This is a genomic window from Pseudomonas sp. RC3H12, assembly GCF_018596375.1.
In the GTDB taxonomy this organism is placed as follows: Bacteria; Pseudomonadota; Gammaproteobacteria; order Pseudomonadales; family Pseudomonadaceae; genus Aquipseudomonas.
In genome coordinates this window covers 2888163-2944326 of record NZ_CP075595.1, presented here as the reverse complement: position 1 = coordinate 2944326, position 56164 = coordinate 2888163, and the positions used below count along the sequence as shown (strand labels likewise).

Annotated in this window: 50 protein-coding genes, 4 tRNA genes and 1 pseudogene (2 of these 55 only partly in view); 28 read left to right on the top strand and 27 right to left on the bottom strand. The window is 64.0% G+C overall.

Annotated features, from left to right (window positions below; all coding sequences use genetic code 11):
- Positions 1-1011, bottom strand: partial view of a leucine-rich repeat-containing protein kinase family protein gene (locus KHO27_RS13420; protein WP_110704576.1) — the 5' portion only. Its footprint begins 285 nt before the window's first position; 1011 of the gene's 1296 nt are visible here — the first part of the coding sequence; the start codon lies at positions 1009-1011; its stop codon lies off the left edge, out of view.
- 153 nt (positions 1012-1164) lie between these two features.
- On the opposite strand from KHO27_RS13420, the gene KHO27_RS13415 reads away from it, so the two are divergent.
- Positions 1165-3054 (top strand): propionyl-CoA synthetase, encoded by a 1890-nt coding sequence (locus KHO27_RS13415; RefSeq protein WP_214500359.1) that lies wholly within the window; start codon positions 1165-1167, stop codon positions 3052-3054.
- A gap of 96 nt (positions 3055-3150) precedes the next feature.
- Here the strand turns inward: KHO27_RS13415 and KHO27_RS13410 are convergent, their stop codons facing one another.
- Together KHO27_RS13410 and KHO27_RS13405 are read right to left on the bottom strand one after the other, a co-directional pair.
- Positions 3151-5091: a methyl-accepting chemotaxis protein gene (locus KHO27_RS13410; protein ID WP_214500358.1), complete on the bottom strand. Its 1941-nt coding sequence runs from the start codon at positions 5089-5091 to the stop codon at positions 3151-3153.
- Positions 5092-5587: 496 nt separating this feature from the next.
- On the bottom strand, positions 5588-6043 hold the full coding sequence (locus KHO27_RS13405; RefSeq protein WP_214500357.1) for a GNAT family N-acetyltransferase: 456 nt from the start codon (positions 6041-6043) through the stop codon (positions 5588-5590).
- Between the two features lie 240 nt (positions 6044-6283).
- Here KHO27_RS13405 and KHO27_RS13400 point away from each other — a divergent pair, with 240 nt between their 5' ends.
- On the top strand, positions 6284-6655 hold the full coding sequence (locus KHO27_RS13400; RefSeq protein WP_110704584.1) for a hypothetical protein: 372 nt from the start codon (positions 6284-6286) through the stop codon (positions 6653-6655).
- 6 nt (positions 6656-6661) lie between these two features.
- Here KHO27_RS13400 and KHO27_RS13395 read toward each other — a convergent pair whose 3' ends face one another.
- Positions 6662-7234 carry a biliverdin-producing heme oxygenase gene (locus KHO27_RS13395; RefSeq protein ID WP_111533015.1) on the bottom strand — a complete coding sequence of 191 codons (573 nt, stop codon included), beginning with the start codon at positions 7232-7234 and terminating at the stop codon, positions 6662-6664.
- 150 nt (positions 7235-7384) lie between these two features.
- On the opposite strand from KHO27_RS13395, the gene KHO27_RS13390 reads away from it, so the two are divergent.
- Positions 7385-8425, top strand: a complete 1041-nt coding sequence (locus tag KHO27_RS13390) for a DUF1176 domain-containing protein (protein WP_158539564.1) — start codon at positions 7385-7387, stop codon at positions 8423-8425.
- A gap of 40 nt (positions 8426-8465) precedes the next feature.
- Complete coding sequence (locus KHO27_RS13385) at positions 8466-9509, top strand: DUF1176 domain-containing protein (RefSeq protein WP_158539565.1); 1044 nt, start codon at positions 8466-8468, stop codon at positions 9507-9509.
- Between the two features lie 33 nt (positions 9510-9542).
- Here the strand turns inward: KHO27_RS13385 and KHO27_RS13380 are convergent, their stop codons facing one another.
- Positions 9543-10328 carry a sulfite exporter TauE/SafE family protein gene (locus KHO27_RS13380; RefSeq protein ID WP_214500356.1) on the bottom strand — a complete coding sequence of 262 codons (786 nt, stop codon included), beginning with the start codon at positions 10326-10328 and terminating at the stop codon, positions 9543-9545.
- A 209-nt stretch (positions 10329-10537) separates the two neighbouring features.
- Here KHO27_RS13380 and KHO27_RS13375 point away from each other — a divergent pair, with 209 nt between their 5' ends.
- Positions 10538-10912 carry a RidA family protein gene (locus KHO27_RS13375; RefSeq protein WP_110704595.1) on the top strand — a complete coding sequence of 125 codons (375 nt, stop codon included), beginning with the start codon at positions 10538-10540 and terminating at the stop codon, positions 10910-10912.
- Between the two features lie 109 nt (positions 10913-11021).
- On the opposite strand, the gene mcpA is transcribed toward KHO27_RS13375, so the two are convergent.
- Both mcpA and KHO27_RS13365 read right to left on the bottom strand, forming a co-directional pair.
- Positions 11022-12908 (bottom strand): methyl-accepting chemotaxis protein McpA, encoded by a 1887-nt coding sequence (gene mcpA, locus KHO27_RS13370; RefSeq protein ID WP_046854867.1) that lies wholly within the window; start codon positions 12906-12908, stop codon positions 11022-11024.
- 150 nt (positions 12909-13058) lie between these two features.
- On the bottom strand, positions 13059-13937 hold the full coding sequence (locus KHO27_RS13365; RefSeq protein ID WP_214500355.1) for a LysR family transcriptional regulator: 879 nt from the start codon (positions 13935-13937) through the stop codon (positions 13059-13061).
- A gap of 100 nt (positions 13938-14037) precedes the next feature.
- Between KHO27_RS13365 and KHO27_RS13360 the strand changes: the two genes are divergently transcribed.
- Positions 14038-14466, top strand: coding sequence for a PACE efflux transporter (locus KHO27_RS13360; RefSeq protein WP_102685364.1), 429 nt, complete (start codon positions 14038-14040; stop codon positions 14464-14466).
- A gap of 19 nt (positions 14467-14485) precedes the next feature.
- Here the strand turns inward: KHO27_RS13360 and KHO27_RS13355 are convergent, their stop codons facing one another.
- A complete protein-coding gene (locus KHO27_RS13355; protein ID WP_214500354.1) occupies positions 14486-15490 on the bottom strand; it encodes a hypothetical protein in 1005 nt (334 codons plus the stop codon).
- 117 nt (positions 15491-15607) lie between these two features.
- Complete coding sequence (locus KHO27_RS13350; RefSeq protein ID WP_110700983.1) at positions 15608-16051, bottom strand: GNAT family N-acetyltransferase; 444 nt, start codon at positions 16049-16051, stop codon at positions 15608-15610.
- 87 nt (positions 16052-16138) lie between these two features.
- Here KHO27_RS13350 and KHO27_RS13345 point away from each other — a divergent pair, with 87 nt between their 5' ends.
- Positions 16139-16690 carry an isochorismatase family protein gene (locus tag KHO27_RS13345; protein WP_214500353.1) on the top strand — a complete coding sequence of 184 codons (552 nt, stop codon included), beginning with the start codon at positions 16139-16141 and terminating at the stop codon, positions 16688-16690.
- A gap of 1 nt (position 16691) precedes the next feature.
- On the opposite strand, the gene KHO27_RS13340 is transcribed toward KHO27_RS13345, so the two are convergent.
- The 4 genes from KHO27_RS13340 to KHO27_RS13325 all read right to left on the bottom strand — a co-directional run bounded on the left by KHO27_RS13340 (position 16692) and on the right by KHO27_RS13325 (position 20013).
- Positions 16692-17381, bottom strand: a complete 690-nt coding sequence (locus KHO27_RS13340; RefSeq protein ID WP_094011277.1) for a GntR family transcriptional regulator — start codon at positions 17379-17381, stop codon at positions 16692-16694.
- A 19-nt stretch (positions 17382-17400) separates the two neighbouring features.
- Positions 17401-18108 (bottom strand): FadR/GntR family transcriptional regulator, encoded by a 708-nt coding sequence (locus KHO27_RS13335; protein ID WP_214500352.1) that lies wholly within the window; start codon positions 18106-18108, stop codon positions 17401-17403.
- Positions 18109-18178: 70 nt separating this feature from the next.
- Complete coding sequence (locus KHO27_RS13330; protein ID WP_023631150.1) at positions 18179-19489, bottom strand: C4-dicarboxylate transporter DctA; 1311 nt, start codon at positions 19487-19489, stop codon at positions 18179-18181.
- A gap of 209 nt (positions 19490-19698) precedes the next feature.
- On the bottom strand, positions 19699-20013 hold the full coding sequence (locus KHO27_RS13325) for a helix-turn-helix domain-containing protein (protein WP_102683225.1): 315 nt from the start codon (positions 20011-20013) through the stop codon (positions 19699-19701).
- A 255-nt stretch (positions 20014-20268) separates the two neighbouring features.
- On the opposite strand from KHO27_RS13325, the pseudogene KHO27_RS26580 reads away from it, so the two are divergent.
- The 3 genes and pseudogenes from KHO27_RS26580 to KHO27_RS13315 all read left to right on the top strand — a co-directional run.
- Positions 20269-20571 (top strand): annotated as a pseudogene (locus tag KHO27_RS26580) (PAS domain-containing protein); the annotation flags it as partial.
- 174 nt (positions 20572-20745) lie between these two features.
- On the top strand, positions 20746-21855 hold the full coding sequence (locus KHO27_RS13320) for a methyl-accepting chemotaxis protein (RefSeq protein WP_371926904.1): 1110 nt from the start codon (positions 20746-20748) through the stop codon (positions 21853-21855).
- A 12-nt stretch (positions 21856-21867) separates the two neighbouring features.
- The gene (locus KHO27_RS13315; RefSeq protein ID WP_110700977.1) at positions 21868-23553 is read left to right on the top strand and encodes a putative bifunctional diguanylate cyclase/phosphodiesterase; all 1686 of its coding nucleotides are present in this window, start codon (positions 21868-21870) and stop codon (positions 23551-23553) included.
- A gap of 13 nt (positions 23554-23566) precedes the next feature.
- Here KHO27_RS13315 and KHO27_RS13310 read toward each other — a convergent pair whose 3' ends face one another.
- The 9 genes from KHO27_RS13310 to folD all read right to left on the bottom strand — a co-directional run bounded on the left by KHO27_RS13310 (position 23567) and on the right by folD (position 35484).
- On the bottom strand, positions 23567-28384 hold the full coding sequence (locus tag KHO27_RS13310) for a dermonecrotic toxin domain-containing protein (RefSeq protein WP_214500350.1): 4818 nt from the start codon (positions 28382-28384) through the stop codon (positions 23567-23569).
- Positions 28385-28464: 80 nt separating this feature from the next.
- Entirely contained in the window at positions 28465-28956 is a 492-nt protein-coding gene (locus KHO27_RS13305) for an Lrp/AsnC family transcriptional regulator (RefSeq protein WP_214500349.1), read from the bottom strand.
- A 13-nt stretch (positions 28957-28969) separates the two neighbouring features.
- The gene (locus tag KHO27_RS13300) at positions 28970-29788 is read right to left on the bottom strand and encodes an ABC transporter ATP-binding protein (RefSeq protein WP_250888364.1); all 819 of its coding nucleotides are present in this window, start codon (positions 29786-29788) and stop codon (positions 28970-28972) included.
- Between the two features lie 4 nt (positions 29789-29792).
- Positions 29793-30506, bottom strand: coding sequence for an ABC transporter permease (locus KHO27_RS13295; protein WP_214500348.1), 714 nt, complete (start codon positions 30504-30506; stop codon positions 29793-29795).
- Entirely contained in the window at positions 30503-31210 is a 708-nt protein-coding gene (locus KHO27_RS13290) for an ABC transporter permease (protein ID WP_111533021.1), read from the bottom strand. The genes KHO27_RS13295 and KHO27_RS13290 overlap by 4 nt, the downstream gene beginning before the upstream one ends.
- A gap of 97 nt (positions 31211-31307) precedes the next feature.
- Positions 31308-32090 carry an ABC transporter substrate-binding protein gene (locus KHO27_RS13285; RefSeq protein WP_110700966.1) on the bottom strand — a complete coding sequence of 261 codons (783 nt, stop codon included), beginning with the start codon at positions 32088-32090 and terminating at the stop codon, positions 31308-31310.
- A 249-nt stretch (positions 32091-32339) separates the two neighbouring features.
- On the bottom strand, positions 32340-33386 hold the full coding sequence (gene ocd, locus KHO27_RS13280) for an ornithine cyclodeaminase (RefSeq protein ID WP_214500347.1): 1047 nt from the start codon (positions 33384-33386) through the stop codon (positions 32340-32342).
- A gap of 19 nt (positions 33387-33405) precedes the next feature.
- On the bottom strand, positions 33406-34323 hold the full coding sequence (gene ctlX, locus KHO27_RS13275; protein ID WP_102683234.1) for a citrulline utilization hydrolase CtlX: 918 nt from the start codon (positions 34321-34323) through the stop codon (positions 33406-33408).
- A 306-nt stretch (positions 34324-34629) separates the two neighbouring features.
- Positions 34630-35484 carry a bifunctional methylenetetrahydrofolate dehydrogenase/methenyltetrahydrofolate cyclohydrolase FolD gene (gene folD, locus KHO27_RS13270; RefSeq protein WP_023629744.1) on the bottom strand — a complete coding sequence of 285 codons (855 nt, stop codon included), beginning with the start codon at positions 35482-35484 and terminating at the stop codon, positions 34630-34632.
- 255 nt (positions 35485-35739) lie between these two features.
- Here folD and KHO27_RS13265 point away from each other — a divergent pair.
- From KHO27_RS13265 to KHO27_RS13215, 11 genes are all read left to right on the top strand, one after another.
- Positions 35740-35816: transfer RNA gene (locus KHO27_RS13265), tRNA-Arg, on the top strand.
- Between the two features lie 35 nt (positions 35817-35851).
- Positions 35852-35927: transfer RNA gene (locus KHO27_RS13260), tRNA-His, on the top strand.
- A gap of 57 nt (positions 35928-35984) precedes the next feature.
- Positions 35985-36069 (top strand) — tRNA-Leu (locus tag KHO27_RS13255).
- Between the two features lie 36 nt (positions 36070-36105).
- Positions 36106-36181 (top strand) — tRNA-His (locus tag KHO27_RS13250).
- A 151-nt stretch (positions 36182-36332) separates the two neighbouring features.
- Entirely contained in the window at positions 36333-36632 is a 300-nt protein-coding gene (locus KHO27_RS13245; RefSeq protein WP_046854887.1) for a DUF6388 family protein, read from the top strand.
- Between the two features lie 248 nt (positions 36633-36880).
- Positions 36881-38194 carry a trigger factor gene (tig, locus tag KHO27_RS13240; protein ID WP_110700961.1) on the top strand — a complete coding sequence of 438 codons (1314 nt, stop codon included), beginning with the start codon at positions 36881-36883 and terminating at the stop codon, positions 38192-38194.
- A 91-nt stretch (positions 38195-38285) separates the two neighbouring features.
- Positions 38286-38927, top strand: a complete 642-nt coding sequence (gene clpP / locus KHO27_RS13235; protein WP_023629742.1) for an ATP-dependent Clp endopeptidase proteolytic subunit ClpP — start codon at positions 38286-38288, stop codon at positions 38925-38927.
- A 108-nt stretch (positions 38928-39035) separates the two neighbouring features.
- Complete coding sequence (gene clpX, locus KHO27_RS13230; protein WP_031314790.1) at positions 39036-40319, top strand: ATP-dependent Clp protease ATP-binding subunit ClpX; 1284 nt, start codon at positions 39036-39038, stop codon at positions 40317-40319.
- A gap of 153 nt (positions 40320-40472) precedes the next feature.
- A complete protein-coding gene (gene lon, locus KHO27_RS13225; RefSeq protein ID WP_110700959.1) occupies positions 40473-42869 on the top strand; it encodes an endopeptidase La in 2397 nt (798 codons plus the stop codon).
- A 153-nt stretch (positions 42870-43022) separates the two neighbouring features.
- Complete coding sequence (locus KHO27_RS13220; protein ID WP_023629739.1) at positions 43023-43295, top strand: HU family DNA-binding protein; 273 nt, start codon at positions 43023-43025, stop codon at positions 43293-43295.
- A 180-nt stretch (positions 43296-43475) separates the two neighbouring features.
- On the top strand, positions 43476-45335 hold the full coding sequence (locus tag KHO27_RS13215; protein ID WP_111533022.1) for a SurA N-terminal domain-containing protein: 1860 nt from the start codon (positions 43476-43478) through the stop codon (positions 45333-45335).
- Between the two features lie 119 nt (positions 45336-45454).
- On the opposite strand, the gene KHO27_RS13210 is transcribed toward KHO27_RS13215, so the two are convergent.
- Positions 45455-46498: a patatin-like phospholipase family protein gene (locus KHO27_RS13210; RefSeq protein WP_110700955.1), complete on the bottom strand. Its 1044-nt coding sequence runs from the start codon at positions 46496-46498 to the stop codon at positions 45455-45457.
- Positions 46499-46654: 156 nt separating this feature from the next.
- Here KHO27_RS13210 and KHO27_RS13205 point away from each other — a divergent pair, with 156 nt between their 5' ends.
- From KHO27_RS13205 to KHO27_RS13195, 3 genes are all read left to right on the top strand, one after another.
- Positions 46655-46933 carry a hypothetical protein gene (locus KHO27_RS13205; RefSeq protein ID WP_102683240.1) on the top strand — a complete coding sequence of 93 codons (279 nt, stop codon included), beginning with the start codon at positions 46655-46657 and terminating at the stop codon, positions 46931-46933.
- Positions 46934-46947: 14 nt separating this feature from the next.
- Positions 46948-47715, top strand: coding sequence for a CHAD domain-containing protein (locus KHO27_RS13200; protein ID WP_110700953.1), 768 nt, complete (start codon positions 46948-46950; stop codon positions 47713-47715).
- Between the two features lie 83 nt (positions 47716-47798).
- Positions 47799-48596: an acyl-CoA thioesterase gene (locus KHO27_RS13195; RefSeq protein WP_110700951.1), complete on the top strand. Its 798-nt coding sequence runs from the start codon at positions 47799-47801 to the stop codon at positions 48594-48596.
- A 91-nt stretch (positions 48597-48687) separates the two neighbouring features.
- Here the strand turns inward: KHO27_RS13195 and KHO27_RS13190 are convergent, their stop codons facing one another.
- From KHO27_RS13190 to KHO27_RS13180, 3 genes are all read right to left on the bottom strand, one after another.
- Positions 48688-49056 carry an Mpo1-like protein gene (locus KHO27_RS13190; protein WP_214500346.1) on the bottom strand — a complete coding sequence of 123 codons (369 nt, stop codon included), beginning with the start codon at positions 49054-49056 and terminating at the stop codon, positions 48688-48690.
- A 91-nt stretch (positions 49057-49147) separates the two neighbouring features.
- Entirely contained in the window at positions 49148-50626 is a 1479-nt protein-coding gene (locus KHO27_RS13185) for a methyl-accepting chemotaxis protein (protein ID WP_110700947.1), read from the bottom strand.
- Positions 50627-50712: 86 nt separating this feature from the next.
- A complete protein-coding gene (locus KHO27_RS13180; RefSeq protein ID WP_214500345.1) occupies positions 50713-51519 on the bottom strand; it encodes a TatD family hydrolase in 807 nt (268 codons plus the stop codon).
- A 158-nt stretch (positions 51520-51677) separates the two neighbouring features.
- Here KHO27_RS13180 and KHO27_RS13175 point away from each other — a divergent pair, with 158 nt between their 5' ends.
- The 4 genes from KHO27_RS13175 (at position 51678) to greB (ending at position 54743) form a co-directional block, all read left to right on the top strand.
- On the top strand, positions 51678-53084 hold the full coding sequence (locus KHO27_RS13175; protein ID WP_111533050.1) for an MltF family protein: 1407 nt from the start codon (positions 51678-51680) through the stop codon (positions 53082-53084).
- Positions 53085-53196: 112 nt separating this feature from the next.
- Positions 53197-53631, top strand: coding sequence for a DoxX family protein (locus KHO27_RS13170; protein WP_110700943.1), 435 nt, complete (start codon positions 53197-53199; stop codon positions 53629-53631).
- A 228-nt stretch (positions 53632-53859) separates the two neighbouring features.
- Positions 53860-54168 carry a hypothetical protein gene (locus KHO27_RS13165; RefSeq protein ID WP_111533025.1) on the top strand — a complete coding sequence of 103 codons (309 nt, stop codon included), beginning with the start codon at positions 53860-53862 and terminating at the stop codon, positions 54166-54168.
- Between the two features lie 89 nt (positions 54169-54257).
- A complete protein-coding gene (greB, locus tag KHO27_RS13160) occupies positions 54258-54743 on the top strand; it encodes a transcription elongation factor GreB (RefSeq protein WP_110700939.1) in 486 nt (161 codons plus the stop codon).
- Here the strand turns inward: greB and pdxR are convergent.
- Positions 54719-56164, bottom strand: partial view of a MocR-like pyridoxine biosynthesis transcription factor PdxR gene (gene pdxR / locus KHO27_RS13155; RefSeq protein ID WP_214500344.1) — the 3' portion only. The gene runs 15 nt beyond the window's last position; the window shows 1446 of its 1461 coding nt (coding positions 16-1461); its start codon lies beyond the right edge, outside the window; the stop codon is at positions 54719-54721. The two genes, greB and pdxR, sit on opposite strands and share 25 nt — an antisense overlap.

Sequence of the window (56164 nt, the reverse complement as noted above, 5' to 3'; positions counted from 1 at the left end):
GCTCAAGCCACGCCCATGCAGGTGGGCACAGACCGAGGCAATACCGCTGACAAGGCGACGCAGAGCCAGCTTGGTCAACTGGCGGTCGGCCGGATAACGGTCGCGGGTGCAGCTGTCGAGGCTAGGCGGGCCGCCCAGGTTCGACCAGTGCGCGTCGATCAGTTGCATCACCAAGGCGGGCAGTTGATCTGGATGATCGTCAATGCGCCCAGCCAGGCGCACCAGCTGCGGATGGTGGCCAGCGGCGATACAGGCGCTCATCTCCGCCAGTGGCGAACCGTCGCTGGTGATCGCGCCCTTGTACAGCTTGACCGCAACCGGTGCTTCCTGGCCGCGCCAGTGGGCGCGGTGAATCAACCCTGAGGCACCACGGCCGAGCTCTTCTTCTAGTTGGATATCCTGCCAGTGAAGGGTAGGGCAATGGTCGTCCGTGGCAGGTGCGACAAAGCCATGGGGTAATGGATTGTCCGCATAGGCCAGCCAGGCCAGGCGTGGCATGAGCAGCAACCAGTCGGGTAGGGCGCCCAGGCGGTTGCTGGCGATGCGCAGCAGTTCCAGGCGGTGGCAGCGCGCCAGGCTTGCGGGCAGGTCGGTGAGGCGATTGCCGGCAAGCATGAGCTTTTGCAGGTGTGCGCAGTCCCCCAGTGCCTCGGGCAATTGCTCCAACACGTTGTCGGTGAGCACCAGTGAGCGTAGCGAGTGTGGCAAGGCCTGGGCATCGACCCGGCTGATGCGGTTGCTTCTGAAGCCTACGGTTTCCAGGGCCTGGCAGCTGCCGATGGCGTGGGGCAGGTGGGTGAACTGATTGTTGGAGCAGAACAGCACCTTGAGCCGGTTGAGGCGGTGCAGGTCCTCGGGCAGTTCGCTCAGCCTGTTGCCGCTCAGGTCGAGCACTTCGAGGCTGTCGCCAAGTGCGAAGATCTCCTGGGGAAAATGGGTCAGGTTCTGGCAGAGATTCAGGCGCGTGATGCCGTGCAGGCGACCGGCACGCAGGTCTTCGAGGGTATGCATGGGACTGTTCGCTAGACGTGGCTGGCCATTGTAGGCGCTCGGGTGCGGCAAATCTGCATATGGGTTGCGACTTAAGTCCGATGGCGGGCCGCCGGCCTCGGTCCATACTCAGGGTTCGCCCTTCAATAACAACAAGTACCGGGTTGCGAACCAATGACCTATCAGCACAGTTACGCCCATTCCATCTCCGACCCCGCCAGCTTCTGGCAGGCCCAGGCCGAGCAGCTCGCCTGGCAGCGCAAGCCGGCCGTAACCTTGCAGCAGAACGCCGATGGTACCCACCGTTGGTTCGCCGATGGCCGCCTCAACAGTTGCTACCTGGCCCTTGACCATCAGATCGAGCAGGGGCGCGGTGAACAACTGGCGCTGATCTACGACTCGCCAGTGACTGGCGTGCAACAGACGTTCACCTATCACCAGCTGCGTGATGAAGTGGCTTGCTTGGCGGGTCTGTTGCGTTCGTTGGGTGTGCGCAAGGGCGATGGCGTGATCATCTACATGCCGATGGTGCCCCAGGCCGCCATGGCCATGCTCGCCTGCGCCCGCATTGGTGCGGTGCATTCCGTAGTATTCGGCGGCTTCGCCGCGAACGAGCTGGCCCTGCGCATCGACGATGCCCGGCCGGCCCTGCTGCTGACGGCTTCCTGCGGCCTGGAGTTCGACCGCGTGATCGAGTACAAGCCGCTGGTCGATCGCGCCCTGCAGCTGGCTCGCCACCAACCGCGGCATGTGCTGGTGTTGCAGCGCCCGCAGGCGAGCGCCGAACTGCAGCCCGGGCGTGATCTGGACTGGCAGCAGGCCTTGCTCGGGGTCGCGCCGGTCGCCCCCGTTGAGCTGGACGCCGGCGATCCGCTGTACATCATGTACACCTCCGGCACCACCGGTAAACCCAAGGGTATCGTCCGCGAAAATGGCGGCAACGCAGTGGCGTTGTGTTATGCCATGCGTCATGTCTACGGCATGCGGGCTGGGGACGTATGGTGGGGGATCTCGGACGTCGGCTGGGTGGTGGGCCATTCGCTGATCGTGTACGGGCCACTGATGAGCGGGTGCACCACGGTGTTCTACGAGGGCAAGCCGATCCGCACGCCGGACGCCTCGGCCTACTGGCGGGTGGTGGAACAATATCAGGTCAATGGCTTGTTCTGCGCGCCCACCGCCATGCGCGCCATCCGCAAGGAAGATCCGGAAGGCGCGCTGATCCGCCGTCACAATCTCGATTCGTTGCGCCAGCTGTTCCTGGCCGGGGAGAAACTCGACTCCAGTACCCATGAATGGCTCGAGCGGGTCAGCAGCAAGCCGGTGCACGACCATTGGTGGCAGACCGAGACCGGCTGGCCGGTGACTGCGCCCTGTGTCGGGCTCGAAGGCAGCGCGGCGCGGCCGGGCTCGAGCAACCGGGCGGTGCCGGGGTACCACGTGCAGGTGCTGGATGACGAAGGCAAGCCGTTGGGGCCCAATCAACAGGGCGCTATCGTGATCGCCCTGCCATTGCCACCGGGTTGCAGCCAGACGCTCTGGGGCGATCACCAACGCTACCTGCAGGCCTACCTGCAGAGCTACCCCGGTTACTACCACACCGGCGACGGCGGCTACCTGGATGAAGACGGCTTCGTCTACATCATGGGGCGCACCGATGACGTGATCAATGTCTCGGGGCATCGCTTGTCGACCGGGGAAATGGAGGACCTGGTGGCGCGTCATCCGGCGGTGGCCGAGTGCGCGGTGATTGGTGTGCACGACGAGATCAAAGGCCAGGTGCCATTGGCGCTGGTGGTGCTCAAGGACGGGCAGGGCATTGGCGAGGCGCAACTGCAGGGCGAGTTGGTGGCGGATGTGCGCGAACAGATCGGCGCACTGGCCTGCTTCAACCGCGTGCGCCTGGTCAAGCGCCTGCCCAAGACCCGCTCCGGCAAAATCCTGCGGGCGGTGCTGCGCAAGATCGCCGATGGGCAGGCCTACACAGCGCCATCGACGCTGGATGATCCGGCGGTGCTAGGGGAGATCGAAGGCGTGTTGGCAGACTTGCCCAGGGCGGGGTGATGCCATCGCGGTGCAGCATCGCCTGTGGGGAGTCGGCTTGTCGTGGCGACGAACCGCGGCAAAAGGGCCGCCTGGCGGCCCCAACTGCTGGATGCCTTACGACTTGAAGCGCCCCACCAACCCGTTCAGCTCATCCGACAACTGCGCCAGCCTGCCAGAGTCGGCCTGCGCAGAGCTGGCCAGCCCCTCCACCAGTCGCGCCTCGTCGTAGATCTGCTGGATGTGTCGGTTGATCTCCTCGGCGACGCTGTGCTGCTCCTCGGCGGCCGCCGAGATCTGCAGGTTCTGGTCGCGGATCTCGTTCACCGACAGCTGGATACCCTCGAAACTGTCACGCGCGCTTTCGATTGACGTCACGCTGGCCCGCGACAGGTCCAGGCAGCTTTCCATCTTTTGCGAGACCTCATGGGTCTTGCCGCCGAGGGTATTGAGCAATTGGTCGATCTCGCCGGTGGAATCGGCGGTGCGCTTGGCCAGTGCCCGTACCTCGTCGGCCACCACCGCGAAACCACGCCCCTGATCGCCGGCCCGGGCGGCCTCGATCGCGGCGTTGAGCGCCAGCAGGTTGGTCTGCTCGGCGATGGCGCGGATGGTGCCGAGGATCTGGTTGATGCTGCGGCTGCCTTCTTCCAGCTCGACCATGGCCTGGGATGACTCGCTCAGGCGCCGGCCCAGGCGATTGACGTTGTCGGTGGTCGCCTCGATCTGCTGCTTGCCCTCGGCCACCCGCCGGTGCCCATGTTCGGCGGCATCTGCGGCGCTGCTGCACGAGCGCGCCACCTCGTTGGCGGTGGCGACCATCTCGTTGAACGCAGTGGACACCAGCTCCACCGCCTCGCGCTGACGCCCGGCGGCCTCGTTCATGTTACCGGCCATCTCGCTGTTGCTGCGCGAGGCTTCGTGCAGGTTGGTCGAGGCCGCGCCGATGCGCTGGATCAGCTGGCGGATGGCGGCGAGGAACTTGTTGAACCAGCCGGCCAGCTCGGCGGTTTCATCCTTGCCCTGGACCTGCAGGTCGCGGCGCAGGTCGCCTTCACCCTCGGCGATCGACTGCAGGCCGGTGCTCACCTGGCCGATGGGCTTGACGATCACCCGCGAGAACGCTGCCGCCACCCCGGCGAAGATCAGCGCCAGCAGCACCACGATCACCGCCGTGACATAGGTCATGCGAGTGGCCGCGGCCATGACCTCGTTGTACTCGATCAGCCCGACGAAGCGCCAGCCCAGGCCTGGGGAGGTCCACACATTGGCCATGTAGCGCACGCCATCGATCACCACCTCGGTGGCGCCTTGTTCGGTGGCGGCCAACGCCGCGTACGGCGCGCCGAGGTCCTTGAGCTGCTTGAAGCTGTGCCCGGCGTTGCGCGGGTCGACCAGCACGGTGCCGTCCTCGATCAGCATCACGTAGCCGCTGTCGCCCAGCTTGATGCTCTTGACCAGTTCGGTGAGGTTCTTCAGCGACACGCTGACCACGAACACGCCCTTGGCCTTGCCGGCCACGTCGAGCAGCGCACGGGCGGTGCCGACCAGGGCCACGTCGTCCTTGTCGTAGTAGTACGCGGCGGTGCGCACCGTCTTGTCCGGGCTGGCCATGGCGGCCTTGTACCAGGGGCGGGTGCGCGGGTCGTACTTGGCCAGCTGTGGGTCATCCGGCCATTTGGCGTAGCTGCCGTCTTCCAGGCCGATTGAAAGGATCGCCGCTGCCGGGTGAGTGGTGCCGTAGCGGGCGAAGGCGTCGATGACCCGTTGCGCAGCCTCGGGCATCGGCTGGCTGGCGGCATCGGCGCCGGTGTAGTCCTTGAGCGAGGTGACCGAGGTGTATACAGGATCCTTGGCCATCTGATCGACGTTCTGCAGCGTGCCATCAAAGAACTGGCGCATGTTGCCGTCGATCTGGCGAATTTCCCGGGTGCTGCTGTCGAGGAACTGATCGACCGCCTCGCTGCGGATGTTCAGCACCGAGATGCCGCCAACCAGGGCGACCGGGATGAAGGCCACCAGTACGAAGGCCAGGATCAGTTTGTTTTTTATTTTCATCGTGACGCCCATCCGTGAGTGTGAAGGGTGTACATGGCCGCTTCGCTAGGATGGTGGCCACTTGCTACTTTTTCTGTTTCGGCGGGCGGAATATAAACCTTTAGTAGATATTTCGTGTACAGGAAATTCAGAAATTGTCCTGACTTGGCGGGCAAGTAGCAAAGATGCGTAGGAGCGGGTTTGCCCCACGAAGAGGTCTGAGCTGTTGATTCAGGACGATTACTAAGACTTTCCCTATTTCATGTAGGACGTTTCCCAAGCATGCTTTTGCGGCCTTTCAGCTGTTGTTCTGGCCAGCCGCATTCCCTAATCTCGCCCTGTCGTTGCCAATTCAACGACCGGGTGTGCAAGCCCGAGGATGTGGTCCAAGTCGCTCAATGGCGGCTATACGTGGGAGGCCTTCGGGCCAGCCGGGTTCCTACTCCACGGTCTTGCACACCCGCGTATAGCTGCCTCCCTCGCGCTGAGCGAAAGCGGATATCGAAAGCTCCCATGGCTACCTTCTGTGATCGAGCACCTTGTGATAGGTCACGAATTCCTGCTCGGCCTCATACCCTAGCGATTCATACAGCGCCTGGGCGGCAAGGTTGCTCCTGGCGGTGTCCAGGCTTAACCGCTGCGCGCCCTCGGCCTGGAAGATCCCGATCAGTTGCTGCATCAGGTAACGGGCATGACCGCCCCTGCGGGCGTGGGGGACGACGAACAGGTCATACAGCCAGTAGAAGCGCTTCATCGCCAGCGAGCAGGTGGCCGGGTACAGCTGGGCAAAGGCGATGGCCTGACCCTCGTCGTCCAGCAGCAGGTAGATCCGTGAGTTGCCGGTTTCGAGGTTGGCCTTGAGGAAAGCACGGGAAGCGGGGAGGTCATCCGCCTCCTGGTAGAACATCCGGTACTGGTTGAAGAGGTCCGCGGTGGCGTCCAGGTGGTGCAGGTCACAGGCAATGACGTTCATGTTGGGGCTCGCTATCAGGTTGTCCAGCGCCTTTGCTGTGGGGGCGATCCTGCAGGATTTCATGAAACACAGACGTAGGGATTCTGCTGCGTGCCGCAAAGTCGGAAAAGCAGGTCTTTGTCACGAGTGTTTGCCGACCAATGGGGCTGCGGCTTGCTGGCGTCTATTCAGGGCATTAGCATCCGCTTTCCTCACTCACGGCCATGCGCAACCTTTGGCCGACTCCAGGATCAAGGACGAATGTTGCCGCTGCTTTCCCGCTTCCTGCTGCACGCACTGGTGTGTGTGGCTTTTCCCTTTATCTTGAGCCTTGGCTTCGATCTCTACCGGCAGCATGTCGGCCAGCCGATGGCGCGAGGTGTCAGCGTCGGCTTGGCGACGATGCTGGTGTTTTACGCCTTCGTACTCTTCAACCTGTTGATGGTGGCCATTCCAAGGGCGGCAGTTCGCTACTGGCTGGCGCTGTTGCTGGTGCTGCTGGTGCTGGCGTTCTTCAATACCTTGCACCCGTTGCGGGCACTGGGATTTGCATTGTTGTGCGGTGGCTTGTGCGTGGTGGCCATCGGGATGACGCCACTGGTAACGTCGCTGTTGCACCAGTGCCGTCGGTGAGGGAGTTCAGCAGGCCAGCACCTGTCGTTCTTCGAGCCACTGTTCGAAGCAGGTGAAAGTGTCGACAGCGGCTTCTACCGTCCGGGCCTGGGCGGTGGGCTCAGGGGGGGCGGCAGCCAGCCGCTCGAGGAAGCTGCGCCAGCGTGCGCCGGTCAGCGGGCCGTAGACGTCGAGGAACGCACCGCCGTTGTCGGCGTCGATACCCAGGCGTTCGGCCATGGCCCGCTTGAGCACTTGGCCACCGAGCGTGGAGCCTTCCAGTACATACATCACCCCAAGCGCGCTGGCTTCGTCATCGATGCGAGGCAGGGCGTGGCACCGGGGCAGCGCTTCGATGTCGATGGCCAGGGCGTCCAAGTCGCGTGACAGAATTGGCGTCTTGTGGCGTTCGGCGCTCTGGTAGACGCCCAGCAGCAAATCAAGCGGCGCATGGAAGCCATGGTAGGCCCCGAGCAGGTCGGCGTAGGCCGCGCGGTCGAAGCCCTCGCTGAAGAAAGGCAGCCGCGCTTCCAGCCTCTGGTGGCAGGCGCGGGTACCTTCGCGCAGGGCAAGCAGCAACGGGCTGACGGTAGCGGACATGACGGCGGCTCTGGCGTTATGGCATTCGATACTGCCAGATCAGGCGACGCAATCACCAGTGCCGATTTTACGCACCTGGCCCTTGAACTGTGGAATCATTGCGCCGCCTCTGGAACGAGGCTTTCACCGCCAAGACAGGAATGCAGCACGATGCGCGCAACAACATGGAACTGGCTGGCCCTGGGGCTGGCGTTGCTGCCGGGCCTGGCCGCCGCGGCGGAACCAGAGCCGGTACCGGTATACCGGGAGATCAAGGACTGGATTGTAGGCTGCGACAACACGCGTTTCTGCACTGCGGTCCTGGCCGATCACCCGGAGCGGATGCGAGTGGGCATGCTGGTGCAGCGTGAGGCGGGCGCCTGGGGCAACCTGCACCTTACCCTGGTGGGGAGCACCGACTGGTCGGGCGAGCCCATGCTCGACGGCCAGCTGCTGGTCGCCCCCTGGCGCATGACCCGCGGTGTCGAGACCACCCTGGAACTGGAGGGCGCCGATGCCTATGCCGTGTTGCGGCAATTGCGCAATGGCCAGCGCCTGGTGGACGACACCCGGCCAGGGGAGCGGGTGAGTTCGCTGCAGGGGCTGAGCGCCGCCTTGCTGCTGATGGATGCGGTGCAGGGCCGAATCGGCCACTACAGTGCGCTGATACGCCCCGGCGACAGCGTTGCCGATGCGCAGTTGCCAACTCCGGCCAAACCCCAGGTGCCGGCCTTTGTGGCAGCTACGGCCCTTGGCGCGCAGGAGCAAGCGGGCATCACCCAAGTGGTGATGGCCAAGGCCGCCGCCGAGGACCAGTTGAAGAACGAATACGATGTCGCTCCCAAGCTTGAGCTGCATGCCCTGGACGACCAGCATGCGCTGGCATTGCTCAGCTACAACTGCAACGACTTCCATTGCCTCTACGCGCTGTACAAGGTGTCGCGTGAAGCGCCTTACACCCTTGGGCCGCTGGAGTTCGAGGCGCCATCGAGCGCGGTGGTGATCAGCCGGATGCGCGACGCCATCGAGTTCTACCCTGGCAAAGGCGAGCTTCACAGCTATGCCAAGGACGACTATCCCGGCAGTTGTGGGGTCGAGGAAAGCTGGCGCTACGATGGCATGCGCATGCGCTTGCTCAGGCTGTCACGGATGGACCGCTGTGCCGAAGTGGGCACCGACAGTTGGCCGGTGCTCTGGCGCAGTGAAGGTTGAACGTGTGAAGCGGACTTCAGGGATAACGCCATGGCAATGGATGAAACACCCGCGTGTGGCATTGCTGCTGACGCTCATGACGCCATCGGTCGTGCAGGCCGAGAGCGCCCAGGCACCGCTCGAAGCGGTGCCGATGTACCGGCAGATCAAGGACTGGGCGGTTGGCTGCGACAACACCCGTGCCTGCACGGCGGTAATGGCCATCGACGACGACCTGATGGCTGGGCTGCAGACCATCATAAGGCGCGAGGCGGGGCCACAGGGTGCGCTCGAGCTGACCCTGCGCGTGGGCCCGGCGTTTGCGGAGCAGGTGCTGCTCGATGGGCAGGCACTGTCGGCCAACTGGCAGCGCATCCAGCTTGAATATGATTTCGACCTGCTGCTGGAAGACGATGAGGCGCTGGCGCTCATACGTCGGTTGCGCAACGGTACCCGCCTGAGTTCGTTGACCGAGGATGGCGAGCTGGTCGCGTCCTTGCAGGGGCTCAGTGGCGCGCTGTTGGCCATTGATGCCGTGCAGGGCCGGGTGGGGCATGCCGATGCCCTGGTAAAAGTGGGAGATGCGCCCGCTGCTGATGTGCCTGGCGCTCCCGATACCGTGGTGTTGCCACAGTTCATCGCCGCGCCGCGCATGAGCGACGAGCAGGCCCATGAAATCGGCCGGGTGGTAAAAGGCCAGGCGAATGTCGAAGGCGATGTGCCAGGCATGAGCAACAGCCATTACGAGGTGCACCCGCTGGACGCAGCCAATGTCCTGGTCATTCTCAACGTGGGGTGCAGTGGCGAGTTCTGCGCCAATTACCTGTATCGAGTGTCCCGCGCCGCGCCCTACCAGATCAGCGAAATGGCCTTCGAGGTGCCGACGCCGTTGCTGGCGCCGCGTCTGAGTGGCCATGTAGCGTTCGATGCGCAGAGCGGCCAATTGTTTGCCACTGACAAAAGCCAGGTAGAGCGTGGTTGCGGGCTGATCCAGCAGTGGCGTTACGACGGTGAGCGCATGCGCCCCGAGCGTGTGGCGCGGCTTGATCGCTGCGGGTATGTGAAACCGCAGTTCTGGCCGGTGCTATGGCGTGTGCAGGAATAGCTCAAAGCGCCTTCTATCGGTCAGGCACGAGGTTCAGAACGCCAGCTTGTAGCCGATCAGCAACAGCATGGTTGCCAGGCAAGGCCGCAGCACGCGGTCGGAGATGCGCCCGGTCAGGTGGCTGCCCAGGTAGATCCCCGGCAGTGAGCCCAGCAGCAGGTAGCCCAGCAGCGACCAGTCCATGTTGCCCATACCGGCATGACCCAGGCCGGCCACCAGGGTCAGCGGCACGGCGTGGGCGATCTCGGTGCCGACCAGGCGGCGGGTGACCAGGAACGGGTAGAGCAGGAACAGCGCCACGGTGCCCAGCGCGCCAGCGCCGATGGAGGTGAGGGTGACCATCACGCCCAGCACCACGCCGGTGATCACGGTGAGGATGTTCAGGGTACGGTCGCTGAGGTGGTAGTGGTCGCCGGCATGCTTGCTGGCGAAGGCCTGCAGGCGCGACTTGAACAGGATCGCCAGGGCGGTGAGGATCAGCACCACCGCCAGGCCCTGCTTGATGATGGCGTTGAGCGCCGAGGTGTCGGTGTGCAGGGTGCTGAGGAACCACAGGGTCAGCGCGGCGGCCGGGACGCTGCCCAGGCTCAACCAGCCGGTGATCTTCCAGTCGATGTTCTTGTTGCGGCCATGCACCCAGACGCCGCTGGCTTTGGTGATGGCGGCATAGAGCAGGTCGGTGCCCACGGCGGTGGCCGGGTTGATACCGAACCACAGCAGGATCGGGGTCATCAGTGAACCGCCGCCGACGCCGGTCATGCCGACGATGAAGCCCACGACCAGGCCCGCAAGGGTGAAACCGAAAGAACCTACATCCATACGCTACTCGACGCCCAGCTTGCCCGTGATCGGATGAGTGCCAGCATATAGATTTTTTTATAGCCAAATAGACTTGTTCGTTATTAGGTTATAACCACGCTGTGGCGGTACGCTCCTGAATATCCACGGTTAACCAGAGTGGGTTTACCGGGAGCTGGCCCGCTCGACTGTCCCAGGCACGATTCAGCCAACCATGAAAGGAGCGTTCCATGAGCAATGACATCCAGCGTTTTCCCAGCAGCCTGCCGTTTCCTTTTTCCCGTGCAGTGAAGGCCGGGGGCTTCCTGTTCCTGTCCGGCCAGGTGCCGATGAGCGCCAGTGGCGAAGTGGTACGCGGTGATATCCAGACACAGACCCGAGCGGCCTGCGAGCGTATCGCCGAGAGCCTGGCAGTGACTGGTGCGCGTTTCGACCAGGTAGTGAAATGCACGGTCTGGCTGTCGGACATGAGCCATTTCGCCGGCTTCAACGAGGTCTACAAAGAGTTCTTTGGCGCAGCGCTACCGGTGCGTTCGACGGTGGCATCGGCGCTGGCATTGGGGGTCGATGTGGAGATCGAGGTGCAGGCGTTCGTGGGCGAGTGAGGGGCTTTGGCGAGTAGCTGAAGCGCGCCTGCGCATCCGCTGATGTGATCGAAGACCGTGATCGCGGGGTGAGCCCGCTCCTGCAACACGCACAGGAGCGGGCGGCAGGTCAGATGCGGAAGCTGCCCACCAGTTGCTTCAGGCGCCCGGCCTGCTGGCTCAGGGCGTCGCAGTGGCGCAGGGTGTCGTTGAGGTTCTCCACCCCTTGCTGGTTCAGTGCGTTGATCTGGGTGATGTCCAGGTTCAGGCTCTCGACCACGGCGGTCTGCTCTTCGGTGGCGGTGGCCACCGATTGGTTCATGCCGTCGATCTCGCCGATACGCTGGGTGACACTGGCCAGGCGCTCACCGGCCTCGTTGGCCACCTGAACGGTCTCTTCGCTGGAGACCTGGCTGGTGTTCATGGTGTGCACCGCCTCACGCGAGCCGACCTGCAGGCTGGTGATCATGCGGTGGATCTCTTCGGCCGATTCCTGGGTGCGGTGGGCCAGGTTGCGCACTTCGTCGGCAACCACGGCGAAACCACGCCCGGCTTCACCGGCACGGGCGGCCTCGATGGCGGCGTTGAGCGCCAGCAGGTTGGTCTGCTGGGAGATGCCCTTGATCACGTCGAGGATCTTGCCGATTTCGTCGGTGCTGGCGTTGAGGGTCTCAATCTGCTCGCAGGACTCGCTGATGCGCTCGGACAGGGCGGTCATGGCGCTGATCGCCTCTTCGACCACCTGGCGGCCACCGTTGGCCTGTTCGCTGGCGCCGCTGGCGTGCTGCGAGGCGTCGGCGGCGTTGCGGGCGATTTCCTGGGTGGCGGCGCCCAGTTCGTTGATCGCCGCGGCGACACTGTTGGTGCGCATGCTCTGCTCTTCGGAACCGGTGAGCGAGGCATTGGAGGCGACCACGACCTTTTCCGACAGGTCATGCACCAGGCGGGTGGCCGAGGACACTTCGCTGATCGAGGCGTGGATACGCTCGACGAAACGGTTGAACGAGGTGGCCAGCTCGCCGAACTCGTCCTTCTGCTCGACGGTCAGGCGGCGGGTCAGGTCGCCTTCGCCTTCGGCGATGTCCTGCATGGCGCGGCCCATGGTGGTCAGCGGGCGCATCAGTACCGGGATCAGCAGGCCGAGCAGGCCGGCGATGACGGCCACGGCGATGAGCATGGCGATGATGGCCGAGGTACGGAACTGGCTCAGCGGGGCGTAGGCTTTTTCTTTATCGATCGACAGGCCGATGTACCACTGCGCCGATGGCAGGCCGTCCACCGGAGCGAAGGAGATGATGCGGTCCTTGCCATCGAGGCTGACTTCCTGGATGCCGGATTCGACACGCAGCGGGGAGCCTGGGTAGATGTCCTTGAGGTTCTTCATCACCCGGTCTTTGTCCGGGCTGACGATCACCTGGCCATTGCGGTCGACCAGGAAGGCGTGGCCAAGGCCGCCGAAGTCCACGGCGTTGATGATGTCGACCAGGGTGTTCAGGCTCAGGTCGCCGCCGACCACGCCGATCAGCTCGCCGCTGGACTTGGCCTTGACCGGCATGGCGATGGTCACCACCAGGCCACCCACTGCGGCCATGTAGGGCGGGGTCAGCATCGTCTGGTTGGCGGCCACGGCCTGGGTGTACCAGGGGCGCTGACGCGGGTCGTAGCCGTCAGGCATCTTGGCATCGGGGCGCTGGGTGAACAGGCCGGTGTTCTGGCCAAAATAGGTGAACTGGAAGTTGCTGGTGTACGACGGCTGGTCGACCAGGCCCGGCACGTTGCTGCCGGCACCTTGCTGGGCGATGTCCTGGGCCAGGTTTTCCAGGACCAGGATGCGCCCGCTCATCCAGTTCTGCACGCTGCTGGCGGTCTGCGCGCCGGCCTGGCGCACCGAAGACTCGATGTTCTGGCGAATGGTGTTGCGTTGCAGGTAGTCGTTGTAGAGGGTGAACAGGGCGAAGGCCAGTACAACGACGGCGCAGGCACTGAGCAGGATCTTGTGGCGGAATTTCAGGTTCATGTTTCGAGACCTTGAGCCAGTGAAAGGAGGGCGCCGCGTGCTTGTGGCACGAGTGGCGGAGCCTGTTGCAACGCTATCGGCCGATTCTGAAAAATGTTGAAAGACTAAATGTCGCAGTAGTTGGCCGAATCGGCCTGCCAAGGTGACAAATCATTTCGAAGCCAACAGGCTCACCAACGTCCTGGCCGCCTGGCCGAGGGGTTGCTGTTTGAGCCAGAAGGCGTTCACCGGCAGTTGCAATTCGTTGCGGGTATTCTGAAATTGCAGGCGGACCAGGCGTCCGTCCGCAAGCAGCGGCGCCACCCGGGCCAGCGGCAGGTCGCCCCAGCCCAGGCCGGCCTCGACCATCTGCAGGGCCAGGTCCAGGCTGTCGGTGCGCCAGTGCGAGGTGCCGATCAGCGAGCGGGGATCGCTCAATGGCAGGTCGCGGCTGCACACCAGGATCTGGCGCAGGTTAACCAGGTCTTCAAGGTTGCGGATGCGTCCTTCGCACAGTGCGGGGTGGCGTGGCGACAGGGTGGCCACCAGCGATTCCAGGGCGATGTGCTGGAAGCTGCGTCGCGGGTCCACCTGCAGCCCGGCGAAGGCCAGGCACAGGCGCACCCGGCCACTGTCGAGCAGTTGCAGGGCCTCTTCCTGCGGGGCGGCGAGCAGTTCGATGTCCAGCAGCGGGTAGCGCTCGCCCAGGCGGGTGATGGCCCCGAGTAACGGGCGCTGGTCGATATCCGGCACCACGGCGATGGCCAGGCTGCTTTCCAGCCCACACGACAGCTCCAGCGCATGCACTTCCAACAGCCCCAGTTGTTCGGCGATCAGCCGGGCATGGGGCTCCAGGGCCTGGGCCTGGGCGGTCGGGCGTGCCTCCCGCGACCCACGCTCGAAGAGCGGGTAGCCAAGCTCGGCCTCGAGGTTGCCGATGGCCATGCTCACCGCCGAGGGTACCCGCCCGAGCGCCCGCGCGGCAGCCGAGAACGAACCGCTGTCGAGTACGGCGAGGAACAGCAGGATGGTATCGCTGGAAAAGTTCATGGCAGTCTCCTTTCAGTAAATCTGAAAGCTGACGACTTTTTCTGTCAAGCCTGTTGATGCATTCTGCGCGCCTTCGTCATATCCGCAACAAGGTAATCCCGTGCAAGGACTCAAACGCAAACTGGTCTACGTGACCTTCTATGAACTGATTGGCCTGTGCATGTCGACCCTGGGCCTGGCCTACCTATCCGACACCCAGGCTTCGCACACCGGCCCCCTGGCAGTGATGATCACCACCATCGCCATGGCCTGGAACCTCATCTACAACAGCCTGTTCGAGTGGTGGGAGAGCCACCAGGCCACCCGCGGGCGCAGCCTCGGGCGGCGGGTGGCGCATGCCATCGGCTTTCAGCTGACCCTGGTGGTGTACCTGATCCCGCTGATCGCCTGGTGGCTTAACATGACCCTTCTGGAGGCGTTGATGGTGGATCTGGCGTTCATCATCCTGGTGCCGTGCTACACCTTCGTCTACAACTGGGCGTTCGACCGCATCTTCGGGCTGCCGACTTCGGCGCTGGCGACTGCCTGAACGTGCTACCTGCGCGGGGTCATGGCGGCAGGCGAATCAACAACGGTTCCTGTGACCGGCTCCCGAGCAAGCTGTCCTCCACCTGCCCCGACAGGTAATACACCCCGGCCATGGCGCCGCTCTGGCGATTCTCCATCAGCTCCTGCCATTCCTGGTTCAGCGCCACATTGAGGATCACCCGCAGTTGCTCGACCATCTGCGGCTGTTCACGGTCGTGGGTGATGATGCCGTAGCCGGTTGCCGCCACCGAGATCAACGCCCCTGCCGCCTTGCCCACGGCCGCCGCGATGGCACTGGCGGCACCGCGTGGCGCCAGTGTGGCGCCAAGTTTCTCGCTGGCCTGGGTGGCCACCGACGACAATCCTGCCTCGGTCTGCCCGGGGGCCTTGGCGGCCTGTTGGTGCAGGTGCTGGCGCAGGGACTGCCAGGCCAGCTGTTGGTCCAGCGACTTGGCCCGCAGCAGTTGGTAAAGCGAGGCATTGCGTGCATCCGGCGGGCCCAGGGCGATGATCGGGATGCGGTTGAGGCGCTGGCTGAACTGCTCGGGCGGGGCGTTGTAGCGCTGGATGATGCTCGGCAGTTGCTGGCCGAGCAGTTGCAGGTACAGTTCGCTGGCGCGGTCGCGAATGCCCTCGGGGTTGATCTGTTCGGCCACCGGTTCGATGACCCGTTCGCGGTACTGTTCCTGCAGATAAAGGCCCAGGCGCTTTTCAGCTGGCTCCTGGCCATTGCCACTGTTCATCTTGTACCAGGCGACCTTGAGCGTGAGCCACTGCTGGGTCCAGTAACCGGTGAACCAGGGGATGAAGTCGTTCTCGGTGCGTTGCTGCACTTGCTCTTTCCACACGCGCATGGAACGCCGGGCGTAGTCGTTGGCCGAGCCCGCAGCGGCGACCGAGGCCTCGATGATGTCCTGGTCGATGCGCTGCCAGACGGCCGGAGGCAGGTTCTGCGGCGGGGGCGGGGCGGGTGGGCGTTTGCCGGCGCAGCCTGCGAGGGCCAGCAAGAGACAGAGCGGAACCATCGCGAGGATCGATTTCACGCGGATTGCCCCCTTGGCGAGAGGCTGGGTGATTAACCGAAGTATAGGTTTGTCTTGAGGGCCTCATCGCGGGGCAAGCCCGCTCCCACGGGGAGCGCGTCAGCCCACCCGTTTCAGGTGCAGCAACGGGAACGGATCGCCTTGTCCATCCACCTCGCTGCGTCCGACCTGGACGAAGCCCAGCTTGAGGTAGAACCCCACGGCCTGTGGGTTCTGTTCGTTGACATCGACTTCTCGTACGCCCAGCTCATCGACCACGTGGGCCAGCAAGGCTTTGCCGATGCCTTGGCCACGGCAGGCCGGGTCGACGAAGAGCATTTCCAGCTTGCCATCATGCACCCCGGCAAACCCCTGTATATGGCCGGCGCCGTCCGCCCAGGCACGCAGCTGGACAAAACCCAGGTACTGCTCGCGTACCAGCGGGCGCAGGCGCTCGATGTAGCCCGCGGGCAGGAAGTCGTGGGTCGCCCGCACCGAGGCTTCCCACAGATCGGCCAGCCGATCGTAGTGTTGCGCGCCGACTGGCGCGATAGTGAAGTTCATAGGCCCTCCCAGGCATTTTGGTAATCGGTTTTAGGGTACGGCATTGCGCTATGCTCGGCATTGCGTCCGCGAACAGGAGAGCTGCTGATGAAGGGTGCCAAGGCCGACGCCTTGCTGCTGGTGGATGTGCAGTGCGCTTTCATGGAGGGCGCCGATGCGGTGCCTGGCCACCTGGCCTTGCAGCAGAGCATCGCCCATTTGCTTGGCCGCGCCCGCCAGGCCGGGGTGCCGGTGATCTTCCTGCAGAACGACGGTGCGCCGGGCAGCCCGGATGCCCCGCACAGTGCCGGCTGGGAGCTGTACTTTCCGCCTGCGCGGGGCGAGCACGTGCTGTTCAAGACCGAGGACGATGGCTTTCTCGAAACCGCTTTGCAAACCCTGCTCAACGCCCTCGGGGCCCGGCGCCTGGCCCTGTGTGGCGTGCTCTCGGAGATGTGCCTGGCTGGCACTGCCCGTGCCGCGCTGCAAAGGGGCTTCGAAGTGTTGCTGCCCCACGATGCCCACGCCACCTACGACGTGCCCTCCGGCCCTGGCGGCTCGCCGGGTGTGCCCGCCGCCCTGGCAGCCAGGGCGGCGGAGTGGTCGCTGGGGGACGAAGTGCAGATCCTGCCCGGCGTCGAGGCCGTGGCGTTCGCTTGATTCAGCCGGCCTGATCCAGATCGAGTTTGGCCTCGAGGCGGTCCAGATGTTCATGCATCAGGCCCAGCGCTGCCTGGCCGTCGCCGTTTTCCACCGCGTCGATGATCGCCGCATGTTCCTGCCAGGCGCAGTGCTCGCAGCAGGGCGCTTCGTAGCGGGCGATGATCAGCGAAGTCATGGGTACCAGGCCATTGAGAAAACGCGCCAGCGGCGCGTTGGCGGCCATCTGCGCCAGCTTCATGTGGAACTCGCCGCCCAGGCGAATGGCCGTGCAGCGTTCGCCGCGTTCATGGTGCTGGCGTTCGCGTTCGACCAGTTGGCGTAGTTGGCGGATCTGTGCCGGGCGCGCGCGCTGGGTGGCCAGGCCGATCAGCGTGGTCTCGGCCAGGCGCCGGGCGCTGAGCACCTGGCGCGCCTGTTCAGGGTCGGGGGCGGCCAGGTGCGCGGTGTGGCTGGGGCGCTGCACTACCACCTGCTGGTCGGACAGGCGCCCGAGCACCCGGCGGATCACCGTGCGGCTGACGCCGAAAGCATTGCCCAGCGCCTGCTCGGGCAGGGCGCTGCCGGGTGGCAGGCGTTGTTCGAGGATGGCATCGAACAGGCGGGGGTAGATTTGTTCCGCCGACAGGCGGGTCTCGCCGGCACCGAGCAGGGCAGGCAGGCGGGGGGCGGCTTGGGCACAGGCGGTCATTGTCGCTCTCCTTCTTTGTTCAGTTGCCTGGTTGGTCGTCCGGGATGTTCAGGGCGATGCCCATGCGCTGGCCTTCGGCGAGGATGTGCTGGCGCATCTGCTGGCTGGCCTTGGCGCTGTTGCGCTCGCGGATGGCGCGCACCACCGCCTCGTTCTCGCTCAGGCGCGCGGCCAGGTGCTCGGGCGAGTTGCGCAGCATGTCGGCGCTCTGCTTGAGGGCGTTGCCGGTCTGCTGCACGACGCTCTGGAAGATCGGGTTGGTGGTCAGCGCGAACAGCGCCTCGTGGAAGGCGATGTAGGCATTGATGCCAGCCTCGCTGTCGCCGACGTCGAGGGCTTCGCGCATGTCCATCAGGGTCAGGCGCAACTGGCCGATGTCCTGGCTGCCGGCCGATTGAGCCACCAGGCCGGCAATGAAAGGCTCAAGGGTGTAGCGCAGCTCGAGCACGTCGGCCAGGCTGGCCTCGGCGATGGTGTCCGGCTCTTGCGCCTGGCTGGCGTCGGCGTCGGCATCGAGCACCAGCACGCCCTTGCCCGGCATCGAGCGCACCAGGCCCAGGGTTTCCAGCACGATCACCGCCTCGCGCAGGCTGGGCCGGCTGATGCCCAGCTGTTCGGCCAGCTCGCGCTGGCCGGGCAGCATGTCACCGCTGCGCCACTGGCCACGGGCCAGGGCCTGGCGGAGTTTCTCCACCACTGAATTGACTACGGTCGAAGAGCTGATCACGGTTCGCTCCTTGGTTGACGCTGCATCTTTGCCCTTGGCGGGCCGGCGCGGGGCGCCGGCGGCCTTGGGCTTAGAATTCCTGTTGATGGGGTTGGCCCTGCTTGCGGGTGGCCGGGGCGAACCCGGGTTTGTTGGCCAGCACATTGTTGGCGCGTTCCAGGTCGATGTCCTTCTCCCAGCGGGCGATGGCCACGGTGGCGACGCAGTTGCCGATCAGGTTGGTCAGCGCCCGGCCGATACCCATGAACCAGTCGACTGCCAGCACCAGCACCAGGCCGACCACCGGGATCGCCGGGACCGCGGTCAGGGTGGCGGCGAGGATCACCAGGGCCGAACCTGGGATGCCGTGGGCGCCCTTGGAAGTCACCAGCGACACCAGAAGAATGGTCAGCAGGTCGGTCATGGCCAGCGGCGTGCCGGTGGCGTTGGCGATGAACACGATGGCCAGGGTCAGGTAGATCGAGAAACCATCGAGGTTGAACGAGTAGCCCGTGGGGATCACCAGGCCGACGGTGGAGCTACCGATACCGAGGTGCTCGAGCTTGCGCATCACCTGGGGCAGCACGGCGTCAGAGGAGGCAGTGCCGAGGACGATGGACAGTTCTTCGCGCAGGTACTTGATGAACGGCAGCAGCTTGAGCCCGGACAGACGCATCACCGTGCCGAGGATGATCAGCACGAAGCCGGCGCAGGTCAGGTAGAACAGTGCCACCAGGCCGCCCAGGTGCTGCAGCGAGCTCAGGCCGTATTTGCTGGTGGTGAAGGCGATGGCGCCGAACACACCGATGGGGGCCAGGCGGACGATCATGCCCATGATGCGGAAGATTACATGGCTGAGCTCGTTGATCAGCCGCGAAATGCCCGAGGCCGACTCACCGACCAGGTTCAGCGCGCTGCCGAACAATACCGAGAACAGCAGCACCTGGAGGATGTTGTTGTCGGCGAAGGCGCCCACCACCGAAGTGGGGATCAGGTCCATGAGGAAGGTGGTGGTGCTGTGGATATGCGCGCCACGGTCGGCCAGGGCGCCGGCATCCGCGCTGGACAGCTGGTCGAGGTGGATGTTGGCGCCGCTGCCGATGCCGGTGGAGAAGGCGAACACCAGGCCGATGACCAAGGCCAGGGTGGTCAGCACCTCGAAGTAGATCACTGACTTCAGGCCGATGCGCCCGACCTTCTTCAGGTCGCCGGCGCCGGAAATGCCGCTGACCACCACGCAGAACACGATCAGGCCGATGAGCATCTTGATCAGCTTGATGAAGCCGTCACCCAGGGGTTTGAGTTGCAGGGACAGGTCGGGGAAGCTCAGGCCGCAGATCACGCCGAGGGCGAGGCCGAGCACAACCTGGAGGAAAATCGAACGCGAACACCATTTGAGCATGGGAGGAGTCTCTGGTCGGTGTCCTTGCCCCCCAAGCCACACGGAGCGAAAGAGTGCAGGACTTAATTATTGTGGTCTTACCGGTTTGTTCACTGCGAGGGCTATAAAACGCCGATTTTTCCGACAATGCAAGGGTTTTTGGCCTTACCGGTCTGACCAGTTGTGGTGCACTGACGGGCAGTCTGCTCTAGCGTGGTGCGCGGGGGATTTCACAGTTTGGCGAGCACCTGATCGACGGCGGCGATCAGCTTGCCGAGGTCCTTGGGGGGGGCGTTGTGGATGACGCCGAAGAGGTAGGCGCGTTGTTCTTCGACGTCATCGGGGTCGGTGAAAAACGCTTTTGGCTTGACCCCCAGCGCCTCGGCAAAGCTCACCAACGACTCGATGCTGGGGGTGTAGGTGCCGGTTTCGAAGCGGCTGATGGTCTTGGGGTCAAAGCCGGTTCGCTCGCCCAGTTGTGCCTGAGTGAAGCCTGCCAGTTTGCGGTAGCGGCGCAGGGCAGGACCTAGACCTGTTCTCGTCATCGCTTAATTCCCATTTAGAATCAAGCACTTAACGATATATGTCGATATAGCGCAACGCCATGATCCATCACCTTTATTTGCAAAATGTGATGGAATTCGTAGAATTCGTTGCTTTGATTGATCAGTCATTCAAGTAGTCGTCCAGGGCGATCCGGTCATCCACCGGCCCGTGTGCAAGCGTTGGCGGACATTGGAACTGATCCAGGATGAACGGTTCCGGCACACCTGGCCTCCTGTCAGGCCGCGTGTCGGGCCGTGTATGAATGGAGTCTCATCGTGCGTCAGAACCTGCCGGTCAATCCGGTCGAGCAAAGCTTTCCCGAGCACCAGCGGCTCATTTCGGCCACCGATACGGCCAGCCTGATCACCTACTGCAACGCCGAGTTCGCGGCCATCAGCGGCTTCAGCCAGGACGAGCTGATCGGCAGCCCGCACAACCTGGTACGCCATCCAGACATGCCCGAGGCGGTGTTCGAGCTGATGTGGCAGTACCTCAAGGCCGGCCGCAGCTGGATGGGTGTCGTCAAGAACCGCTGCCGTAACGGCAACTTCTATTGGGTCAACGCCTACGTCACACCGATGCTCGAGAATGGCCAGGTGATCGGCTACGAGTCGGTGCGCGTGCGCCCGACCCGTGAGCAGGTGGCCCGTGCCGAAGCTGTGTATGCCCGGTTGCGCGAGAGCAAGGCGGCGCTGTCGCCGGCCCGGCGCCTGGCGTTGCTGGGCCGGGCCATGGCGCTGCCACTGCTGGCCGGAGCCGCGGCCATCGCCGGCAACCAGCTGCTGCCCGACCTGCCTGCCCAAGGCTTGACCCTGGCGCTGTTCGCTGGCGTCGGCCTGTGGGCGCAAAGCCGCATGAGGCGCCACTTGCGGCGTATCGTCCAGGTGGCGGACAGCACCTTCAGCGACCCGGTCGCGGCCTTGACCTACAGTGATCTGCCGGGTGCTGCCGGGCAGCTGGAGCTGATCCTGATCAGCGAGGAGGCGCGCCTGAAGACCGCGCTGACTCGCCTGAGCGACCTCGCCGCGCAGATGGCCGGCGCCGCCCAGGATGCCGGGCGGCTATCGCGCAGCACCGAATCGGCGTTACTCGAACAGCGCGCCGAGACCGACCTGACCGCCACCGCCATGACTCAGATGGCCGCCTCGATCGGCGAAGTCGCGGGCCACGTGCAACTCACCGCCGAGCAGGCGCAGACCGCGCACCTGCTGGCCGGGCAGGGCAGCCAGGTGGCCGATGCCACGGGGGCGGCGATCCAGAGCCTGGCTGGCACGGTCGGGCAGATCAACCAGGCGGTCAACGACCTCGCCGGTCAGACCGGTGCCATCGCCGAGGCGGCCGGGATGATCCGTGCCATCGCCGAGCAGACCAACCTGCTGGCGCTCAACGCCGCCATCGAAGCCGCCCGTGCCGGCGAGCAGGGCCGCGGCTTTGCGGTGGTCGCCGATGAAGTACGTGCCCTGGCCGACAAGACCCGCCAATCCACGCTGCATATCCAGTCGATCATCGACAGTTTGCGCGGTGGCGCCGAGCAGGCGGTGAGCATCGCCAGCGAGGGTATCGAGGGTGCGCAACAGGGTGTGACCCAGGTCGCCCTGACCCAGGAAGCTTTGCAAGGCATCCGCCACGCCGTGCAGCGCATCAGCGATATGAGCCAGCAGATGGCCGCAGCCTCGCACGAGCAATCCAGTGTCGCCGAGGATGTCTCGCGGCAGATCAACGGGGTGGCGGGTACGGTCCAGCAGAGCGCGCGCCGCGCCAATGCCGCTGCCGTGCGTGGCGCGGAGCTCGAGCAGGTGTGCGCTGGGTTGCGTGCCTTGGTGGAGCGCTTCAACCGCTAGGTTGCGATGCTTATGGACGACAATTACCGCGCGGCCGTCGATGCGGCCGCGATCTTTTCCGAAACCGACCTGCGTGGTTGCATCACCTACGTCAACCAGCAGTTCTGCAGCATCTCCGGCTACAGCCGCGAGGAACTGCTGGGGGCCAACCACCGCATCCTCAATTCCGGGCTGCACGAGCCGACCTTCTTCCTCGAGATGTGGCGCGCCCTGGCCGCTGGCCGGGTATGGAAGGGCGAGATCTGCAACCGGGCCAAGGACGGCTCGCTGTACTGGGTAGACAGCACCATGGTGCCGCTGATCGACCCGCACACCGGCAAGGTGCGCAAGTATGTGTCGATCCGCTTCGACGTCACCGAGAAGCGCCAGTTGCTGCACACCCTGCAGTGGCGTGTGGGGCACGACGTGCTGACCGGCCTGCCCAACCGTGCCTATCTGTCCGACCTGCTCAACCAGGCCCTGGCGTTCTCCCGGCGCGAAAGCATTCCCCTGGCTGTCTGCATGCTCGACCTCGATGGCTTCAAGGCGGTCAACGATGGCTACGGCCATGCCACTGGCGATCTGCTGCTGGTGGAGGTCGCCCAGCGCCTGCAGGACATCCTGCGTGGCGGTGATGCGGTGGCGCGGCTATCGGGGGACGAGTTCGTGTTGATCCTGCGGCATATCGAAGGCCCGCAGCAGCTCGACGCCGCGTTACGGCGCATCCTCCAGGCGCTGGCCGCGCCTTACACGGTACGCGAGCACCCGTTGAGCCTGAGCGCGAGCATCGGCGTCACCCTGTTCCCGCAGGACGACGAGGATGCCGACACCCTGGTGCGCCACGCCGACCAGGCGATGTACGTGGCCAAGCAGCGCGGGCGCAACCGCTACCACCTGTTCGACGTGTCCCAGGAGCTCGAGCTCAAGGCCACCCACCAGACGGTGGCACGGGTGCGCCAGGCCCTGCGCCAGGGCGAGCTGTGCCTGTACTACCAGCCGAAGGTGAACATGCGCAGCGGTCAGGTGATCGGTTTCGAGGCGTTGCTGCGCTGGATGCACCCCTCCAAGGGGCCGGTGCCGCCGGGGGAGTTCCTGCCCTTCGTGGAGCAGACCGACCTGATCGTCGAGCTGGGCGAATGGGTCATCGACCAGGCCTTGACCCAACTGCAGCAGTGGCAGCTGTCCGGGCGCGATTGGTCACTGAGCGTCAACATCGCCGCCCGCCAGTTGCAGCGCGGCGACTTCGCCCAACGCCTGGAGCGGTTGCTGGCGCGAAATCCCGGGGTGTCGCCAGGGCGCCTGGACCTGGAGATCGTCGAGTCGGTGGCAATCGACAACCTGCCGCGAGTCGGCCGCTGCCTGGATGCCTGCCGAGCACTGGGCGTGCGTTTCTCCCTGGATGACTTCGGCACTGGCTACTCCTCGCTGAGCTATCTCAAGCGCTTACCGGCGCAGACCATCAAGATCGACAAGTCCTTCGTGCGCGACATCCTGCATGACCATGACGACCTGGCCCTGGCCGGTGCGGTGATCGGGCTCGCGCGGGCGTTCGGGCGTGAGGTGGTGGCCGAGGGAGTGGAAAGCATCGAGCACGGCAAGGCGCTCATGGCGTTGGGCTGCGAGCTGGCCCAGGGGTATGGCATTGCCAGGCCGATGCCGGCTGCCGAGGTCGTCGGCTGGGTCGCGGGCTATCAACAGCCGGTGGACTGGCAGTGCTGAATGCGTATAGCGCTCAAGCTGGGCGCAGCCCCAGCGTTTCTCGTGTCAGGCTGCCCATGAGTGAGGTCTCTGCCTGTTGTCGCGTGCTCAATAACACAGAGGATATGCCCAGATAGAGCGTGCCTTCATCGACATAGCGTCCAGATACCAGATCGACACGTAGCAACCAGCCGTCGCGTTGCCACTGGATCGCCGGGTAGTCACGTACCAGTACATCGATGAAGGCCTGTGGCACCGTTGGCCCGGTGTAGACGGTATCGACCGGCCCGGCTTCGCTCAGGGTGTCGAAGTACTCGGAAGCGCCTGCCCATTCGTTCACCAGAGCGGTGAAGCGCGCCGGATGCAAGCGCCTCATCCACCCCTGCCAGAACGCTTGGTCGGTAGCCCACTCGGCCAGTCGAGCGAGGTTGCTGTACTGCTCGACATCGGCTGCCAGCCGCTGCAGCGTGGGCCCGGACAATCGTGCCAGATAGTCGAAGCGGATCACCTGGGGTTGCGATGGCAGGTTCAGGCGCGTTTGCAACTGCATGCGGGCGTGCAGCGCCATCTCTACCTCATCGAGCGGGTAATTGGGGTCCGTCAGTTGTTCGTCGGGGAGGTCGTCGTCCGGGTCAAGCGCCGGGGCGGCCTGGTCCGGCGCCTGGGCCAGCACGCGGCGCCTGGTGGCCCGGGCATTGAACAATGCGCCAATACGTTCGTCCAGGCGTTGTTGGCGCAGCAGTGCGGTAGCGGTGTCGATCGCGACCTGGGTATCGCTGGCATTGGCCGGCGCCCGTGCTACGGTACGCCAGACGTTGACCTGAGTCTCGACCTGCTGGAACAGCAGTTCGGCCTGGTCGACACATTCCTGACCTGCGTCCCTGAGCAAGTCATTGATCTGCTGCTGCAATTCGGCGCGTCCCCAGCCCGGAACATCGTGAGTGGCGGGCTCCAGGTCGGCGAGGGTGATCAGTATGTCCTGCATGCGGCGGCTCATGGTCGTGGGGCTGCGCTGGAAGTCGGGGGTCTGAGGGAGTCGTTCGAAAAGTGCATACAAAGGGCGCCATTGCGGGGCCTGCGCGGTGTTGGTCACATGCAGTTGCAGATCCTCGGGCCAGTCGCTGCGCCACAGTTGTGCTTCCGATGACCCTGTCACGGGGGTGAGCCCGGCATCCACCAGGCGCAGCAGTGCCCGCTCGGAAAACGGATTGCCGTTCAAGTTGTATGAAACGTCCTCGCCGGCCCGCAGGGCTTGGGCGAATGCGCTATCACGCAGATGTGGAGCATCCTCCAGCAGGTTGCTGCTCAGGTCCAGTTCGCGAAGCTGCAGGGGGCGCTGGTTCAACAGTTGCTCGATGCCGATGGGCCATTGCGACAGGGCGCTATCCTCCAGGTCCAGGCGTTGCAGGCGCTGCCACCCCGTCAGGTCAGGTGCCATGTCCAATGGGTTGTCACTGAGGTACATTGTTTGCAGCCGGTTCAGTCCGTTGAGCGCGGCACGGCTTTGTTCGGTGAGCGTGATGTCGTTCAGTGACAGGCTCAGGTGGGTCAGTGCTGGCCATTGCTGCAGGGCCTGGAAGTGCTCGGCCTCCCAGGCCAGGTAGTTTTCGTCCGCTACCAGCAGCCATAGATGTTGCAGCGACGACAGGCGCTGCAAGCTCTCAGCACTGATGTTCTCGACCGCGCCAGTCAGTAGCAGGCGCTCCAGCCTGGGTAGTCGAGTGAGCACTCCAAGGCTCGCTTCGCTGTCGATGTCCAGACGATTGCCGCTCAGGTCCAGCGAGCGCAGTTGAGTCAGCTCGCCCAAGGCCTCGGGAAGTTCATTAAGGCGACATTGAGTCAGGTCGAGGTAGCGCAGGTTCGGGAAAGCACGCAGGAACGGATCGATATTGGCGTTGTACAAATCCTGGAGATTGCTCAGCGCCAGGTGGCGGACATGGGGCAGGCGTGTTTCCATGCGGGGCAGTTCAGCCAGATGTTCCGCATCCAGTTGCAGGACAACGTGATTCAGGGTGGATTCGCTATCGGGCGTGCCCTGTCGCCGCCAGGCGCGGCGAATGCTGAGAGCAGCAGAGCTGCGGGCGTTGCGGCGCACGTGGAAAGTATCGGCAGGGTCCGGGGCGGTCAGGTCGATCCACCGCTGCAAGCCAATATCGAGGGTATTGAAGTCGGCGCGTTGGGCTTCGAGCAGGCGTTCAAAAGCGCCTGGGCGGCTGCCTGCCTCTTCCCGCAGGCGCAGGCGCAACTGCTCCCGATTGTTCAATGGATCTTCAGGGTACAGCTGGTCGAACAGTTCGTCTTCTGTCAGCCAGCCTTGCCCCCGACCGCTCAAGGCATAACCGAGCCGGCCATCTGCGAGTCGCCCTGGCAGCCTGAAGAGTTTGCGCAGCGGCGGCATGCGCAGGGCTGCTGTAACCTGGTCGCGCTGGGTGTGGGCGCGCAGGAACAGTGCATCGCGCAGGCCCTGCGCCGTTTGCTCTGGCAGTTCCAGCGCCCGGCGTTGCGGCTCAGGCAGGGCTTCGAACAAGGCGTGGAACAGATCGACCCGGTCGGCCGGCATGGCGCCGGTTTGCCAATAACGGTAGCCGAGGGCGTCGCGGGTCAGTGTGATCGCGGGTAAGTGTGGTGCTCCGACGGCAAGCAACAGTTTGCCTTCGGGCGTGTCCTGGCGAAGCTCGATACGCAGTGAGGTATCTCTGCCAGACATGTGCGAAAGCACGGCAAAGGCGACCTCATCACGGTCCGCATGGCCCGCCTGCCCCTGGTAGAAGCCTTGCAGGGCGCGGTTGATCCTTGCTTCGCGCTGATAGAGTCGGGCCGATTCCGCGATGGCCAATGGTACGCGTCTGTGCTCGCGCAGCATGTGCAGATCTTCGCGCGTAGCTTCGTCCAGCACTTGCGCCCGTACTCGAGGGCTGAGCGAAGGAAAGTCGCGTGCCAAGGTTTCATCGCCCGCCCCAGGTACAGGGAGCGGGACAGGATCTGCCCCGAGCGCCTGCAGGCTGTCGAGCAGCAGGGCGGGAGCTGGTTCGCGCTCCACGATCACCTTGCGCAGGGCATTCGCATCATAGCTGCTGGCCTGCAAGGCACGTAGCGCCAGGGTATCGTCCAACCCTCGGGTGGGGGGGCCAAGCCGGCGCAGCAGCTGCCATGTATCCCAGCTTGCCGGGCGTTCGTGGCCCAGCAGCCAGGCGCCTTGGCCGTTGCTGCCACGCAGTACAGGTTTATGGCGCACGCCGCGGGCAGGCTGGAGCTGCCATCGATCAGCGGTGCCTTGCTCGAGCTCGAATGCCCGGTTCTCCAGGATCAGCCAGTGTTTGTCATTCCAGCGTGGCAGGCCGGTGGCATGCAGGGGAGTGTCGACGGGCCAGGGCGCTTCCCTGGAGAAGGGCATCAAATTGCCGCTCCACAGGCGGGTGCCCGATTCACCGTGCGCGGGTAGCCAGTCATGCAGCACGCCTGGCGGCTCGGCAAAACCGCGGGCAGCGAAGCCGAGCACGGCGAACTGTGCGAGGTTGCCGATGACGTCGAACAGGTGATGGATCGCCGCGTCGGCATCCCCTTCATTGGCCGCATGAATACCATCGAGGAATGTACCCACCAGCTGTGCTCCCCCCACCATGAGCATCGGCAGTTGCAAGACCTCCAGCGGCAGGCTCGCCAGGTTGAGCACGGTCATGCCGATACTCAACCAGTGTTCAAGTTGCTGTGCCAATTGCTCGGCATCGCGCTGGGCGGTCGGCACCGCCTGTGTCCGAGCGTCCGCGAGAAGGCGTTGCACCGCCAGGCGTGCCCGTGCCTCGAAACAATCGCCGTCCCAAGGCACGAACGCCATTGGCAGGCGCGCATTGTGATCGAGGGTTTCCTGCCAGATGGCGCCGAAAGGTGGAAACCATTGGCTGAGCCAGCTGACCCTGTCGCCTTTGGTCAGTTCCGGCATGGGGGTTCGCAGCCCCAGGTAGGGGTAGCGCGGGAACAGGGTTTCGCGCAGCCGTCTGAAGAAGTGCGGTTTATCAAAGTCTGCGATGTAGCGAGCGAAGTGCCGGCGGAAGCGATCATTGCGCAAGCGGCGGGTCAAGGCCTGGGCGGCATGCTGGAACGTTGGATAACCCGTCAAGGGAGTGTCATCGCCAGGCAGATAAAGAAAGCAGCTTTCCTCCCGCCCTCGAGGTGTGCGCCGCATGAGCAGCGGCCCATGGATGACGGTATCGAAAATGCGCAGCGAGCAGCACTGCAGGGCGCATCGTTGCCCTGAAGCGGAAGTTGTGAAGTCGCGTTTCCCGACAAGCGCCTCGCCGAGCGCCAGCTGGCTCGGATCCAGCAGCCCCCGCAGATCGGCGATCACCAGGTCAGCGGCCAGGGCGTTGCGGTCCTGCAGGGCCAGCATGGTGCGAAAGCGGGCGTTATCGACGCTGGTGCGCAGCAATCGTTGATATTGTCCGCCGATGTCGAGCGCGCGCACGCCGTCGACAAAACGTTGGTTGTCCAGCGACAGGTTGTCGCCATGGCGTGCGGTTGCCAGGCGCACCCGGCTGCCTTTGGCGAAGTTCAGTAATGCCGCTTCCAGCCAGCTCATGTCGCGCCGGGAGTCGATGTTCCAGAGCCAGCCTTGCGAAGAGGTCGGTAATGACTGGTTCGGGTACCATTCGCGCAGGCTGGGTTCAAGCTTCTGCTCGGCAAAGGACTGGGGCGTGGCGATCATGTCGAGATGCTCGCGCACCTGACGGCTGGTGCTGTGGCTGGCGCGAATGCGTGATTCGAGCGTTGCCCGGCGGCCCTGTCCGGCCTGGCGTAACCAGGTCGGCAGGCGGGCGTCGATGAACGCGCTGAGGGGTGGAAGGGGCGAAGTCATCCGGTCGGCTCTCTGCAGGGAAAGCCAGAAGTCTGGGCAGTTGCCCGGTGATGGTGTGGTAGGTGGGTACTACCGGCTGTTCATGGCTGCGGCGCCGTGCTCTTCACCGCCGCCAGCTCTGGATGCGCCACCAGCTTGTCGATATGCAGCTCGTCGTTGTTCATCCAGGTCTCGGTCAGCACCCGGTAGTGCTCCATGTCGCGGCAGCGCATGCGCAGGCTGTAGTCGAAGTGCCCGCTGATCAGCTGGCACTCGTAGACCTGCGGGCAGGCGCGCACGGTGGCTTCGAAGGCCCGCTGCGCCGAGCGCCCGCTCTGGTTGGACAAGGCCACCAGCACCAGCAATGACAACCCGGGGGAAACCTGCTGCAGGTCGATGATGGCCCCGTAACCGCGGATTACCCCGCGCCGCTCCAGCTTGCGCACCCGCTCCAGGCAGGGCCTGGGGGTCAGGTGCACGAGGGTGGAGAGCTTTTCGTAGGTGATCCTTCCGTGGTGGCGCAGCACGTCGATGATCGCTTCGTCGATGCGATCCAGCGGTGCCGAGGTGGAGCTGATGGCCTTGCTATCCATATACGGCTTGACTTCACTTGAGGCGGTTGGAGAGGAACTGCCGCAGGCGCTCGCTCTGTGGCCGGTCGAGGATCTCGGCGCTGCCGCTTTCCTCGACCAGGCCCTGGTGCAGGAACAGCACCTGGCTCGATACCTGGCGGGCAAACCCCATTTCATGAGTGACCATGAGCATGGTACGTCCTTCCTCGGCGAGCGTCTGTATCACCTTGAGCACTTCGCCGACCAATTCCGGGTCGAGTGCCGAGGTGGGCTCGTCGAACAGGATGATTTCCGGCTCCATGGCCAGCGCCCGGGCGATGGCCACGCGCTGTTGCTGGCCGCCGGAGAGAAACGCCGGATACTGCTCGGCGGCGCGGGCCGGCAGGCCGACCTTGTCCAGGTACTTGCGCGCCCGTGCCTCGGCTTCGCTGGCGCTGATCCCCAGCACCTTGCGCGGCGCCAGGCAGATGTTTTCAAGCACCGTCAGGTGGCTCCACAGGTTGAAGTGCTGGAACACCATGGCCAGGCGTGTGCGCAGGTTCTGCAGTTGGGCCGGTGGCGGGGTGCGGGTGCCGGGGTGGATCTCCAGGGTCTGGCCGTCGAGGGTGATGCTGCCGGCGTTGGGCTGCTCGAGAAAGTTGATGCAGCGCAGGAAGGTGCTCTTGCCCGAGCCGCTGGCGCCGATCAGGCTGATCACATCGCCCTTGCGTGCCTGCAGCGAGACGCCCTTGAGCACCTGGTGCTCGCCGTAGTGCTTGTGCAGGCCCTCGACGCTGAGCTTGATCGCGCCGGCATGGGCGTGTGCCTTCGGGGCCTGGGCGAAGGTGGAAAGTGGCAGTGCGGTAGCAGTCATGTTTTCAGCCTCGTACAGGGTCAAGGAAGCGCATCCAGCGCCGTTCGGCCACGCGGAACAGGCCGACCAGGGCGAAGGACAGCAGCATGTACAGCAAGGCGGCCACGCCGAAGGCCTGGAAGGTCAGGAAGGTTGCGGCGTTGGCGTCGCGGGCCACCTTGAGGATGTCGGCGACGGTGGCGGTGAAGGCCAGCGAGGTGGCATGCAACATCAGGATCAGTTCGTTGCTGTAGGCCGGCAGCGAGCGGCGCAGGGCGGCGGGCAGCACCAGGAACAGGTTGAGCTTCCAGCCGCGCAGGCCATAGGCCTGGGCCGCCTCCAGCTCGCCGGCGGGCAGATTGCGGATGGCCCCGGCGAAGATTTCCACGGTGTAGGCGCAGGTGTTGAGCACCAACGCCAGCAAGGTGCAGTTGAGCGCGTTGCGGAAAAACTGGTCGAGCAGGGCGTGGTCGCGCACCACCTGCAGGCTGTAGAGCCCGGTGTAGCAGATCAGCAGCTGGATATAGAGCGGCGTGCCGCGGAACACGAAGGTGTACAGCTGCACCGGCAGGCGCAGCCAGGCATGATGCGAGGTGCGCGCCAAGGCCAGTGGCAGCGACAAGGCGAAGCCCAGCACCATGCTGGCCAGGAACAGCCAGAGAGTCATGGCCAGGCCCGAGAGGCCGGTGCCATCGTTGTAGAGATAGGCCAGGCCGTATTCCTGAAGGAGTTCGATCATCGCGCCAGCTCCTTGATGCCGGTGTTGTAGCGCCGCTCGAGGTGCTTGAGCAGGCGGTTGGACAAGGTGGTGATGACCAGGTAGACCAAGCCCGCCAGGCACAGGAAGAACAGCATGTCATTGGTGGTCTTGCCGGCGTTCTGCGCGGCCTTGACCAGGTCGGCCAGGCCGATGATCGACACCAGTGCGGTGGACTTGAGCAACACCAGCCAGTTGTTGCCCAGCCCCGGCAGGGCAAAGCGCATCAGCTGCGGGAACAGCACCAGCCGAAACCGCTGCGTCCTGCTCAGGCCATAGGCGGTGGCGGCCTCCAGCTGTCCGGCGGGTACGCTGAGGATGGCGCCGCGGAAGTTCTCGGTGAAGTAGGCGCCGTAGATGAAGCCCAAGGTGACTACCCCGGCGCTGAACGGGTCGATTTCGACATAGTCCCAGCCCAGCATCTCGGTCAGGTCGTTGAGCCAGATTTGCATGCTGTAGAAGATCAGCAGGATCAGCACGAGGTCGGGAACGCTGCGGATCAGTGTGGTGTAGAGGGTGGCCGGGAGGCGCAGCAGCCTTGATCGCGACAGCTTGGCGCTGGCGCCGATCAGGCCCAGTGCGAGGCTGAGCGCCAGTGACAGCAGGGCCAGCTTGAGGGTCATCCAGGTGCCCTGGGCCAGCAGCGGGCCGAAGCCTTGCAGGCCGTGGGAGAGGAAGTCGTTCATGGCAGGGATCTCGCGGGGAGGCCGTCGCGGGGCAAGCCTGCTTCCAAGCAGAGGTGAGCCCGTGGGAGCGGGCTTGCCCCGCGATCGGCGCTGTAGGTCACTCGTTGTAGATGTCCACGTCGCCGACGTATTTCTTCTGGATCTCGGCGTAGGTGCCGTCGGCATGGATCATGGCGATGCCCTTGTCGAGCAGGGCCTTGAGTTCGGGATCGCTCTTGCGCAGGCCCATGGCGATGTCCAGCGGCAAGGTCGGGTCCTTTATCGCCGGGCCGCTCTTGAAGTCGGCGCCTTCGGGCTTGGAGAGGAAGTTGAGCTGGGCTTCGAGCTTGTCGGTGACGGTGGCGTCGAGGCGGCCATTGATCAGGTCGGCGTAGTTCTGGTCCTGGCTCTGGTAGGCCTTGACCTGCGCGCCCTGAGGCGCCAGCACGGTGCGGGCGTAGGCTTCCTGCAGCGAACCCTGGAGCACGCCGACCTGCTTGCCCTTGAGCGATTCGGTGGAGTCGCCGAAGTCGGCTGACTTGCGCACGATCACCGAGGTGGGGCTGAGGAACAGGCGGCTGGTGAAGTCGATCTGCTTCAGGCGTGCCGGAGTGACGGCCATGGAGGACATGATGGCGTCGAACTTGCGGGCGCGCAGGGCCGGGATCATGCCGTCGAACTCGTTGTGCACCCAGGTGCACTTGACCTGCAGCTTGGCGCAGATGGCGTTGCCCAGGTCGATGTCGAAGCCTTGCAGGCTGCCATCGGCGGCAACGGATTCGAAAGGTGGGTATTCGGGGAAGACGCCGAAGCGGATCTCGGTCCACTCCTTGGCCTGGGCAACGCTGGTGGCACACAACGAGAACAGCAGCACGCCGAGGCGTTTTCGCATGGAGAACATGGTCTTGGGTCCCTGGGTGTTGTTATTGGTAGTAGGGCGGTTGATGCGCGTAGGTCCGTCAGTGACTCATGGGTCGCGCTCAGGATGCGCGAGATAGACAGGTTTTTTGTGTCGTTTGCCAGCGCGTGGGAGGCCGGATTCGGCTGTTAGTGGGCTACTTGCAGCCGAAACGGCTGTTTCGACAAAGATTTATGGATGTGCGACAGCCGTTTCGGTCAATGGGGCCGCCAAGCGGCCCCGCGTGTTCGGTCAGGCAGCACTGGCCTTGCGCTCACGCCCTTTTGGCTGCAGCAAGGCAAACAGGTCCTTCGGGTTCTCGAGTTCAGGCACCAGCGCAATGTCATGCCCGATGTCCAGGGTGCGGGCCACGTCGAGCACATAGCGCAGCGCCGAGTAGTCCTCCAGGGCGAAGCCGACCGAGTCGAACAACGTGACCTGCCCGGCGTTCTCGCGGCCTGCGGCGCTGCCCTCGACCACCTGCCAGAACTCGGTGGTCGGCGAGTCGGCCGGCATCTGCTGGATCTCGCCCTCGATCCGGCTCTGCGGTTCGTACTCGACGATCACTCGGGCACGCTCGACGATGTCGCGGTGCAATTCGGTCTTGCCCGGGCAGTCGCCGCCCACGGCATTGAGGTGCATGCCCGGCTCGATCAGCTCCGGGGTGAGAATGGTGGCGTAGGCCTTGTCGGCGGTGACCGTGGTGACGATATCGGCGCCGCGTACCGCCTCGGCCACGCTGCCGGCGATGGTCAGCTTCAGTTGCGGGTAGCCGGCCAGGTTGGCTGCCAGTTTCTCCGAAGCCTTGCGGTCAATGTCGAACAGGCGGATTTCCTCGATGCCCAGCAGGGTGTGGAAGGCGATGGCCTGGAACTCGCTTTGCGAGCCGTTGCCAATCAGCGCCATGCGCTTGCTGTCCGAGCGCGCCAGGTAGCGGGCGGCCAGGGCCGAGGTGGCGGCGGTACGGATGGCGGTGGTCAGGGTCATCTCGCTGAGCAGCACTGGCGCGCCGGTATCGACATCGCCCAGGGCGCCGAAGGCCATCACGGTGAGCAGGCCGTTGTGGGTGTTCTTCGGGTGGCCGTTGACGTACTTGAAGGCGTACAGGCTGGCGTCGGACACAGGCATCAGTTCGATCACCCCGTCCGGCGAGTGGTTGGCCAGGCGCGCGCATTTCTCGAAGTCGTGCCAGCGCAGGTAGTCCTGGCGGATGTACTCGGCCATCTCGGCCAGGCAGGTGGGCAGGCCCTTGCGGTTGACCAGGCGGGCGAGGTCATTTACGTCGATGTAGCGGGTCATGATGGTTCTCCTTGACGGGTCAGTGGCGCGAGGGCAGGTGGATTTCGGCGAGCATGCAGCGGGCGCTGCCGCCGCCTATGCGTTCGATATGGTCGATGTTCACCACCAGCGGATGGCTGTGGCGTTCGACCTGGCGGCGCTGCTGCGCATCGAGCGAGCGCCAGGCGCTGCGCGACATCACCAGCAGCGAGCGGCCGTCGCGGTCGTGGACCTCGAGCATGTTGCCGGCGAAGTTCTCCAGCTGATCGAAGTTCAGCGCCAGCACCTGCTTGTCGGTGTCGCGCAGCGAGTGCTCCAGTGCGCGGCGTTCGTCTGGGTGGGGCAGGGCATCGAGGCAGGCCACGGCGAGCTGGCGGCCGACATTCATCATCACGTTGCTGTGGTAGATCGGCGCCTGCTGGCGGTCCACCGCGTGGAACAGGCACAGGCGGTAGTCCAGATGCTCGGCGAACTGGCGCAGGGCGCGTTCGTGGGTGCGCCCCGAGTGACAGGCGTAGCTGATGCGGTGCTCGCGGTCCAGGACCATGCTGCCGGTGCCTTCGAGGAACAGATTCTGCTGTTCCAGCGGGCTCAGGTCGACGGTGCGCTGGATGGCGAAGCGCTCGCTCAGCACGCCCAGTACGCCCTTGCTGCGTTCCAGGCGGCGGTTCTTGCCCTCCATCGGGTAGAGCACCAGACTGCCGTCGGCATGGCTGCTCCAGCAGTTGTTGGGGAAGATCGAGTCAGGGGTATGGGGCTCTGGGGTGTCTTGCACCACCAGTACGTCGACGCCGTGCTGGCGCAGGCTGTCGACGTAGCCGTCAAACTCTTCCAGGGCCTTTGCGCTGGCGGTCTCAGGGTCCAGCGGCGCTTGCTGGAAGCGGTTGTTGGCGGCGGTGTCGGGGTTGAAGGCGAACCGCGCCGGGCGAATCATGAGGACGGTATTTGTTGTTTGCATTGGGCACGCATCCACAGGTGGGCTGTGTGACCATTGTGTGATGGTTTGCGGTGAGATCCCGGCTGAAGCGGACGGGGCGGGCAGCGGGTCCAGCTGAAATGGCTTGTTTGGCAGCGGAATCGGCTGGTGCCACAGAAAAAGGTCGCCATCCTCGTGGGAGAGGGCTTGCCCCGCGATGGCGTCGGCAGATCCATCGCTATCGCGGGGCAAGTCGGGTCGCCGCATCGCCGCTCCCACAAGGATGAACTGTACAACTGAAAACGGCGCCTCGAAGGGCGCCGTTTTCTTTATTGCCGGAACACCGTATTACTTGTGCAGCTCTTCAGCCGCATACAGGGTGTTCTCCAGCAGGCATGCCCGGGTCATCGGACCCACGCCGCCCGGCACCGGGGTGATCCAGCCGGCGCGGGGCAGGGCGGTCTCGTAGACCACGTCGCCGACCAGCTTGCCGTCTTCCTGGCGGTTGATGCCGACGTCGATGACGATTGCGCCTTCCTTGACCCACTCACCCTTGACCAGCCCCGGCTTGCCGGCAGCAACCACCACCAGGTCGGCCCGGCCGACATGGCCGGGCAGGTCCTTGGTGAAACGGTGGCAGACGGTGACGGTGCAGCCGGCCAGCAGCAGCTCCATGGCCATCGGTCGGCCGACGATGTTGGATGCGCCGACGATCACCGCGTTCATGCCGTACAGATCCTGGCCGGTGCTATGCAGCAGGGTCATGATGCCTTTCGGAGTGCACGGACGCAGCAGCGGGATGCGCTGTGCCAGGCGGCCGATGTTGTAGGGGTGGAAACCGTCCACGTCCTTGTCCGGGCGGATGCGCTCGAGCAGCAGCGAGGCGTCCAGATGCTCCGGCAGCGGCAGTTGTAGGAGAATGCCGTCGACTGCCGGGTCGTCGTTGAGCCGGTCGATCAGATCGGCCAGGGCTTGCTGCGTGGTATCGCTGGGCAGGTCGAACGCCTGGGAAATGAAGCCGACCTCTTCACAGTCCTTGCGCTTGTGCGAGACATAGACTTGGGAGGCCGGGTCGCTGCCGACCAGGATCACCGCCAGGCCTGGCGTGCGCAGGCCCTGCTGGCGGCGCTCGGCGACACGTTGGGCGATCTGCTGGCGCAGGTTGGCGGCGATCGCCTTGCCATCGATAAGGTGTGCAGTCATAGACGCGTGATTAACCATCGAGAAGGGAACATATATAAGAAGGGCACATTCTCGCACGACATGGCCCAAGGGCAAAGGCGGGTGGTCGGGCAAATCCCCTAACCCCTTCAATAATTTAAATTTTTTTGCGAAAGGTGTTGACGCCCCTCAGGGTCGCCTATAAGATTCGCCGCACTTGTCGGGCACTGCCTGGCACGGGTTGGCAAAGTCGAGCAGGGCAAGTGGTTCGCTTGTTCGGTTTGGCTGGAAGCTTAAGCGCCCGTAGCTCAGCTGGATAGAGCATCCGCCTTCTAAGCGGATGGTCGCAGGTTCGAGTCCTGCCGGGTGCGCCATTTAGGCTCGGGCAAGTAAGCAGTAACGCGTTATGGTGGGCGTAGCTCAGTTGGTAGAGCGCCGGATTGTGATTCCGGTTGTCGTGGGTTCGATTCCCATCGTCCACCCCAGATTTTTCAGGGGCGCCTCGATTGAATGATCCGGCGCCCTTGTTCTAAGCGTTTCATGCGGACGTGGTGAAATTGGTAGACACACTGGATTTAGGTTCCAGCGGCGCAAGCTGTAAGAGTTCGAGTCTCTTCGTCCGCACCATGTTTCTGTAAGGCTGTACCGCAACACTGCATTATGGTGGGCGTAGCTCAGTTGGTAGAGCGCCGGATTGTGATTCCGGTTGTCGTGGGTTCGATTCCCATCGTCCACCCCATATTTTCAGAAGGCGCCCGGATCGAATGATCGGGCGCCTTTTTTGTTTCTGCCATCCGGTGCCTGTGGCTACTGGTGGTCAGGCGATAAAAGCTGTTAGATTTCAGCCGGTTGAATGCCTGGCTGAACAGACTGGCAGAGGAGTAGCGCAAATGATTGCAAAAGAGGCGCGCCAGGCCCTGGCGCTGCAGCGTTTTGCCGAGGCAAATCCGCAGTTGCTCGAAGAAATCCGTGAGCTGGATGCCCGTGAGCAGGCCCAGCAGATCGAATGGGCGTTCGAGGATGCAGCCCAGGAGCAGGGCGTCCAGCCTTGGGAGTACGCGTTGCAGTTGATCGCCGAGTCGCCGGAGCAGTTGCAGGCCATGCGCCTGGAAGTGCACCGCGAGGTGGCCGAGGCGTTGGGCCTGGCTTGGGAAGAATACTGCCAGTTCAACGAGATCGAGCCGCAATAAAACTGGCGATCGCCCAGGCTGTTGTTTGTTTGACAAGGTTTTACAACTGCGCGGCATTCGAGGTGGCGCGCGGTCGTTATATGAATAGGCTCGACGCCCCGTCGTGCGTGCCTTCCAGGGAAATCGACCGGCGTGTTTCGCCGACAATCCGGGTGGGGTGACTTCTGGTGCGCGAGTCACTAGAATGTTTGCCCTTGATTCTGGAGTCGGGTTATCGCCGGCTAACGTCTGTGCAACGAGGAATATCCATGCAAGTTTCTGTTGAAAACACTTCCGCTCTCGAGCGCCGCATGACCATCGCCGTTCCGGCCGAGCGCGTCGAGAACGAAGTCAACAAGCGTCTGCAGCAGACTGCCAAGCGCGCCAAGATCGCGGGCTTCCGCCCGGGCAAGGTGCCAATGAGCGTGATCCGCCAGCGTTTCGAGGCCGATGCCCGTCAGGAAGCCTTCGGTGACCTGGTCCAGGCTTCCTTCTACGAAGCCATCGTCGAGCAGAAGCTGAACCCGGCCGGCGCTCCTGCCGTCGAGCCAAAATCGTTCGAAAAAGGCAAGGACCTCGAGTTCGTCGCCATCTTCGAAGTCTTCCCTGAGTTCACCGTTGCCGGTTTCGACTCGATCGCTGTCGAGCGCCTGAGCGCCGAAGTGGCTGACGCCGACCTGGACAACATGCTGGAAGTCCTGCGCAAGCAGAACACCCGCTTCGAGGCTGTCGAGCGCGCCGCGCAGAACGACGACCAGGTCAACATCGACTTCGTCGGCAAGATCGACGGTGAAGCCTTCGCCGGTGGTTCGGCCAAGGGCACCCAGCTGGTACTGGGCTCCGGCCGCATGATCCCGGGCTTCGAAGAAGGTCTGGTTGGCGCCAAGGCTGGCGAAGAGCGCGTGGTCAACGTGACCTTCCCAGAGGACTACCAGAACCTGGACCTGGCAGGCAAGGCCGCCGAGTTCACCATTACCGTCAACAGCGTTTCGGCTCCTGTGCTGCCAGAACTGAACGAAGCCTTCTTCGCCCAGTTCGGTATCAAGGAATCGACCCTGGAAGGCTTCCGCGCCGAAGTTCGCAAGAACATGGAGCGTGAACTGCGCCAGGCCATCAAGACCAAGGTCAAGAACCAGGTCATGGACGGTCTGCTGGCCGCCAACCCGGTCGAAGTGCCAAAGGCCCTGCTGGAAAACGAAGTCAACCGTCTGCGCGTGCAGGCCGTTCAGCAGTTCGGTGGCAACATCAAGCCTGAGCAGCTGCCAGCCGAGATGTTCGAAGAGCAGGCCAAGCGCCGCGTGGTCCTGGGCTTGATCGTTGCCGAAGTGGTCAAGCAGTTCGACCTGAAGCCGGACGAAGCCAAGGTTCGCGAAGTCATCGAAGAGATGGCCTCGGCCTACCAGGAGCCTGAGCAGGTCATCGCCTGGTACTACAAGAACGACCAGCAACTGAACGAAGTGCGTTCGGTTGTACTGGAAGAACAAGTTGTAGATACTGTCCTGCAGAAAGCGACTGTGACCGACAAATCGGTCTCGTACGAAGAAGCGGTGAAACCAGCCCAGGCAGCTGCCGACGCTGAGTAACAGGCTACTCTCGTAGGAAACCCCCACAAGCCAGCCTTCGCGCTGGCTTGTGCGTATTCAAGCCATGACTATTTGGGAGTGAGTGCAGGACATGTCCCGCAATTCTTATATTCAGCAGAGCTCTGACATCCAGGCCGCGGGCGGCCTGGTCCCGATGGTTATCGAGCAGTCCGCCCGTGGCGAACGCGCCTACGACATCTATTCGCGCCTCCTGAAGGAGCGCGTGATCTTCCTGGTCGGCCCTGTAGAGGACTACATGGCCAACCTGGTAGTGGCGCAACTGCTGTTCCTTGAGGCGGAAAACCCGGACAAGGATATCCATCTTTACATCAACTCCCCAGGCGGCTCCGTGACAGCTGGCATGTCGATCTACGACACCATGCAGTTCATCAAGCCGGACGTCTCGACCATCTGTATCGGCCAGGCCTGTAGCATGGGCGCCTTCCTGCTCGCGGCTGGTGCCGCCGGCAAGCGCCACTGCCTGCCCAACTCGCGGGTGATGATTCACCAGCCGCTGGGCGGCTTCCAGGGCCAGGCGACCGATATCGAGATCCACGCCCAGGAAATCCTCAACATCAAGGCGCGCCTGAACGAGCTGCTGGCCCATCACACCGGCCAGCCGCTGGAAACCATCAAGCGCGACACCGAGCGTGACAACTTCATGAGCGCTGCGCGCGCGGCCGAGTACGGCCTGATCGACTCGGTCTACGACAAGCGGCAACTGGCATCCTGAAGCAATGCGCCAGAGCGGGTGGGTGCAGATTGCGCCTACCCGCGGACTTGAAAAAGCCAGCGATTGCCTTCATCTTGTGTTTCAAGCCTACCGGATTGGATCGATCGAATGACTGACACCCGTAACGGCGAGGACAACGGCAAATTGCTCTATTGCTCCTTCTGCGGCAAAAGCCAGCACGAAGTGCGCAAGTTGATTGCCGGCCCCTCGGTATTTATCTGCGACGAGTGCGTCGACCTGTGCAACGACATCATCCGTGAGGAGGTGCAGGAAGCCCAGGCCGAGAGCAACGCGCACAAGCTACCCTCGCCGAAAGAAATCAGCGGTATCCTGGACCAGTACGTCATTGGTCAGGAGCGCGCGAAAAAGGTGCTGGCGGTAGCGGTGTACAACCACTACAAGCGCCTGAACCAGCGTGACAAGAAGGGCGACGAAGTCGAACTGGGCAAGAGCAACATCCTGCTGATCGGGCCGACCGGCTCGGGCAAGACGCTGCTGGCCGAGACACTCGCGCGCCTGCTGAACGTACCGTTCACCATTGCCGACGCCACCACCCTGACCGAAGCCGGTTATGTCGGTGAGGACGTCGAGAACATCATTCAGAAACTGCTGCAGAAGTGCGACTACGACGTGGAAAAGGCCCAGATGGGCATTGTCTACATCGACGAGATCGACAAGATCTCGCGCAAGTCGGACAACCCGTCCATCACCCGTGACGTCTCGGGCGAGGGCGTGCAGCAGGCGCTGTTGAAGCTGATCGAGGGCACCGTTGCCTCGGTGCCGCCGCAAGGCGGTCGCAAGCATCCGCAACAGGAGTTCCTGCAGGTTGATACCCGCAACATCCTGTTCATCTGCGGTGGCGCGTTCTCTGGCCTGGAAAAGGTCATCCAGAACCGCTCCACCAAGGGCGGCATCGGTTTCAGTGCCGAAGTGCGCAGCAAGGAAGAGGGCAAGAAGGTCGGCGAGTCGCTGCGTGAGGTCGAGCCGGACGATCTGGTCAAGTTCGGCCTGATTCCGGAGTTCGTCGGCCGTCTGCCGGTTCTGGCGACGCTGGACGAGCTGGATGAGGCTGCTCTGATGCAGATCCTCACCGAGCCGAAGAACGCGCTGACCAAGCAATACGCCAAGCTGTTCGAGATGGAGAGCGTCGACCTCGAGTTCCGCAGCGATGCGCTCAAGGCCGTTGCCCGCAAGGCGCTGGAGCGCAAGACCGGCGCCCGTGGCCTGCGTTCGATCCTCGAGGGCGTGCTGCTCGACACCATGTACGAGATTCCTTCGCAGAAGGATGTCAGCAAGGTGGTGATCGACGAAAGCGTCATCGAAGGCTCTTCGCAGCCGCTGCTGATCTACGAGAACAGCGAGCCGCAAGCCAAGGCCGCTCCCGACGCCTGATTGGGAACGGGGTAGCAGCAGGAAGGGGCCTTTTTGGCCCCTTTTTGCATTTCATGTCCTGGGCGCTTGTAATTTCCCAGGGCTGCCCCCACATTAGCCCCAAGCACCATTTCCAACGGTTTCCGGCCACATGGCCGCTGTAGAGGCGAAATCATGAAGACCACCCTCGACTTGCCTCTTTTGCCATTGCGCGACGTTGTCGTCTATCCGCACATGGTCATCCCACTGTTCGTGGGGCGTGAGAAGTCCATCGAGGCCCTCGAGGCCGCGATGACGGGCGAGAAGCAGATCCTCCTGCTGGCCCAGAAAAATCCTGCCGACGACGATCCGGGTGAAGACGCCCTGTATCGCGTGGGCACTGTCGCCACCGTGCTGCAACTGCTCAAGCTGCCCGATGGCACCGTCAAGGTGCTGGTCGAGGGTGAGCAGCGTGGTGCTGTCGAGCGCTTCACTGAAGTCGATGGCCATATTCGTGCCGAAGTCAGCCTGATCGACGAAGTCGAGACCGCCGAGCGCGAGTCCGAGGTCTTCGTGCGCACCCTGCTGTCGCAGTTCGAGCAATACGTGCAACTGGGCAAGAAAGTCCCGGCAGAAGTGTTGTCCTCGCTCAACAGCATCGAAGAGCCTGGGCGCCTGGTCGATACCATGGCCGCGCACATGGCGTTGAAGATCGAGCAGAAGCAGGAGATCCTCGAGATCGTCGAGCTGCAGGCGCGTGTCGAGCACGTGCTGGCGCTGCTCGATGCCGAGATCGACCTGCTGCAGGTCGAGAAACGCATTCGCGGTCGCGTGAAGAAGCAGATGGAGCGCAGCCAGCGCGAGTACTACCTGAATGAGCAGATGAAGGCCATTCAGAAGGAGCTTGGCGATGGCGACGAAGGCCACAACGAAGTCGAGGAGCTGAAGAAGCGCATCGACGCCGCAGGCTTGCCCAAGGACGCCCTGGCCAAGGCCCAGGCCGAGCTGAACAAGCTCAAGCAGATGTCGCCGATGTCGGCCGAAGCCACCGTGGTGCGTTCGTACCTCGACTGGCTGGTACAGGTGCCGTGGAAAGCCCAGAGCAAGGTGCGCCTGGACCTGACCAAGGCCGAGGAGATCCTCGACGCGGACCACTACGGTCTGGAAGAGGTCAAGGAACGCATCCTCGAGTACCTCGCCGTGCAGAAGCGGGTGAAGAAGATCCGTGGCCCGGTGTTGTGCCTGGTCGGGCCACCTGGCGTGGGCAAGACCTCGCTGGCCGAGTCGATCGCCGCCGCCACCAATCGCAAGTTCGTGCGCATGGCGTTGGGCGGCGTGCGTGACGAGGCCGAGATCCGTGGCCACCGTCGTACCTACATCGGCTCGATGCCCGGTCGTCTGATTCAGAAAATGACCAAGGTCGGTGTACGCAACCCGCTGTTCCTGCTCGACGAGATCGACAAGATGGGCAGCGACATGCGCGGTGACCCGGCCTCGGCGTTGCTGGAGGTGCTCGACCCCGAGCAGAACCACAACTTCAACGATCACTACCTGGAGGTCGACTACGACCTCTCGGACGTGATGTTCCTGTGCACCTCGAACTCGATGAACATCCCGCCGGCGCTGCTTGACCGCATGGAAGTCATCCGCCTGCCGGGCTACACCGAGGACGAAAAGATCAACATCGCGGTCAAGTACCTGGTGCCCAAGCAGGTCAAGGCCAATGGTTTGAAGAAGGATGAACTGGAGGTCGACGTCTCGGCCATCCGCGACATCATTCGCTACTACACCCGCGAAGCTGGCGTGCGTGGCCTGGAGCGCCAGATCGCCAAGGTCTGCCGCAAAGTGGTCAAGGAGCACACCGGCGTCAAGCAGGTGAAGGTCAAGGTAACCGGCGAGCAGCTCGAGCAGTTGCTGGGCGTGCGCAAGTTCCGCTACGGCCTGGCCGAGCAGCAGGATCAGATCGGCCAGGTCACAGGCCTTGCATGGACCCAGGTGGGTGGCGAACTGCTGACCATCGAGGCCGTGGTCATTCCCGGCAAGGGGCAATTGATCAAGACCGGTTCGCTCGGCGACGTCATGGTCGAGTCGATCACCGCCGCGCAGACGGTGGTGCGCAGCCGCGCTCAAAGCCTGGGGATCGCTGCAGACTTTCACGAGAAGCGCGACGTTCACATCCACATGCCCGAAGGTGCCACGCCCAAGGATGGCCCTAGCGCCGGTATCGGCATGTGCACCGCGCTGGTGTCGGCCCTGACCCAGATCCCGGTTCGCGCCGATGTGGCGATGACCGGTGAGATCACCTTGCGTGGCCAGGTCCTGGCCATTGGCGGGCTCAAGGAAAAACTCCTGGCGGCACACCGTGGCGGGATCAAGACGGTGATCATTCCGGAAGAGAATGTTCGCGACTTGAAGGAAATTCCGGAAAACATCAAACAGGATCTTCAGATCAAACCGGTCAAATGGATTGACGAAGTCCTCCAAATTGCGCTGCAATACGCCCCGGAGCCCTTGCCAGATGTGGCTCCGGAGATTGTCGCGAAAGATGAGAAGCGCGACGGCGATGCTAAGGAAAGAATCAGCACGCACTAGTACGTATTTCGCTGGGGGGCTTTGGTTGACAGCATTTTCGGCCCCTTGCTATAAAGCGGCACGCCAGTGTCAACAGGCCACCCAGCGCTCGTTTCATAAGCTTTTCATTACATACTTAGAAACAAACTCAATAGAGAAATAAGGGGACTTAGAGTGAACAAGTCGGAACTGATTGACGCTATCGCCGCATCCGCTGACATCCCGAAAGCTGTAGCCGGCCGTGCGCTGGACGCAGTGATCGAATCCGTTCAAGGCGCCCTGAAAGCCGGTGACGATGTTGTCCTGGTTGGCTTCGGCACCTTCTCGGTCAAGGAGCGCGCTGAGCGCACCGGCCGTAACCCGCAAACCGGCAAGGCGATCAAGATCGCTGCCGCCAAGGTTCCTGGCTTCAAGGCTGGCAAGGGCCTGAAAGACGCCGTCAACTAAGTCGTCTTTCAGCCGGCCCGGGCGTCGCCAGGGCCGACCGCGTGACGGCGGGTCGCAAACGTTCCCGCTGGCACGCTCGCTTCGAAAAGGCGCATCCACTGGATGCGCCTTTCTTCTATCAGGATTCTACCCACGCTCCGCGGTTGTCGACGCAGTGGTACAGCCGTTTCTGGGGGACGCATGCTGCAGAATATCAGGGACAATTCACAAGGTTGGATTGCCAAGACCATCATCGGCCTCATCGTCGTACTGATGGCGTTGACCGGTTTCGAGGCCATTTTCCAGGCCGCCAGCCATAGCCAGGACGCCGCCAAGGTGAACGGCCAGACCATCAGCCAGAACGAGCTGAGCCAGGCCGTGGACATGCAGCGCCGCCAGCTGATGCAACAGTTGGGCAAGGATTTCGACCCTGCGCTGCTGGACGAGAAGATGCTGCGCGAAGCCGCGCTCAAGGGGCTGATCGATCGCAAGCTGCTGTTGCAGGGTGCCGAAGATGCCAAGTTCGCTTTTTCCGAGGCCGCGCTGGATCAGCTGATCCTGCAGACGCCTGAATTCCAGGTCGATGGCAAGTTCAGCGCCGAGCGCTTCGATTCGGTCATCCGCCAGATGGGCTACGGCCGCATGCAGTTCCGCGAGATGCTCGCCCAGGAAATGCTCATCGGCCAACTGCGCACCGGCCTTGCCGGCAGCAGCTTCGTCACCGACAAGCAGGTTGAAGCCTTCGCCCGCCTCGAGAAGCAGACCCGTGATTTCGCTTCGCAGACCTTCAAGGCCGATCCGGCCGCGGTCAAGGTGAGCGATGACGAGGTCAAGGCGCACTACGACCAGCACGCCAAGGAATTCATGACCCCGGATCAAGTGGTCATCGATTACCTCGAGCTGAAGAAGTCGGCCTTCTTCGATCAGGTCAAGGTCGACGACGGCGAGCTCAAGGCCCTGTACGAGAAGGAAATCGCGAATCTGGGCGAGCAGCGCCATGCCGCGCACATTCTGATCGAGGTCAACGACAAGACCGACGATGCCAAGGCCAAGGCCCGCATCGATGAGATCCAGCAGCGCCTGGGCAAAGGCGAGGACTTCGCCAAACTGGCCAAGGAGTTCTCCCAGGATCCAGGCTCGGCCAGCACCGGTGGTGACCTCGGCTTCGCCGGCCCTGGTGTGTACGACCCGGCCTTCGAGGACGCGCTGTACAAGCTGAACAAGGACCAGGTATCGGCACCCGTGCGCACTGAGTTCGGTTACCACCTGATCAAGCTGCTGGGCGTGCAGGCGCCGGACGTACCGAGCTTCGCCAGCCTGAAGGACAAACTGACCCACGAGCTGAAGACCCAGCAGGTGGAGCAGCGCTTCGTTGAGGCCACCAAGCAGCTCGAAGACACCGCCTTCGAAGCTTCCGACCTGGCCCAGCCGGCCCAGGACCTGGGCCTGAAGGTACACACCTCTGCCGCCTTCGGTCGCGAGGGTGGTGAAGGCATCACTGCCAACCGTGCGGTGATCCAGGCCGCGTTCAGCGAGCAGGTGCTCGAAGAGGGCGCCAACAGCAACGCCATCGAACTCGACCCGGAAACCGTGGTGGTCGTGCGCGTCAAGGAGCACCGCAAGCCCGAGCAGCTGCCGTTGGAGGCCGTGGCCAAGAACATCAGCGAGCACCTGGCCAAGGAGAAGGCGATTGCCGAACTCAAGGCCAAGGCCGACAAACTGATCGCCGGCCTGCGGGATGGCTCGGTCAAGGCCGAAGGTCAGGGCTGGAAGCTCCATGAAGCGGTCACCCGTGGCCAGGATGGCATCGACCCGGCCGAGCTGCAGGCGGTGTTCCGCCTCGGCAAACCAGCGGCCAAGGACAAGCCAGTCTACGGCAGCGTGGTGCTGGGCGATGGCAGCCTGGTGGTCCTGCAACTGAAGGGCGTCAACGAAGGTGCTGCCGCCACCGATGAAGAGAAGGCGCAGATCCGTCGCTATCTCGCATCGCGTGCCGGTTCGCAAGACTTCGCGGCTTATCGCAAGCTGCTTGAAGGCAGTGCCGACATCACCCGCTACTGAGTCATGTGCTGATCGCGAAACAGGCCGCTTATGCGGCTTGTTTCGTTTCTGGCTTTGGTTCATCGCGGGGCAAGCCCGCTCCTGCATGACGACCTGCGGCAGGTGTGCACGGACTTGTTTCAGGGGCGCCGGATTCCCTCATGGTTGTCCAGCGTGTCCCGGGCAATCTCCCGCCCCAGGGCGATCAGCTCCGGCGCCTTGTAGAACTCGAAGAACCGGCACACCCGCTTGGGTACGTTGATCAGCACATCCGGCGGATACCCGGCGATCTTGTACTGCGCCAACGACGTCTGCATCACTTCGAAACTCTGGTTGATCAGGTCCAGCAAGGACGCTGGGCCGACGTTGTCGACGATGAACGAGCCGGTGGCCGACTTGGGCGCGCCTTCGCTCTGCGGCGCCGCCGCCGGCTGCTGGCCTTGCGGTTCGGCGCTCTCGCCCAGCCAGGGGTTGGATGCGGCGAGCCCTTCGGCGACGATCTCCTGCTCCAGGCGGATTAGCTGTTCGGCCGGCTTGCGCCGGAACGGCAGGCGCGACCCCAGCGAGCTGATCAAGGCGTCGAAACGCATCTTGAACGCCGCCGGGCGCTCGATCACCGGCAACTGATACTGCTTCTGGTTGGTGGCGTTGAGGTTGACGGCGATGATCAGGTCGCAGTGGCTGGACACCACCGGGACGATCGGCAACGGATTGAGAATACCGCCATCGACCAGCATGCGATTACCTTGCACCACCGGGGTGAACAGGCTGGGAATGGCCGCCGAGGCGCGCATGGCCTGGTGCAGGCAGCCCTCCTGGAACCATATTTCCTGCTGGTTGGTCAGGTCGGTGGCGACTGCCGTGTAGGGAATGCGCAACTGTTCGATGTTGATCTCGCCGACGATCTTGCGGATCTGCCCGAACACCTTGTCGCCACGAATGGCGCCCAGGCGAAAGCTGACATCGACCAGGCGCAGCACGTCGAGGTAGTCCAGGCTCTCGATCCAGCTGCGGTACTCGTCGAGCTTGCCGGCGGCGTAGATGCCGCCGATCACCGCGCCCATGGAGCAACCGGCGATGCATGCGATCTCGTAGCCGCGGCGTTCGATCTCCTCGATCACACCGATGTGCGCATACCCTCGGGCCCCGCCGGAGCCCAGCACCAACGCCACGCGTTTGCCCATGATTTTTCCCCCTGTGCCTGTGCAACCATGGTCCAACAATGCACCCATGCCGCCTGTGCTTCAATGTAGTCCGTGCTGGACTACGCTGAGCAGGGCACTTTTTGTTTGCTTTGCCGTCGAACGGCCACTTCAGTTTCCACCCTCGAGGTATTACCGATGAAAGCCTGGATCACCCTTCCTCTGATTGCCCTGGCCTTGGCCGGCTGCGCGGGCAAGACGGCCTACCGTGACAGTTGCGCGACCCAGCTCGATGCCGCCTGGAAGGAACTTGACCTGGCCAAGGCCGAAGGCTTTGCCGGCACCGTGAGCTATTCCAAGGCGTTGTCGCTGCTGACCGGTGCCAAGACCCAGCAGCAGTTCGAAGGCTTTGAAGGTTGTACCCACAAGGCCGAGAAAGCGCGTTTCTATATTCGTGAGTCCCGCGCCGGGCGTTGAGTGAGGAGCGTCACATGCCGAGCATGATCGACCATGTGGTTTCCAGGGTCCTGGCCCTGCAGGTGGGAATGCTGGCCTGTCGCGAGCGCCTCGCCGCCGATACCGACAGCGAGGCGCTGCACGACCTGCGCACCACCCTACGGCGGCTGCGCAGTTTGTTGCGGCCTTTGCGTGGCTTGCCGGGTGTCGAGCAGTTGGAGGAAGCGGCGGGGGCACTGGGCACGCTCACCACACCGTTGCGTGACCGTGAAGTGCTGGCCGCGCAACTGGTCGGGCGCGGTCATGTGCAGGCCGGCGAGCGCCGCCAGGAGGGGAGGGCACGGACCTTTGCCAGCGTCGCGTCCAGTGCCCAGCTTACTCGGGTGCTGGCGATCCTCGACGCCTTCCCGCTGTTTTTGCGTGCTGCCGACCGCGAAGGCTTGACGCAAGGCATGCGCAGGCGCATCGACAAGCGCCTGGAGAAGCAATGGCGCAAGCTGGCCAGGGCGCTGGACGACCCGGCCCATGATCGGCATCGTCTGCGCCTACTGATCAAGCGTGTTCGCTACGGGGACGAGGCGTACCCCCAACTCGAGCATGCCGGCAAGGGGCTGCAGCGTCTGTTGAAAAAGGCGCAAGGTGATCTTGGCGACTGGCATGACCGCGTGCAGTGGCTGCTGCAAGTGCACGAGCACAGTGACCTGGCAGGCTGCAAGGTGGCCTGGGAGCATGAGCTGCATGCTGCCGAGGGGCGCTCCGATCTGACTCTCGAGGCATTGCAAAAAGCCCTGGCGCGCCGTTAGTCCCGGCAAATGACCGAAATGCGGGCTGTGGCTGGCGTGATCGCTGGTTACTATCGGTTCTTTTCGCGCAGGAGCCCTGGCACATGAACTTCACAGAATTGCTGACAGCCGCGCGCGCTCACCCCGAGGCGGTCAGCGTACCGGCTGGCTGGGCCCAGGGCCGCGCGGTGTTCGGCGGCCTGATGGCGGCGATGGTGCACGAAGCGATGCGCCAGAAGCTCGGCGACAACCGCCCGGTGCGTTCGCTGGCCATCACCTTCGTCGGCCCGGCGGCGCCGGATGTGCCGATCAGCCTGGAGGTGGAGGTGCTGCGCGAGGGCAAGGCTGTCAGCACCTTGCTGGGACGCGCCGTGCAGGATGGCCAGGTGGTGACCCTGGTGCAGGGCAGCTTCGGTGCCGGTCGTCCTTCCGTGGTGGCGGTCGACGCGCCAGCCGCGATGCCGATGAAGCCGCTGCAGGAGGCGGCACCGGAGCTGCCCTTCATCAAGGGCATTACACCGGAATTCATGCAGCACGTGGCGTTTCGCTGGGCGGTGGGCGGCCTGCCGTTCAGTGGCAATGACTCACGGCATATGGGCGGTTGGGTACGCCTGCGTGATGTCGCCGAGGAGCCGGTAGGGGTGGCGCACCTGCTGGCGCTGGTCGATGCCTGGCCGCCCAGCCTGCTGCCATATCTCAGGCAGCCCGCGGCCGGCAGCACGCTGACCTGGACGATCGAGTTTGTGCAACCCACGCCGCAGCTGTCGACCCTCGACTGGTGCCGCTATGTGGTTGAGACTGAGTATGCCCGTGATGGCTATGGGCATGCGGCCGCTGCGTTGTGGACGGCGGAAGGGGAGTTGCTGGCGTTGAGTCGGCAGACGGTGACCGTGTTCGCCTGAGCCATCTTCATCAAGTCAATCGCGGGGCAAGCCCGCTCCCACGGCGCTCAATGGCGCTTGTGGGAGCGGGCTTGCCCCGCGATGTTTTCGGTCAGTGGCGATGCTTGTGCCGCTCGCGCCAGGCCCGCCACCAGGCGCCGCTAAGCACGAAGCGCGGGAAGGTGATGAATTGCTCGGTGAGCAGGCGCTGCAGGGCATCCTGGCGATTGGCGAAAGGCTCGGGCTGCTCGGCTTCCAGGCGGTGCCCATGGCGTTGCAGGCTCAACCCGGCGACCAACGCAATGACGCCCACGGCGATCTGCGACAGGTCCAGCGCGAACAGCCCCGACAACACCAGCAGCGCGCCCAGGATGAACAGCGGCACGGCGATCAGATGCAGCACCAGGTTGGTGGGGTGGCGGTGATTGTGGTGGTAGCCGCGCCATTGCCAGGCGGGCAGGTTGGGCAGTCGTTTGCTCATGGACGAATCCTCAGGGGGCTGTCCAAAGCTTAGTGCGGCCCCCGCAGGGGGGCCAATCGACGCTGGCTATGGTGACCATAGCCAGTGCGGGTCAAAGCTTGAGCTGGCCGATGGCCTTGTTCAGTTCGCCGGCGAGGGTCGCCAGTTCGCTGCTGGTGGTGGCCGAGCCCACGGTCTGCTGCACGGTCTCTTCGGTCACGTCGCGGATGCTGACGACGGCGCGGTTCATTTCCTCGGCTACTTGGCTCTGCTGCTCGGCGGCCACGGCGATCTGGGTGTTGCTTTCGCGCATCTGTGCCACCGCGCTGGTGATCTCGGCCAGGGCCTCGCCGGCTTCGCGTGCCTGCTTGACGCAATCGTCGGCCTTGTACGAGCTTTCCTGCATGAAATCCACCGCGTCGCGGGTGCCGGCCTGCAGGTCGGCGACCATGCTGGTGATCTCGTCGGTGGAGGTCTGTACACGCTTGGCCAGGTTACGCACTTCGTCGGCGACCACGGCGAAGCCCCGGCCCAGGTCGCCGGCCCGGGCGGCCTCGATGGCGGCGTTGAGGGCAAGCAGGTTGGTCTGTTCGGCGATGCTGTGGATGACCCCCACCACGCCATTGATCTTCTGGCTGTCGTCAGCCAGCTGGCGGATCATTTCGGCAGTCTGCTGCACACCGCTGGACAGCCCGGCAATCGAGTCCTGCACGCGGCTGACCACGGCCTGGCCGCTGCCGGCCAGAGTGTCGGCGGTCTGCGACAGGTCGCGGGTGGCGCCGGCGTGCTGGGCGATATGGTGCACCGTGGCGGTCATCTCGTTGATCGCGGTCGCCGCCTGGTCGGTCTCGCTCTGCTGGCCGATCATGCCGTGGCGCACCTCGTCCATGCTGCCGGCCAGGCGCGCGGCGCCCGAGTCGAGCTGCGCGGCGGTGCGCGCCACGGTGCTGACCACGCGGTGGTAAGTGGTCTGCATGGCGTTGAAGGCACCCGCCATCTGCCCGACCTCGTCGCCGCAGGCCAGCGGTACCCGCGCCGAGAGGTCGCCGGTTTTTTCCACGTGCAGCATCACGTCCTTGAGGGTGTTGAGCTGGCTGAGCAGGAAGCGGATCAGCAACTGCGAGGCGCACAGCATCGCCAGCATCAGGATCAGCACGCACACGGCATAGTTGCTGAAGCGGTCGAAATAGACCTGGCGCAGACTGGGGGACTGGGCAAGCACGGCGATGTGCTGCTCGTCCCGGCGCAGCACCTGGGCGCCGCGCAGCGGGTTGTCGCCGAGGATCCAGGCACTGGGCAGCTCTACCCAGCCCTGGGCATCGCGCAGGGCCTCGAGCGGTTCGCCGGCAAATTGCGGTGTCTGGCCGTTGCGCCAGGTGATCAGGTTGGCCTGCGTGGGCAGTGGCTGTCCGGCGGGCCAGGCTGCCAGCAGTTCGGCCTGGGCCTGCGCTTGCGCCTGGGCGCCGCTGGCGCGGGCTTGTTGCTCCAGGTGCACCGCGTAGAGCACCAGCATCAGCGTGGTGACGAAGGCCACTGCGTTGACGGCCCAGAACTTGTATTTGAGGGAAACGTTGCTAAGCCAGGCACCCATGGTAGGTCTTCTCTGAGTTGGCGGAAACATTATTGGCAAGGTGCCATCATTGTGCCCGCCAAGGCCAGGGACCTCGTTGATATGCGTCAAGAAACCTCAGGCAGGCCGAAGAACGCGCGGGCGCAGGCGCTGGTGTGGGCGGCGGTGTGTTCCATCGTTTCGCCGCGGTGCAGCGCCACCTCGCGGAGCACTTCGGGGAGGAACGCGGGCTCGTTGCGGCCGTTCTTCGGCTTGGGCCTGAGGCTTCGTGGTAGCAGGTAGGGCGCGTCGCTTTCCAGCATCAGGCGGCCTGCGGGGATGTTGCCGACCAGCGGGTGCAGGTGGGTGCCACGGCGCTCGTCGCAGATCCAGCCGGTGATGCCGATGTGCAGGTCCATGTCGAGGTAGGCGAACAGCGCCTGGCGTTCACCGGTGAAGCAGTGCACCACTGCCGCGCTCAGGTGGTCGCGGTAGTTCCTGAGGATCGCCAGCAGGCGTTCGCTGGCCTCGCGCTCGTGAAGGAACACCGGCAGGCGCAACTCGACCGCCAGCGCCAGCTGCGCCTCCAGGGCCTTTTCCTGGGCGGGGCGTGGGGAGAAGTCGCGGTTGAAGTCCAGGCCGCATTCGCCCACGGCCACGACCCGCGGTTGGGCGAGCAGTTCGCGCAGCTGACGTTCGCTGTTAGCGCTCCAGTGGCTGGCATCGTGGGGATGCACGCCGGCAGTACTGAACAGACGCTGTCCGGACTCGTCCAGGCGTTGGCAGAGCTCCAGCGCTTCGGCGCTGACATCCAGACTGGTGCCGGTAAGGACCATCTGTGCCACGCCGGCTTCCATGGCACGTTCGACGATAGCGGCCTGCTGGTCGCGGAAACTGCTGTTGGTCAGGTTGACGCCGATATCGATCAGTTGCATGGTGCTACCTCTTGCCGCGGGGCGGCCAGCATAGCAAAAACCGCGATATCGCGAAAAAACCAAGAACTTCAAACGTTTGCCGTGGTCTGTTGCGGTCATTTATCACGGATCGATCACAGCGCATGGTGCCTGCCAACCGCCCTCGGACCCTTACCGCCATGGTGCGAACCTTTTTCACCAGCCTGTTGCTGTACGGGTTGTTGGCCGCCGGGCCGGTCGCTGCCGGCGAAGCGGGGCCGCAGCAGCATGTGCCTGCCAGCCAAGCCCGTGACCTGGCGCAGATCCGCTCGAGCAAGGTGCTGCGGGTGTTGGTCAACCAGAGCCGCAACAGCTCCGGCGAGGTAAAGGGTGAACCGGTCGGGATCGAGTACTACCGCCTGCGTGCCCTGGAGCACGCCCTCAATGCCCGGGGCGCCGACGGCCAGGAAATCACCCTGAAGATCATCCCCCGCGCCAAGGAGCAGTTACTCGGTGCGCTGCAGCGCGGCGAGGGCGATCTTGCCGCGCCCGGTGAACTGCTCGACCCTGGCGTGGTGCGCGGCGTCGAGGCCAGCGCACCGGTGCTCGACCAGGTTCCCCTGCAACTGGTCGGGCGCAAGGGCGAGCGCGGCTACAACCGTGCCGAACAGCTGTCCGGGCGCACCATCGCCCTGACCACCGCCAGTGCCGCGGGGCCTGCGATCGAGGCGATCAACCAGCAGTTGGCGCTGCGCAAGCGGGCACCGATCAAGGTGGAGTGGGTCGACCCGACGCTGGCGGTGGAGGATGTGCTGGAGATGGTCCAAGCGGGCATCTACCCGCTGACCGTGGTGGAGCGTCCCATCGCCCAGCGCTGGGCGCGGGTGATGCCGCGCCTGCGGGTCGACAGCAAGCTGCAACTGGCACCGCCCCAGGCCATGCGCTGGTATCTGCGCAAGGATGCGCCGATGTTGCGCACGGCGGTGGACCGCTTCCTGGCCACCTACCGCGCGCCCGACAACCAGGACGCGGCGTTCGAGCGTATCTACCGGCGCCAGTACCGGGTGCATAATCCATTGGCCCGCCAGGACCGCCAGCGCCTGGCCGCGTTGCGCCCCGTGCTGCAGAAGCATGGCGGCGACCAGCAGTTCGACTGGCTCAACCTGGCCGCCCTGGCGTTCAAGGAGTCCACCCTCGATCCCAAGGCGCGGGGCACTGGCGGTGCCCACGGGCTGATGCAGATCACGCCTTCGGCGGCCCAGCGGGTAGGCGTGAGCAACACCGCCACGGTAGATGGCAACGTCCAGGCCAGTGCCCGCTACCTGGCGCTGATCCGCCGCAAGTTCTTCGCCAGCCCGCAGCTCAACGAGCGCGAGCGCATGGCGTTCATCCTGGCCGCCTACAACCTCGGGCCGGAGCGGGTCCAGGCCATGCGCGCCGAAGCCCGGCGACGAGGGCTCAATGGCAACCAGTGGTTCTTCCAGACCGAGCGCATCGCCATGGAGCAGGTGGGCATGGGGCCGGTGAACTTCGTCAACAGCGTCAACAAGTACTACCTTGCGTTCAACCGCGAGCGTGCCTCCCTGGAGCGGGTGGCCAAGCGCTAATTAAATCTAATTATTCGATATGATTTGCGCGATTATTGCGATTTTCTTATTCGATGAGTTGATTATGATGGCGCCCATCCAACACACACCTGCTCAAACAAGGAAGCACCTCATGAACAACTCCCTGAAAGCCCTTTTCACCACCCGCGCCGGCTATGGCCTGAGCGTCGTGCGCATCCTGGTCGGTGTCATCTTCATGGCCCACGGCGCGCAGAAACTCTTCGGCCTGTTCGGTGGCTACGGCCTGGAAGGCACCGGCCAGTGGATGGAAAGTATCGGCCTGGCTCCGGGCTACCTCATGGCCCTGCTGTCCGGTAGCGCCGAGTTCTTTGGCGGCCTGGCGCTGGTGGTCGGCCTTTTGGCCCGCCCGGCGGCGCTGGCGCTGAGCGTGACCCTGGTGGTGGCGATCTTCTCGGTGCATATCGGCAACGGGCTGTTCATGTCCAACAACGGTTATGAGTTCGCCCTGGCGCTGCTTGCCGGCACCGTGGCGGTGCTGATCGAGGGCGCTGGCCGCCTGTCGCTGGACCGTCTGATCGCACGCTGAAACAAAGCTGCAAGCTTCAAGCCTCAAGCTGCAAGTGGTCAAAGTGATCGACTTGCAGCTTGTAACTTGCGGCGTGTCCCTCTAGCATACCGATTGCGCCGATTTAAACAGCTACTTGCGGGGCGCAGGAAGGGCCCACGACGGGTCTTCCGAAATACCGCTAAAGCGCTGGTTCGGTGACGCCTCCCACCGCTGCCCAGCGGGATCAGCGAGGCGGAGAGAGACTCCATGAGTTGCCCACGTACCAGTGTCTGTTTGACTCCCTTGGCCAAGAACCCGGCCTCCCGTACCCCGCGCATCCTGCTCGGCGGCCAGCATCAACCCACGCTTTTGCGCAATCTCGATGGCTTCTCCCGGCGCAAGGGCCAGGCCTGTGCCTTCCTCATCCAGTTCTCCGACAGCTGTGACCAGCTCGGTCAGTACGGCAACGACCGCTTCGACCTGGCCGTGATCCAGGCCCCCGCGGCGCAGGATGCCGAAGAAGTCATCGGCCAGCTCACCCGCATCGCCCGCCAGGGGCTGATCACCCGCCGTTGAGCGGCGTGTCGCGGCCAGGCGTTTTTCGTTAAGCTCGGTCTCTCGGTGGGCGCCTTGCGCCTGCTGTGGATGCGCTGAGGAGACAGTCGTTGAGCACCAACATCATTACCACCGAAGGTCACGCGGCCCTGAAAAAGGAGCTCGATCATCTGTGGCGGGTCTATCGCCCGGAGATCACCCAGAAGGTCACCTGGGCCGCCTCGCTGGGCGACCGCAGTGAGAACGCCGACTACCAGTACAACAAAAAGCTGCTGCGCGAGATCGACCGCCGCGTGCGTTACCTGCGCAAGCGCCTGGAAGACGTCAAGGTGGTCGAGTACTCGCCCCAGCAGGAGGGCAAGGTGTTCTTCGGCGCCTGGGTGGACATCGAGAACGATGACGGCGAGCAGTTGCGCTTTCGCATCGTCGGCTATGACGAGATCCACGGGCGCAACGACTATATCTCTATCGACTCGCCCATGGCCCGGGCGTTGCTCAAGAAGGAGGAGGGCGACGAGGTGGTGGTGCATACCCCCACGGGTGAGGCGACCTGGTACGTCAACCGTATCAGCTACCCGGGCAGCGATTCCCGATAGACCTCTACCAGCACCTGTGAGGCTGCTGCGATCTGCTCATCGGTGAGCGCTGCATAACCGATCAGCACGCCGGCGGGCCAGGTGTGCCGGCGGCAGAACAGGCCGATCGGCTGCAACACCAGCCCGCGTTGCCGGGCCCGCTCGCAGAACGCCTGCTCACTGACGCCGTCGGGTAACCAGAGGACGAAGTGCAGGCCGGATTGCTCGCCGCTGACGGTCATGCCTGGCTCTGCCGCGAGGCGCTTGAGCAGCAGGTCCCGGCGGCGTTGGTAGGTCTGCCTTGCGATGCGCAGGTGCCGTTCATAGTGACCGCGCAGCAGATACTGGCGCACCGTCCGCTGGGCGATGATCCCCGGCGTCTGCCCCGTTGCCGCCAGCCAGTCGATGAACCGTGCGCGCAAGGTTCGCGGTACGACCGCGAATCCTAGCCTCAGCCCGCTGAACAAGGTCTTGTTGAAGCTGCCGCAGAACAGCACCCGGTCATGCTGGTCGAGCGCCTTGATCGCCGGCAGTGGCGCGCAGGCATAGTTGTATTCGCTGTCGTAGTCATCCTCGACGATGTAGGCATCGCGGGTCTGTGCCCAGTCCAGCAGCGCCTGCCTTCGTTGGACGCTCATGCAGATGCCCAGTGGAGCTTGGTGCGCGGGGGTGGTGTGCACCGCGCGGACGTGGTCGTGCGTGGCCAGTTGTTCGACGTCCAGGCCTGCCTGGTCCACGGCGACGCAGATCACCCGTCTGCCGGTCTGTTCGAACATGCGTGCGGCCCAGGAGTAGCCCGGATCCTCCAGGGCGATGGCGTCGTCCTGTTCCAGCCACTGGCTGATGAAGTGCAGGGTGTGGCGAATGCCCTGGGTCACGACGATAGCCTCGACGTCGCACTCGATGCCCCGATAGAGACGGATGTGCGCCGCTATAGCCTTGCGCAGCAACATGTCACCTGCGTGCGGAACGCTCTCGGTGATTGTCGCAAGGGCATCGGCGGCCAGTTGCAGATGACGCTGTTCAAGCAGCGTCGGGTCTGCCAGCCGGGCGACGAAGGGCACGCCCGTCTGCAACCGGGCTTCTGGCAGGGCGGCAGGGCTGACGCAGGGCGCGGGCTCACGGGGGCAAGCGAGCGTGGCCAGGGGCTGTTCGTTGGCCGCGATCAGCGCGTCGGGACGCAGCGGTGCGACCACTGAGCCCGCGCCTTGTCGGCGCAGGATGCAACCTTCCAGGGCGAGTTGTTCGAAAACCAGCTCGACGGTGCCCCGCGCCACTCCCCACCGCTGGGCGAGGGTACGGGTGGAGGGCAGGCGTGTGCCGGGCGTCAGATGGCCACAGGCGAGCAGATCTTGCAGGAAGGCATAGAGCAGTTGGTGCTTGCGGGCCGAAGGTTTGGCGCACAGCTCGAACGGCAGGGCAAGGTCAAGGGCAAGCGGTTG

Bases quoted from the DNA above. Each gene is read 5' to 3' on its own strand.
- tig (WP_110700961.1), top strand. From the start codon at position 36,881: ATGCAAGTTTCTGTTGAAAACACTTCCGCTCTCGAGCGCCGCATGACC.
- ocd (WP_214500347.1), bottom strand. From the start codon at position 33,386: ATGACCCGCTACATCGACGTAAATGACCTCGCCCGCCTGGTCAACCGC.
- KHO27_RS13355 (WP_214500354.1), bottom strand. From the start codon at position 15,490: ATGGTTCCGCTCTGTCTCTTGCTGGCCCTCGCAGGCTGCGCCGGCAAA.
- KHO27_RS13285 (WP_110700966.1), bottom strand. From the start codon at position 32,090: ATGTTCTCCATGCGAAAACGCCTCGGCGTGCTGCTGTTCTCGTTGTGT.
- KHO27_RS13325 (WP_102683225.1), bottom strand. From the start codon at position 20,013: ATGACGAGAACAGGTCTAGGTCCTGCCCTGCGCCGCTACCGCAAACTG.
- KHO27_RS13365 (WP_214500355.1), bottom strand. From the start codon at position 13,937: ATGAACTTTTCCAGCGATACCATCCTGCTGTTCCTCGCCGTACTCGAC.
- KHO27_RS13380 (WP_214500356.1), bottom strand. From the start codon at position 10,328: ATGGATGTAGGTTCTTTCGGTTTCACCCTTGCGGGCCTGGTCGTGGGC.
- KHO27_RS13175 (WP_111533050.1), top strand. From the start codon at position 51,678: ATGGTGCGAACCTTTTTCACCAGCCTGTTGCTGTACGGGTTGTTGGCC.
- KHO27_RS13400 (WP_110704584.1), top strand. From the start codon at position 6,284: ATGTTGCCGCTGCTTTCCCGCTTCCTGCTGCACGCACTGGTGTGTGTG.
- KHO27_RS13405 (WP_214500357.1), bottom strand. From the start codon at position 6,043: ATGAACGTCATTGCCTGTGACCTGCACCACCTGGACGCCACCGCGGAC.
- KHO27_RS13300 (WP_250888364.1), bottom strand. From the start codon at position 29,788: ATGACTGCTACCGCACTGCCACTTTCCACCTTCGCCCAGGCCCCGAAG.
- KHO27_RS13295 (WP_214500348.1), bottom strand. From the start codon at position 30,506: ATGATCGAACTCCTTCAGGAATACGGCCTGGCCTATCTCTACAACGAT.
- KHO27_RS13315 (WP_110700977.1), top strand. From the start codon at position 21,868: ATGGACGACAATTACCGCGCGGCCGTCGATGCGGCCGCGATCTTTTCC.
- KHO27_RS13215 (WP_111533022.1), top strand. From the start codon at position 43,476: ATGCTGCAGAATATCAGGGACAATTCACAAGGTTGGATTGCCAAGACC.
- KHO27_RS13415 (WP_214500359.1), top strand. From the start codon at position 1,165: ATGACCTATCAGCACAGTTACGCCCATTCCATCTCCGACCCCGCCAGC.
- KHO27_RS13170 (WP_110700943.1), top strand. From the start codon at position 53,197: ATGAACAACTCCCTGAAAGCCCTTTTCACCACCCGCGCCGGCTATGGC.
- KHO27_RS13395 (WP_111533015.1), bottom strand. From the start codon at position 7,234: ATGTCCGCTACCGTCAGCCCGTTGCTGCTTGCCCTGCGCGAAGGTACC.
- lon (WP_110700959.1), top strand. From the start codon at position 40,473: ATGAAGACCACCCTCGACTTGCCTCTTTTGCCATTGCGCGACGTTGTC.
- ctlX (WP_102683234.1), bottom strand. From the start codon at position 34,323: ATGCAAACAACAAATACCGTCCTCATGATTCGCCCGGCGCGGTTCGCC.
- KHO27_RS13165 (WP_111533025.1), top strand. From the start codon at position 53,860: ATGAGTTGCCCACGTACCAGTGTCTGTTTGACTCCCTTGGCCAAGAAC.
- KHO27_RS13185 (WP_110700947.1), bottom strand. From the start codon at position 50,626: ATGGGTGCCTGGCTTAGCAACGTTTCCCTCAAATACAAGTTCTGGGCC.
- KHO27_RS13410 (WP_214500358.1), bottom strand. From the start codon at position 5,091: ATGAAAATAAAAAACAAACTGATCCTGGCCTTCGTACTGGTGGCCTTC.
- KHO27_RS13340 (WP_094011277.1), bottom strand. From the start codon at position 17,381: ATGACCGCCTGTGCCCAAGCCGCCCCCCGCCTGCCTGCCCTGCTCGGT.
- KHO27_RS13385 (WP_158539565.1), top strand. From the start codon at position 8,466: ATGAAACACCCGCGTGTGGCATTGCTGCTGACGCTCATGACGCCATCG.
- KHO27_RS13245 (WP_046854887.1), top strand. From the start codon at position 36,333: ATGATTGCAAAAGAGGCGCGCCAGGCCCTGGCGCTGCAGCGTTTTGCC.
- KHO27_RS13205 (WP_102683240.1), top strand. From the start codon at position 46,655: ATGAAAGCCTGGATCACCCTTCCTCTGATTGCCCTGGCCTTGGCCGGC.
- KHO27_RS13390 (WP_158539564.1), top strand. From the start codon at position 7,385: ATGCGCGCAACAACATGGAACTGGCTGGCCCTGGGGCTGGCGTTGCTG.
- KHO27_RS13195 (WP_110700951.1), top strand. From the start codon at position 47,799: ATGAACTTCACAGAATTGCTGACAGCCGCGCGCGCTCACCCCGAGGCG.
- KHO27_RS13190 (WP_214500346.1), bottom strand. From the start codon at position 49,056: ATGAGCAAACGACTGCCCAACCTGCCCGCCTGGCAATGGCGCGGCTAC.
- KHO27_RS13305 (WP_214500349.1), bottom strand. From the start codon at position 28,956: ATGGATAGCAAGGCCATCAGCTCCACCTCGGCACCGCTGGATCGCATC.
- clpP (WP_023629742.1), top strand. From the start codon at position 38,286: ATGTCCCGCAATTCTTATATTCAGCAGAGCTCTGACATCCAGGCCGCG.
- KHO27_RS13180 (WP_214500345.1), bottom strand. From the start codon at position 51,519: ATGCAACTGATCGATATCGGCGTCAACCTGACCAACAGCAGTTTCCGC.
- KHO27_RS13350 (WP_110700983.1), bottom strand. From the start codon at position 16,051: ATGAACTTCACTATCGCGCCAGTCGGCGCGCAACACTACGATCGGCTG.
- clpX (WP_031314790.1), top strand. From the start codon at position 39,036: ATGACTGACACCCGTAACGGCGAGGACAACGGCAAATTGCTCTATTGC.
- KHO27_RS13310 (WP_214500350.1), bottom strand. From the start codon at position 28,384: ATGACTTCGCCCCTTCCACCCCTCAGCGCGTTCATCGACGCCCGCCTG.
- KHO27_RS13200 (WP_110700953.1), top strand. From the start codon at position 46,948: ATGCCGAGCATGATCGACCATGTGGTTTCCAGGGTCCTGGCCCTGCAG.
- folD (WP_023629744.1), bottom strand. From the start codon at position 35,484: ATGACTGCACACCTTATCGATGGCAAGGCGATCGCCGCCAACCTGCGC.
- KHO27_RS13290 (WP_111533021.1), bottom strand. From the start codon at position 31,210: ATGAACGACTTCCTCTCCCACGGCCTGCAAGGCTTCGGCCCGCTGCTG.
- KHO27_RS13330 (WP_023631150.1), bottom strand. From the start codon at position 19,489: ATGCTCAAATGGTGTTCGCGTTCGATTTTCCTCCAGGTTGTGCTCGGC.
- KHO27_RS13375 (WP_110704595.1), top strand. From the start codon at position 10,538: ATGAGCAATGACATCCAGCGTTTTCCCAGCAGCCTGCCGTTTCCTTTT.
- KHO27_RS13320 (WP_371926904.1), top strand. From the start codon at position 20,746: ATGGCGCTGCCACTGCTGGCCGGAGCCGCGGCCATCGCCGGCAACCAG.
- mcpA (WP_046854867.1), bottom strand. From the start codon at position 12,908: ATGAACCTGAAATTCCGCCACAAGATCCTGCTCAGTGCCTGCGCCGTC.
- KHO27_RS13210 (WP_110700955.1), bottom strand. From the start codon at position 46,498: ATGGGCAAACGCGTGGCGTTGGTGCTGGGCTCCGGCGGGGCCCGAGGG.
- KHO27_RS13345 (WP_214500353.1), top strand. From the start codon at position 16,139: ATGAAGGGTGCCAAGGCCGACGCCTTGCTGCTGGTGGATGTGCAGTGC.